The organism is Streptomyces sp. NPDC042102, assembly GCF_055582305.1.
Genome location: NZ_JBVJDL010000001.1, coordinates 327,809 through 383,956, shown reverse-complemented (window position 1 = coordinate 383,956; position 56,148 = coordinate 327,809). Strand labels below are relative to the sequence as shown.

Genomic DNA, 56,148 nt, shown 5'->3' with positions numbered 1-56,148 from the left:
GCGAACGAGAACCCGCCGAAACTGAAGACGCACGACCGGTACGGCCACCGGATCGACGAGGTGGAGTTCCACCCGGCCTGGCACCGGCTGCTCGGGCACGCCGTGACGGCGGGGCTGACCGACGCCTGGGGGCGCGAGGGCGGGCATCTGCGCCGGGCGGCCGGGTTCTTCGTCTGGTCGCAGGCCGAGGCGGGCCATGGCTGTCCGGTGTCGATGACGCACGCGGCCGTCCCGGCACTGCGTACGGATCCGGCGCTGGCGGCCGAGTGGGAGCCCCGGCTGACCTCGCACGTGTACGAGCAGGGGCTGCGGCCGGCCGGGCAGAAGGCCGGGGTCCTGTTCGGGATGGGGATGACGGAGAAGCAGGGAGGCAGCGACGTACGGGCGAACACGACCGCGGCCACGGCGCTGGACACGCCCGGCGAGTACCTGCTGACCGGCCACAAGTGGTTCTGCTCGGCGCCGATGTCGGACGGCTTCCTGGTGCTGGCGCAGGTCCCGGCGGCCGGGAAGGACCGGCTGAGCTGCTTCCTGGTGCCGCGGGTGCTGGAGGACGGCACGCGCAACGTCTTCGCGATCCAGCGGCTGAAGGACAAGCTGGGCAACAAGTCGAACGCCTCCAGCGAGGTCGAGTTCGACGGGACCTGGGCGCGCCTGGTCGGCGAGGAGGGCCGGGGGGTGCGGACCATCATCGAGATGGTCGCCGCGACCCGGCTGGACTGTGTGATCGGCTCGGCCGCGCTGATGCGGCAGGCGCTGACCCAGGCCGTGCACCACGCGGAGCACCGCTCCGCCTTCGGCGCCCGGCTGATCGACCAGCCGCTGATGCGCAACGTCCTGGCCGATCTGGCGCTGGAGTCGGAGGCGGCGACGACGCTGATGCTGCGGCTCGCGGCGGCCTACGACGCCGGGACCGAGCAGGAGCGGGCCTTCCTGCGCCTGGCGGTGCCCGCGGCGAAGTACTGGGTGACCAAGCGCTGCACGCCGACGGTCGCCGAGGCCCTGGAGTGCCTGGGCGGCAACGGCTACGTGGAGGAGTCCGGGCTGCCGCGGCTGCTGCGCGAGTCGCCGCTGAACTCGATCTGGGAGGGCTCGGGCAACGTGCAGGCGCTGGACGTGCTGCGGGCGCTGCAGCGCGAGCCGCAGGCGCTGAACGCCTTCCTCCAGGAGGTCGGGCTGGCCCGGGGCGCCGACCACCGGCTGGACGCGGCGATCAAGGACCTGCTGACCGAGCTCGCGGACCTGGAGGGCATCGAGGCGCGGGCGCGCCGGCTCGTGGAGCGGATGGCGCTGGTGCTCCAGGGGTCGCTGCTGGTGCGGTTCGCGCCGCCGGAGACCGCGGACGCGTTCTGTGCCTCGCGGCTGGGGGGCGACTGGGGGAACGCCTTCGGGACGCTGCCGCACAGCCTGGACCTGGGGGCCGTCGTGGAGCGGGCGCGGATCGCGGGCTGAGGCGTCACGGCCATCCGACGGGCTGACGGGCCGCGCCGGCCGGCGGACGCGCCGGCGCGGGCCTGCGGCCCGCACCGAGCGGGCCGCACGGGCGCGGACCACGGGTCGGGAGGGGTCCCCAAACCCCGGCCGGGCCCGGATCCGGGCCCGTTGCGTGGGAGCAGGGGTGGCGCCGCGCCGACTCGGCACCACCCCTGATCCGAGAAAAGCCCCGAGGAGGAGCTGTGGCCGCCGCAGGGCGGCGCCCGGCACAGTTTCGGTCGGGCGACCGGCACTTGGCGAGGGTTGCGTACCGTTGCAACGCTGTTGTTGGTCCGGCTCACACGGGGAGGATCCGGTGGCCCACACCGCAGTCGACTTGAACCGGCTCTCTGCCATGGACACGCGCGAGGCATCGCGGCTGCTCAAGGGGGTACGGGCGGCTGCGCTGGCCGGGGACCCGCCGCCGGCCGCGCCCCGGCCGGACATCGCGGCCTCCTGGCGGCGGATGCTGGCGGGCGGGGTCCACCCGGACCGGGACACGCGCTCGCGGATGCTCTCGCTCGCCGAGACCGAGGAGCGCCGGCAGCTCTCGCCGCTGCGGGAGATCCTGCCCGTGCTGCGCGAGGGACTGCTGCCGGCCCTGGACGGGGCCCTGCACATCATGGTGGTCGCGGACGCGGACGGGCGGCTGCTGTGGCGGGAGGGGGCCTCCTCCATCCTGCGCAGGGCCGACCGGCTGGGCTTCTCGGTGGGCGCGGACTGGGCCGAGGGCGTGGTCGGCACCAACGGGGTGGGCACGGCGCTGGTGACCCGGCGGCCGGTGCAGGTCTTCTCGGCGGAGCACTTCGTCTCCAGCCACCACGACTGGACGTGCGCGGGGGCGCCGCTCCACGACCCGCGCGACGGGTCGCTGCTGGGGGTGGTGGACGTGAGCGGGCCGCTGGCGACCATGCACCCGGCGACGCTGGCCTGGGTGAGCTCGGTGGCCCGGCTGGCCGAGCGGGAGCTGCGGGTGCGCCACCTGGAGTCGCTGGAACGGCTGCGGGCGGTGGCGGCGCCGATACTGGCGCGGCTGCCGGGGCGGGCCCTGGTGGTGGACGGGCACGGCTGGACGGCGGCCGTGACGGGCGTGACCCCGGTGGACCGGCTGCCCCTGCCCAAGGGCTTCGGCCCGGGCCGGGTGTGGCTGGCGAAGCTGGGCGACTGCGGGGTGGAGCCGCTGCCGGGCGGCTGGCTGATCCGTATCGACGGGGCGCGCACGGGCAGTGCGGCGGCGGGCCGGGTGGTGCTGGACCTCAGCCGGCCGCGCAGCTGGTCCGCGACCGTGTACGGGGCGGCGGGCAGCTGGTCCCAGGAGCTCAGCCCGCGCCATGCCGAGCTGCTGTTCCTGCTGGCGGACCGCCCGCGGGGGCGGTCGGCGGCGGAGCTGGCGCAGGAGCTGTTCGGCGATCCGACGCGTACGGTCACGGTGCGCGCCGAGATGTCACGGGTACGCCGGCACCTCGCCGGCGTGCTCGCGCACCGGCCGTACCGCTTCGCGGAGGGCGTCGAGGTCGAGCTGATCCGCCCGGCGGACCCGCGGACGCTGCTGCCGCACTCCACCGCGCCCTCGGTGATCAGGGCCCGCGTGGGCCGCGGCGGGCCGGGCGTGATTCCCTGACGGCATGAGCGAGCGCACCATCACCTTGACGACCTGGTCCCTGGAGATGACCTCCCCGGCCGAACTGGTCCCCGCCGCCGTACCCGGCGAGGAGATCCGCATCGAGCGGGCGGAGGTCCCCTCCCCCGAGTTCAGCCGCTTCCTGTACGCGTCCGTGGGCGGCGACATCCACTGGACGGACCGGCTGTCGCTGACCCGCGCGCAGTGGGTGGCCCAGCTGGAGCGGCCGGGGGTCGAGACCTGGGTCGCGTACGAGCGGGGCACGCCGGCCGGCTACGTCGAGCTGGACCCGCAGGACGACGGTGTGGTGGAGATCATGTACTTCGGTCTGCTGCCGGACTTCCGCGGCCGGCGGATCGGCGGCCACCTGCTGTCGGTGGGTACGGCGCGCGCCTGGGACCTGGCCTCGCGCTGGCCGGGCCGGACGCCGACCACGCGGGTGTGGGTCCACACGTGCAGCCAGGACGGGCCGACCGCGATGGACAACTACCTGCGACGCGGCTTCCGCCTCTTCCGTACGGAGACCGAGGAGAAGACGGAGTCCCCGACCCCCGGCCCCTGGCCGGGCGCGTAGGCCCCGGCGCGCAGGCCGGACATCCGCAGGGCCCGGCCTGCGGATGTCCGGCCTGCGCGCACACCGTGCGTTCAGGACATCCGTCCCGCCTTCCCTGCGTGACCCAGCCCACACCGTCCCATAATTCGGGACGGATCTGTCCGCATCGCGGACAGTAGTGGACTCGTACAAGAGGCCCGTGCCACGCTTCGGCCATGAATGGAGCTGGAATTGCCTTGGTGAGTCGGCGGCACGTCGACCTCGGCCGCATGTCCAGCGCCATCTGTCCGGCGAGCTGACCGAACCAGCCAGCGCCGCACCTCGCCGTCCCGCCGTCGCCGTAGCCGGTCGCGGACGAGCCGACACCTGCACAGCCCCCGAGGCCGATGACCGCCCCTGCCCACCGGCGACGGGGCCCACTCTGCCGCACCTGCACACATCTGCGCAGGTCACCCTCGTGCCCTGCCCCTGCCTTGAGCCGCCACAGAAGGACGTACCGCCATGGCCGCCACCCCAGAGAAGCCCACTCCCGCAGCCGCGCGCCGCAAGACCGGCCGTCACCGCGGTGAGGGCCAGTGGGCCGTTGGCCACCACACGCCCCTCAACGGCAACGAGCAGTTCAAGAAGGACGACGACGGTCTCAATGTGCGGACACGCATTGAGACGATCTACTCCAAGACCGGCTTCGACTCGATCGACCCCAATGACCTGCGCGGACGCATGCGCTGGTGGGGTCTGTACACGCAGCGCAAGCCCGGGATCGACGGCGGCAAGACCGCGGTCCTGGAGCCGGAGGAGCTGGACGACTCCTACTTCATGCTGCGCGTGCGCATCGACGGCGGCCGTCTGACCACCGAGCAGCTGCGCGTGATCGGTGAGATCTCGCAGGAGTTCGCGCGCGGCACCGCCGACCTCACCGACCGGCAGAACGTGCAGTACCACTGGATCCGGATCGAGGACGTGCCCGAGATCTGGCGCCGGCTGGAGGCCGTGGGCCTGTCGACCACCGAGGCCTGCGGCGACACGCCCCGCGTCATCCTCGGCTCGCCCGTCGCCGGCATCGCCGAGGACGAGATCATCGACGGCACCCCGGCCATCGACGAGATCTACCGCCGCATCGTGGGCAACAAGGAGTTCTCCAACCTGCCCCGCAAGTTCAAGTCGGCCGTCTCCGGCTCGCCGCTGCTGGACGTGGCGCACGAGATCAACGACATCGCCTTCGTCGGCGTGCACCACCCCGAACACGGCGCCGGCTTCGACGTGTGGGTCGGCGGCGGTCTGTCCACCAACCCCAAGCTGGGCGTGCGCCTGGGCACCTGGGTCTCGCTGGAGGAGGTCCCGGACGTCTACGAGGGCGTCATCTCGATCTTCCGCGACTACGGCTACCGGCGGCTGCGCACCCGTGCCCGCCTGAAGTTCCTCGTCGCCGACTGGGGCGCGGCCAAGTTCCGCCAGGTCCTGGAGGACGAGTACCTGGGGCGCAAGCTGGCCGACGGCCCGGCCCCCGAGCAGCCCTCGGGCCAGTGGCGCGACCACGTCGGCGTCCACCGGCAGAAGGACGGCCGTTTCTACGTCGGCTTCGCGCCCCGGGTCGGCCGCGTCGACGGGGCCACCCTGACCAAGATCGCCGATGTCGCGGAGCGGCACGGCTCGGGCCGGCTGCGCACCACCGCCGAGCAGAAGATGATCGTCCTCGACATCGACGAGGCACAGGTCGAGTCGGTCGTCGCCGCTCTGGAGGCACTGGACCTGCGGGTCAAGCCGTCCCCGTTCCGGCGCGGCACGATGGCCTGCACCGGCATCGAGTTCTGCAAGCTGGCCATCGTCGAGACCAAGGCGCGCGGCGCCTCCCTCATCGACGAGCTGGAGCGCCGGCTGCCGGCGTTCGACCAGCCGCTCACCATCAACATCAACGGCTGCCCCAACGCCTGCGCCCGTATCCAGGTGGCGGACATCGGTCTCAAGGGCCAGCTGGTCCTGGACGACGACGGCAACCAGGTCGAGGGCTACCAGGTGCACCTCGGCGGCGCGCTCGGCCTGGAGGCCGGCTTCGGCCGCAAGGTCCGCGGCCTGAAGGTCACCTCGGCCGGTCTGCCCGACTACGTCGAGCGGGTCGTCAAGCGCTTCGAGGCGGAGCGCGAGGACGGCGAGCGCTTCGCGGCCTGGGTCGGCCGCGCCTCCGACGAGGCCCTCTCATGAGCGAGCGCGCCGCCCCGTTCTACTGCCCGTACTGCGGCGACGAGGACCTGTTCCCCCACGAGCAGGGCCACGGCGCCTGGGAATGCAGGTCGTGCAACCGGGCCTTCCAGCTGAAGTACCTCGGGCTGCTGGCCCGCGGATTTCAGTCCAATGACGCTGGAGGGGACGAGATATGACGACGGTTCAGGAGACCCGTGACCTCAAGGAGCTGGCCGAGCGGGCGGGCCGCGACCTCGAGGACGCCTCCGCGCTGGAAATCCTCACCTGGGCGGCCGAGACCTTCGGGGCCACGTTCTGCGTGACCTCCTCCATGGAGGACGCGGTCGTCGCCCACCTCGCGTCCCGCGCCTTCCCGGGCGTGGACGTGGTCTTCCTCGACACGGGCTACCACTTCGAGGAGACCATCGGCACCCGTGACGCGGTCGAGGCCGTGATGGACGTCAACGTCATCACCCTCACCCCGCGGGCGACGGTGGCCGAGCAGGACGCCGAGCACGGGCCGAGGCTGCACGACCGCGACCCGGACCTGTGCTGCGCGCTGCGCAAGGTCAAGCCGCTCCAGGAGGGCCTGACCGGGTACGACGCGTGGGCGACGGGCCTGCGCCGCGACGAGTCCCCGACCCGGGCGAACACCCCGGTGGTCGGCTGGGACGAGAAGCGGCGGAAGGTCAAGATCTCTCCGATCGCCCGCTGGACCCAGGACGACGTGGACGCCTACGTCGTCGAACACGGTGTCCTCACCAACCCGCTGCTGATGGACGGCTACGCCTCCGTCGGCTGCGCCCCCTGCACCCGCCGGGTGGCGGAGGGCGAGGACGCGCGGGCCGGCCGCTGGGCCGGCCGGGCGAAGACCGAGTGCGGACTGCACGGCTGATGACAGAACCTACGGAGAACCAGATGAGCGTGACCGGCCAGGGAGCCACCGTGTGGCTGACCGGTCTGCCCAGCGCGGGCAAGACCACCATCGCCTACGCGCTGGCCGAGCAGCTGCGTGCCGAGGGCCACCGGGTGGAGGTCCTCGACGGCGACGAGATCCGTGAGTTCCTCTCCGCCGGGCTGGGCTTCACCCGCGAGGACCGCCACACCAACGTGCAGCGGATCGGCTTCGTCGCCGAGCTGCTGGCCAGCAACGGCGTCAAGGCGCTGGTGCCGGTGATCGCCCCGTTCGCCGACAGCCGCGAGGCGGTCGCGAAGCGGCACGCCGCCGCCGGTACGACGTACCTCGAAGTGCACGTGGCCACTCCGGTCGAGGTGTGCTCCGAGCGCGACGTGAAGGGGCTGTACGCCAAGCAGGCCGCGGGCGAGATCTCGGGGCTGACCGGCGTCGACGACCCGTACGAGGCTCCGGCCGCCCCGGACCTGCGCATCGAGTCGCACACCCAGACCGTCCAGGAGTCCGCGGCGTCGCTGTTCGCGCTGCTCAACGAAAGGGGTCTGGTGTGACCACCGCTGCCCACCCGCACACCACCACCGACGCCGACGCTCCCTACGCGCTGTCGCACCTGGACGCGCTGGAGTCGGAGGCGGTGCACATCTTCCGTGAGGTGGCGGGCGAGTTCGAGAAGCCGGTGATCCTGTTCTCCGGTGGCAAGGACTCGATCGTCATGCTGCACCTGGCGCTGAAGGCGTTCGCGCCGGCGCCGGTGCCCTTCACGCTGCTGCACGTCGACACGGGTCACAACTTCCCCGAGGTGCTGGAGTACCGCGACCGCACGGTGGCCCGGCACGGGCTGCGCCTGCACGTGGCGTCCGTCCAGGAGTACATCGACGCGGGCACGCTGCGCGAGCGTCCGGACGGGACCCGCAACCCGCTCCAGACGGTCCCGCTGACCGAGGCGATCCAGCACCACCGTTTCGACGCGGTGTTCGGCGGTGGCCGCCGTGACGAGGAGAAGGCCCGCGCGAAGGAGCGGGTGTTCTCGCTGCGCGACGAGTTCTCCCAGTGGGATCCGCGCCGTCAGCGTCCTGAGCTGTGGCAGCTCTACAACGGCCGGCACGCGCCGGGCGAGCACGTGCGGGTCTTCCCGCTGTCGAACTGGACCGAGCTGGACGTGTGGCAGTACATCGCCCGCGAGGGCATCGAACTGCCGGAGATCTACTTCGCCCACGAGCGGGAGGTGTTCGCCCGCAACGGCATGTGGCTGACGGCCGGTGAGTGGGGCGGGCCGAAGGAGTCCGAGACGGTGGAGCGGCGGCTCATCCGCTACCGCACGGTCGGTGACATGTCCTGCACCGGCGCCGTCGACTCCGACGCCACCACGCTCGACGCCGTGATCGCCGAGATCGCCGTCTCCCGCCTCACCGAGCGGGGCGCCACCCGGGCCGACGACAAGCTCTCCGAGGCCGCGATGGAAGACCGCAAGCGCGAAGGGTACTTCTAGAGATGACCACCACCACCGAGCAGCTCAGCGCCACCACGCTGCTGCGCTTCGCCACCGCGGGTTCCGTCGACGACGGCAAGTCCACCCTGGTGGGCCGGCTGCTGCACGACTCCAAGTCGGTCCTGGAGGACCAGCTGGAGGCCGTGGAGGCCGTCTCCCAGGCTCGCGGCCAGGAGGCCCCGGACCTGGCGCTGCTCACCGACGGCCTGCGGGCCGAGCGGGAGCAGGGCATCACCATCGACGTCGCCTACCGCTACTTCGCCACCGCCCGCCGCCGGTTCATCCTGGCCGACACCCCCGGGCACGTGCAGTACACCCGGAACATGGTCACCGGCGCCTCCACCGCCGACCTGGCCGTCGTCCTCGTCGACGCCCGCAACGGCGTGATCGAGCAGACCCGCCGGCACGCCGCCGTCGCCGCCCTGCTCCGCGTCCCCCACGTCGTCCTCGCCGTCAACAAGATGGACCTCGTCGGCTACCAGGAGGCGGTGTTCGCGAAGATCGCCGAGGAGTTCACCTCCTACGCCTCGGACCTCGGGGTCCCCGAGATCACCGCGATCCCGATCTCCGCGCTCGCCGGGGACAACGTCGTGGAGCCGTCCGCGCACATGGACTGGTACGGCGGCCCGACGGTCCTGGAGCACCTGGAGACCGTCCCGGTCAGCCACGACCTGACGGCCTGCCCGGCCCGGTTCCCGGTGCAGTACGTGATCCGCCCGCAGTCCGCCGAACACCCCGACTACCGCGGCTACGCCGGCCAGATCGCCTCCGGCGTCCTGCGCGTCGGCGAGCAGGTCACCGTCCTGCCCTCGGGCCGCACCTCCGTCATCGAGGGCATCGACGGCCTCGGCGGACCCGTCGACATCGCCTGGGCCCCCCAGTCGGTCACCGTCCGCCTCGCCGACGACATCGACATCTCCCGCGGCGACCTCATCGCCCCCGCCGCCACGGCCCCGGCCACCACCCAGGACGTCGAGGCGACGGTCTGCCACGTCGCGGACCAGCCCCTCTCCGTCGGCGCGCGGGTGCTGCTCAAGCACACCACGCGGACGGTCAAGGCCATCGTCAAGGAGATCCCCTCGCGGCTGACCCTCGACGACCTCTCCCAGCACCCGGAGCCGGGACAGCTGGTGGCCAACGACATCGGCCGCGTGGTCGTGCGCACCGCCGAGCCGCTCGCGCTCGACGCGTACGCCGACTCCCGGCGCACCGGGTCCTTCCTGCTCATCGACCCGGCCGACGGCACCACCCTCGCAGCCGGCATGGCGGGCGCGTCGTTCGCCTCCGAGGCCCGCACGGCCGCCGTCGCCGACGACGAGGGCTGGGACTTCTGAATCATGCTTTCTGATATCTACTCGACCTTCGCCAAGGAGGGCGGCAGGGTGGGCAGCGGCCAGCTCGGCAGCGGCCAGGGCGGGGTGGCGCGATGTGTGCGATGACGTACGCGCACCGCATGCGCGCCCGCACCCCCCACGAGCTCCACACGCTCGACCCGACCCTGCTCCACCGACGAAGACCGCCTTCATGAGATGACGGCGGTCGACGAGAGGAAGCCCTCCCGTGCCTGCCACCCGCACCACCAGCACCCCGTCCTCGTCCCGCAAGGCCCTGCGCCGCGGCCTCGCCGCCGCCGCCGCGCTGCCGCTGCTGATCGGTGCCCTCGCCTCCTGCGGCTACGGCTCCCAGGCCGACCCGGCGGAGGACAGGAAGGCGGGCGCGGCGGCCGGCGGGGTCAAGCTCTCGGCCGGTGAGGTCCGCATCGGGTACTTCCCGAACCTGACGCACGCCACCGCGCTGGTCGGCCTCCAGGAGGGCCTGATCCAGAAGGAACTGGGCGCCACCACGATCAAGCCGCAGGCGTTCAACGCCGGACCGTCCGAGATCGAGGCCCTCAACGGCGGCTCCCTCGACATCGGTTTCATCGGCCCCTCGCCGTCGATCAACGGCTACGTCAAGTCCAAGGGCTCCAACCTGCGGATCATCTCCGGCTCCGCCTCGGGCGGCGTCAAGCTCGTGGTGAACCCGGCCAAGATCAAGACCCTGGACGACCTCAAGGGCAAGAAGATCGCCACCCCCCAGAAGGGGAACACGCAGGACGTCGCGTTCCTCAACTGGATCTCCGACAAGGGCTGGAAGGTCGACCCGGAGTCCGGCAAGGGTGACGTCTCCGTCGTCCGCACGGACAACAAGGTGGTCCCGGACGCCTTCAAGCAGGGCTCCATCGACGGCGCCTGGGTGCCGGAGCCGACCGCGTCCAAGCTCGTCTCCGACGGCGGCTCCGTCCTCCTGGACGAGACCACGCTGTGGCCCGACAAGAAGTTCGTGATCACGAACATCATCGTGTCGCAGAAGTTCCTCAAGGAGCACCCGGACGTGGTCGAGGCCGTGCTCAGGGGCACGGTGAAGACCAACGAGTGGATCAACGCCGACCCGGACCGGGCCAAGGCCTCCGCGAACGCGAAGCTGGCGGCCGAAGGCGGCAAGCCGCTCGACGCCAAGGTCATCGACCCGGCCTGGCCGAGCATCGCCGCCACCGACGACCCGCTCGCCTCGACGCTGAAGACGCAGTCCGACTGGGCGGTGAAGGCGGGGCTCATCGAGCAGCCCGACCTGGCCGGCATCTACGACCTGTCGCTCCTGAACAAGGTGCTGAAGGCGGCCGGCAAGCCCGAGGTCTCCGACGCCGGTCTCGGCTCCGAGTAATTCCGCAAGTCCGAACGTTCCAGGAGGTGACGACCATGGCCACTACGCTTGCCAGGGCTGCCGAGGGCACCACGGCGGTGTCGCACGCCGCCCGCATCGAGCACGTCTCGAAGTCCTTTCCCGGCCCGGCCGGAGTGCAGCTCGTACTGGACGACATCAGCCTCGATGTCGCGCCCGGCGAGTTCGTCACCATCCTGGGCGCCTCGGGGTGCGGCAAATCCACCCTGCTGAACCTGGTCGCGGGGCTCGACAAGCCGTCCGTCGGGTCCATCGAGACCCCCGGCGGCCGTCCGGCCCTGATGTTCCAGGAACACGCCCTCTTCCCGTGGCTGACCGCGGGCAAGAACATCGAACTGGCGCTGCGGCTGCGCGGGGTCGCCAAGTCCGAGCGGCGGCCCGAGGCCGAGCGGCTGCTGGAGCTGGTCCGCCTCGGCGGGGCGTACGGCAAGCGCGTCCACGAGCTGTCGGGCGGCATGCGCCAGCGCGTGGCGCTGGCCCGGGCCCTCGCCCAGGACAGCGAGCTGCTGCTGATGGACGAGCCGTTCGCGGCGCTCGACGCCATCACCCGCGACGTGCTGCACGGCGAGCTGACCCGGATCTGGGAAGAGACGAACCTGTCGGTCCTCTTCGTCACGCACAACGTGCGCGAGGCGGTGCGCCTGGCGCAGCGCGTGGTCCTGCTCTCCTCCCGGCCCGGCCGGGTGGCGAAGGAATGGACCGTGGACATCCCGCAGCCGCGCCGCATCGAGGACGCGGCCGTCGCGGAGCTGTCCCTGGAGATCACTGAACACCTGCGTGGGGAGATCCGCCGTCATGGCCAGCACTGACACGAAGGCGAAGACGGACGACCTCGCCGGTCTGGAGGCCGGTCTCGACGCACTCGACGCGGTCGAGATCCGCCGCACGCCCGTGCGCGAGGTCCTGGTCAAGAAGGTCCTCCCGCCGGTCGTCGCGGTCGCGCTCGTCCTCGCGGTCTGGCAGATCCTCGTCTCGGCACAGGTCACCGACCCGACCAAGCTGCCCGCGCCGTCCGCGGTGTGGGACGGGCTGGCCCAGATGTGGCTCAAGGGCACCCTGCTGGATGTCGTGTGGACCTCCGTCTCCCGCGGTCTGCTGGGCTTCCTGCTGGCCCTGGCCATCGGTACCCCGCTGGGCCTGCTGGTGGCCCGGGTGCGGTTCGTGCGCGCCGCGATCGGTCCGATCCTGTCGGGCCTGCAGTCGCTGCCGTCGGTGGCGTGGGTGCCGCCGGCCGTCATCTGGCTGGGCCTGAACGACTCGATGATGTACGCCGTCATCCTGCTGGGCGCGGTCCCCTCGATCGCCAACGGCCTGGTGTCGGGCGTCGACCAGGTCCCGCCGCTGTTCCTGCGGGCGGGACGCACCCTGGGCGCCACGGGGCTGAAGGGCACCTGGCACGTGGTCATGCCGGCCGCGCTGCCGGGCTACCTGGCGGGCCTGAAGCAGGGCTGGGCCTTCTCGTGGCGTTCGCTGATGGCCGCCGAGATCATCGCCTCCTCGCCCGACCTGGGCCTGGGCCTGGGGCAGCTCCTGGAGAACGGCCGCAACAACATCGACATGCCGGGCGTGTTCCTGGCGATCATCCTGATCCTGATCGTCGGCATCGCCATCGACCTGCTGGTCTTCAGCCCGGTCGAGCGGTGGGTGCTGCGCAGCCGCGGCCTGCTGGTGAAGAGCTGACCGCCGTGCGTCCCGTTCTGCTCGTCATCGCCCACGGCAGCCGTGACCCGCGGCACGCCGCGACCGTGCACGCCCTGACCGGGCGGGTGCGGGCGCTGCGGCCCGGCCTGCGGGTGGAGACCGCCTACCTGGACTTCAACGCCCCGTCCGTCCCGCAGGTCCTCGCCGCCCTGTACGCCTCGGGCGTACGGGAGGTCGTGGCACTGCCCCTGCTGCTGACCCGCGCCTTCCACGCGAAGGCCGACATCCCGGCGGCGCTGGCGGAGTCCTGCGCCCGGCTGCCGGGGCTGACGGTCCACCAGGCCGAGGTCCTGGGCCCCTCCCCCCTGCTGACGGCGGCGCTGGAGCGCCGGCTGCGGGAGGCCGGGCTCACCGAGGCGGACCGCTCCACCACCGGCGTGGTGCTCGCGTCCGCCGGTTCCACAGACCCGGAGGCGATCGCAGTGATCGCTGAAATCGCGCGGGAGTGGCGGCACACCGGTTGGTGCGCCGTGCGGCCTGCGTTCGCCTCCGCTGTTCTCCCCCGTACGGAGGACGCCGTACGGGCGCTGCGCGCCGAGGGGGTCCGGCGCGTGGCGGTGGCCCCGTACGTCATCGCGCCGGGCCGGCTCCCGGACCGGATCGCCGAGGGTGCCCGGGCCGCGGGCGCCGACGTCCTGGCCGGTGTGCTGGGCCCGGCCCCGGAAGTGGCCCGGCTGCTGCTGGGCCGCTACGACGCGGCGCGCGCCGCCCGCGTCGTGCCGGCGGCGCTGACCGCGTAACGCGCCGGGCACCGCCCGGGGGCCTCAGGCCTTCCTCGCGCGGCGCTCCGCCTCGTCGGCCAGGGCCGTCAGGTCGGCGACCGGCATGCTGCCCGGTGGCAGGCCCTCGCGGGCGAGGATGTTCGCGGCGTGCCGCAGGACCTCGTTGACCGGGGTCGGGACCCCGTGCAGCCGGCCCAGCAGGGAGATCTCCCCGTTGAGGTAGTCGGATTCGATCGAACCGGTGCCGCGGCGCAGGCTCTGCCAGGAGGATCCGCCGCGGACGCCCCCGCCGGCCGCGCCGGCACCCCCGGCCGGCAGATCCACCTTCCCGTCGCGCGCCGCGGCCTGTTCGGCCTCGGAGGTCCACTCGATCCCGGCGGCCCGGTAGGCGTCCTTCGCCTCCCGGATCGCCCGCAGCAGCAGCGCCGCCTTCGCCGGGCCGGGCTCCGGACCGGTGGTGGCCTGGATGGCGTTGCCCAGATTGCCCAGCAGCTTGGCGTACTTCCAGCGCATCACGTCGTCGACGACGGGAGCCGCGAAGCCGGCCCGCTCCAGGTCCGCGGCGATCCGCCCGGCCAGGGCGTCGGAGCCGCCGGCCGCCCGGCCCAGGTGCAGGATGCCGGTCAGGGGCGCGCACAGCGCCGAGACCACGCCCGGTTGCAGGAAATCCGAGGGCAGCCAGACGCAGACCCCGTAGACCCGCTCGAAGCGGCGCAGCGCGAGGCGCTCGCCCTCGACACCGTTCTGGGCGCACAGCACCGGCAGCCGCTGGGCGGCCGTACCGCCGCCGGTGACCTCGGCGTCGCCCCAGGTGTCGAGCGCGGCGACCGCGTCCTGGGTCTTGACGGTCAGCAGCAGGACGTCGTCGGGGCGCAGCTCGCCGAGCTCCGCCGGCGCGGTGGCCACCGGCAGCCGGTGCACCCGCGTGCCCTGGGCGGTCGTCAGGGTCAGGCCGTGCTCGCGCAGCGCCTGCGCGTGCGCGCCCCGCGCGACGAGGACGACCTCGCGCCCGGTTTCCGCGAGCCGCCCGCCGATGGTGGCGCCGACCGCGCCCGCGCCGATGATGATGTATCGCATTCCCCGAGCCTAGGGTCTGTCCGGCGGATCACGGTCGGGGCAGGGGGATGCGACGGCGGAGGCCGGGAGAGCTAAAGAAGCCGGGAGAGCTGAGGGAGCCCGGGAGCATGTCCAGCTCCCGGGCTCCTGCGTGCCGCCCATTTGCGCACACCGGCGGCTTTTAAGAGTCGCGGATCATTCTGAGACCGAGGTGTTCTACCTTTGAACTACCGCGCCACGGAGAGGCGCAGGAGGGACTTGAACCCCCATCCATCGGTGATCGTCCGCGCTCGGTCGATCCGGTGTTCGGCGGCGAATGCTGAGACTGGAGCGAGAATCTGAGTGTGATCGAGGCCGCCTCTACCGCTTGGGCCACCCCGGCGCGTCGGGCCGGGGGAGGGATTCGAACCCCCAACTGACACCTCTTCGTTCAGCTTCAACATCAGTTTCAGCTTGCGCTCACGCGCACCCTCCGCTCGCACGGAGGGCGATCTCGAGGCTACCGGAACAGGTAGCCGAACACGGCGTCGCCGACCCGCTGGTCGGTGACCTCGGCGCCGTTGGCCTCCTCGCGGGCGAACTTGACGGCCTGCTGGAGCTTTTCGACGCGGTCGAGCAGCTCGTTCACGCGGCGCGCGGGCAGGGCGCCGGAGAACTTCACGGTCGTCCAGTACCCGACGGCCACGTCCTCGTAGTACACCTCGACCTGTGCCGGGTGCTTCTCCGTGGCCTCGGCCTTGACGTGGTTGCGGGGCACCTTCTTGGTGCGGATGGTGCGGACGGGGTCCGTCTTCCAGCAGTCGGTGGAGGGGTCGGCGTTCCACGACTCCGACGCGTCCAGCACCGGCAGCTTGCGCACGAAGGTGTTCAGGTCGGTGAGCTGCTTCTCCAGGAACAGCAGGTACGACACCGGCACCTGCGCCAGCAGCACCGAGCCGTCGACCACGACGTCGGCGGCGGCCGAACGGTTGGCCCAGTCCTTGGTGGCCGTCACGTCGAAGAGCCGGGTCAGCGTCCCGGCCATCGTGCGCAGCACGTCCTCGGCCTTGATCTGCACCCGGGTGGACTCGGGCGGCAGCTGCTCGCCCTCCTCGTCCTTGGGCTGGTACGTCCGGGCGATGCCGGCGAGCAACGCGGGCTTCTGGACGTCGTGGTGAGCCTGCGACAGCTCCTGGAGAGACTTGGACTTGACGCCCTTCTCCACTGCGATGATCTGATTCAACTTCGGCACACGGCGACCATATCCGGACCGGGTTCGTCCGCACATCCGATTTTCCCGCGGCCGTTTTCCCGCGGCTACGGGGCGTCCGGCGCGGTCATCTCGACGAGTTTGGCCACGGTGTTCCAGTTGCGGGTGGTGGCGTCGATCCCCTTCCACAGCGAGGGGCGGTGCAGCGCCTCGCCCAGCTTGGAGCGGCCCAGGCCGTCGGGGGCGTAGAGGTAGATCACGCGGTCGCCGACGCGGAACTCCTCCGGGAGGAAGGCCTGCGCGTCGATCGCGGCGAGCCGCTCCTGGTCCGGCTGCTCGGACAGGAAGGTGACGTGCAGCTGCCTGCCCTCCAGTTCGGCGGCCGGGAAGGGGCACCCGTCGGCGACGGCGCTCAGGTGGGCGCCGTCGACGACCAGGCAGGGCACCGGGAAGCCGAAGTGGGCCTCGATGGCCCGCTCCAGCTCCCGGGCGAGCGCGACGGGGTCCTCCCGCTCGGTGCCGAAGACGGCGTTGCCGCTCTGGAGGTACGTACGGACCTCGCCGTGGCCCAGTCCCTCCAGGACCGCGCGCAGCTCGGCCATGGGGACCTTCTTGCTGCCTCCGACATTGATGCCGCGCAGCAGCGCCGCGTACTTCTTCGTCATGGCACGAACCGTAGGGCACGGCTATGACAGTGCGGCCTCGATGATGTCCGCCGCCTGCCGCGTGCCGCCCTCGCCGGCCATCTGCGCGCGCACCGCCTCGGCGCGGGCGGCGACCTCGGGGTCGGCGACGAGGGCGAGTACGGCCTCGCGCAGGGTCGTGGCGTCGGCCTCCTCCATCGGGACGTGCCGGGCCACGCCGAGCGAGGCGAGCATGTCGGCGTTGCCGAACTGGTCGACGGCCTGCGGGACGGCGACCATCGGGGTGCCGGTGGCCAGGCCCTCCTGGCTGCCGCCGGCGCCCGCGTGCGTGATGAAGGCGTCCGCCTGGCGCAGGATGTCCAGCTGCGGGACCCAGCGGTGGACCTCGACGTTGGCGGGGATCTCACCGAGGTCGGCCTCGTCGGTGAACTTGCCGATCTGGAGCACCACGTGCCAGTCGGGCAGGCCGCCGAAGGCGTCCATGCAGGCCCGGTAGAAGGCGGGCTGCTTGGTGAAGGTGGAGCCGAGGGAGACCAGCAGCACCTTCTTGCCGTGCGCCGCGGCGGGGCGCTCCCAGGCGCCCTGGTCCCCGCGGTCGCCCTGGCAGGCGCCGACGAAGGTGTAGACGGCCTCGTCGACGCGGTCGGCGTGGGGCTGGAGGGCCTTGGGGATGAGCACGACGGAGCGGCGGGGCCGGCCGATGAGGCGGTCGCTGTCCTCCTCGATGCCGTTCTCGTCGAGCCAGGCGCGGAAGCGGGCGTAGTACGCCTGGCCGCGTTCGGAGGCGCGCAGCGGCGCGGTCATCGGGGCGGCGACCTCCTCCTCGTACCCCTCCCAGGCGACCAGGTTCGGGGAGAGGGAGATGTCCGGGACGCCCCAGCGGCGGGCCAGGACGATCGCCGGGTAGGAGGTGATGTCGTGGATGACGAGGTCCGGCCGGTCGCCGTCGAAGGCGGCCGCCAGCTGGGGCAGCGCCTGGACGGCGTCGTCGAGGAAGGGCTCGATGTTGTCGATGAGTTCGGTGCCCCAGGCCTCGGGCTCGTCGTCGGTGGGCAGGGTCGAGCGGTAGATCACGGGGCTGGCGCCGGTCGCGGCGACCTTCTCGGCGAAGGAGGCGGGGATGGCGTAGCTGACGCGATGGCCGCGGGCGACGAGCTCCCGGATCACCTCGATGCTCGGGTTCACGTGCCCGTGGGCGGCGATGGAGAACATGGCGATGTGGGCGGGCTTGCGCGGCGTGGTCGCTGAGGTCATGCCGTCGACCCTAAACGAGACGATACGTCTCGTGCAACTAAATAGCGGCACCGGATGCAAGACTGGGCGCGTTCGGCGTTGATCCGGCACGAGGCACGAACACGGAGCCCAGACATGAACGAGGCGCAGGCCAGGGACGTACTGGCGGCGGCCACCGGCATCGGTGGGACGGCGCGGCTGCTGGCCCTGGGTGAGAACGCCGTGTTCGCCACCGGCGAGCTGGTGGTCAAGGTGGGCCGGGCGGACCCGGCGCTCCTGGAACGGGCCGAGCGCGAACTGGCCGTGGCCGACTGGCTGGCGCGGGCCGGGGTCCCCGCGGTCCGCGCCGCCGAACCCGCGCCCCTGCGGCACGCCGGGCACGCGGTGACGCTGTGGCACCGGCTCCCGGAGGCGGTACGCCCGGCGGGACCGGAGGACCTGGCCGGGCTGTTGCGCGCCGTCCACGCGCTGCCGCAGCCGCCGTTCACGCTGCCGCGGCGGGACCTGCTGGGCGGTGTGGAACGGTGGCTGCGGCTGGCGGGGGACGCGGTCGACCCGGCGGACGCGGCGTACCTGCGCGCACGCCGGGACGCCTACGCCGCCGAGGTCGCCGCGCTCACACCGCACCTGCCGCCGGGCCCGATCCACGGTGACGCGCTGCCGCGCAACGTCCACGTGGGCCCGGCGGGTCCGGTCCTGGTGGACCTGGAGACGTTCTCGGTGGACCTGCGGGAGCACGACCTGGTGGTGATGGCACTGTCCCGGGACCGGTACGGACTGCCGGGCGCGGAGTACGAGGCGTTCGTGGCGGCGTACGGCTGGGACGTGCGGGCGTGGGACGGGTGCGGGGTGCTGCGCGGGGCGCGGGAGACGGCGAGCTGCGCGTGGGTGGCGCAGCACGCGCCGACGAACCCGGCCGCCGCGGCCGAGTTCCGCCGCCGGGTCGCGTCCCTGCGCGAGCACACCCCGGACACCCGCTGGCACCCGTTCTGACCACGGGCCCCCCACCCGGCGCTCCGCCCCGGGCCCCCGCGCCTCAATCGCCGGCGGGGCTGAGCAGGTCGCCTCAATCGCCGGCGGGGCTGGCCAGGTCGCCTCAATCGCCGGCGGGGCTGAAGGATCGGGGGCTCCGCCCCGCACCCCCATACGTGCGCTCCGCGCCCGTGCGCTCAAACGCCGCGCGGGCTGGAATTGCCGCTACGCGGCAACCCAGCCGCGCGGACCCTCCGGGGGCGGAGCCCCCGAAACCAGCCCACCGGGCACCCAATCCAGCCCCGCCGGCGTTTGAGGCGCGGGGGCGCGGGGGCGGAGCCCCCGAAACCCGGCCCCACCGGGCAACCCTCCGGCCCCACCGAGCACCCAACCCAGCCCCGCCGGCGATTGAGGCGCGGGGGTATGGGGGCGGAGCCCCCGGAAGCCGGCCCACCGGGCAGCCGCCCAGGGGCGCGGGCGTCAGGGGACGGATATCGCCGCCCGCAGGGGCCACGCCGTGTCGATCACCGCGTCCGGTGTGCCCTGCCGGCGCAGGTAGGACTGGAAGTCCTGGGCCCAGCGGGCGTGCCACGTCGTCTGGCGGGCGTGCAGGTCCGCCGGGGCCAGCGTCGCCACCCGCGGGTGCCGGACGGCTATCGCCCGGGCCACCTGCACCGCGGCCAGCGCGTCCGCGCCCGCGTCGTGCGCGTCGTCCAGCCGGACGCCGTACACCCCGCAGACCGCCTCCAGCGTCCGCTTGCCCCGCCGGTAGCGGTCGACCGCCCGGTCGATGGTCAGCGGGTCCACCACCGGCCCGGTCTCCGGGCCGCCCAGCCGGTCGGCGAGCGACGGCAGCCCGTGCCGTGCCAGCTCCGCCGAGAGCAGCGTCAGATCGAACGCCGCGTTGTACGCGACGACCACCGCCCCCTGCCGCCAGCACGCGACCAGCGCCGCCGCGACCTCGTCCGCGACCTCCCGCGCCGGCCGGCCCTGCGCGACCGCGCGCTCGGTCGAGATCCCGTGGATCGCCGACGCCTGCTCCGGGATCGGTACGCCCGGGTCCGCGAGCCAGCAGCGCCGCTCGCCCACCGCCCCGTCCCGTACCTCGACCACCGCGGCCGTCACGATCCGCGACCGAGCCGGCTCCGTGCCGGTCGTCTCCAGGTCGAATCCGACCAGCACTCCCCGGTGCCACTCCCCCATGGCGTGCCCCTCCCCCGCTTCTTTCGGTCAACGGCTTTCAGCCTGCCACGGGCCACTGACACCCCGACCGAGCACCCCAGCCGGGCACCCCGCACGGTGCGCGCCTCAGGACACCGGCCTGGAGTCCTCCCACACCGACTCGAACTCCTCCCGGTACGTCGTGAACAGCCCGTGGTCGGCGTCCCGCGGCACCCCGCGCCCGCCCCCGCGCAGCACCAGGACCGGCGCCTCCATGCCCCGCGCCCGCCGCAGGTAGGACTGGACGACGGCGATCCCCGAGTTCTCCCCCTCCACCAGGTAGGCGGTGAAACGGGGCGTCTCGTCGAAGACGTGGATCGCGAACCCCGACGGGTCCCGCAGCCCGGCCCGGACCCGCCGTACGTGCAGGATGTTCATCTCCACCGAGCGGCTCAGCTCGCCCTTGCGCAGGCCCAGCTCCCGCTCGCGCCGCTTGACCGCGCTGCTGGCCGGGTTCAGGAACAGCAGCCGTACCCGGCAGCCGGCCTCGGTGAGCCGCACGAGTCTTCGGCCCGAGTAGTTCTGCACCAGCAGGTTGAGGCCTATGCCGATCGCGTCCAGCCGGCGCGCGCCCCCGAAGAGGTCCTCGGCCGGCAGCTGCCGCTGCAGGCGCACCCGGTCGGGGTGCACGGAGATGACGTCCGCGTAGCGGTCGCCCACCAGGTCCTCGACCGCGTCGATGGGCAGCCGGTCCGCGCCGGGGCTGCCCGCACCGCCGCCGAGCACCTCCAGCAGCCGCGCCGAGGCCCGCTCCGCCTGGGAGAGCACCGCCTGCGACAGGGCGCGGTTGCGCGAGACCACATTGCGCGTGACCTCCAGCTCGTCCAGGGCCAGCTCGATCTCGCGCCGGTCGTCGAAGTACGGCTCGAAGCACGGCCAGTGCTGGACCATCAGCTCCCGCAGCTGCGGCAGCGTCAGGAAGCTGAGCACGTTGTCGTCGGCCGGATCCAGCAGGTAGCCCTTGCGGCGGCTGACCTCGCGCACCGCGACCGCCCGCTGCACCCACTCCTGCCCGGCGGGGCCCGCGGCCGCGACCACCCAGTCGTCCTCGCCGTGCACCGGCTCGTAGATCGGGCGCAGCACCGCGCCGACGACCGCCCGCAGCCGCTGTTCGATGAGATTCAGCCAGATGTACGCACGGCCCGCGCGCTGGGCGCGGGTGCGGACCTCGGTCCACGCGTCCGCGCCCCAGTCCAGCTCGGCCCCGGTCCGTACCGTCCCGGCCGGCTCCGGACCCGCCAGGGACACCGCTCCGGCGGCGACCCCGCCGGAGCCGCCGCCCGGTGCCTGCTCCGCCGGGCCGCCCTCGTGACCGCCGTCACCAGGGGGCAGCTCCAGACCTCCCGAGCTCACCCGTGCACCGCCTTCCGCTACCCCTCCAGTGATCAAGGAAGGGTACTCCGCGCACACGGCCCGATGCAGCCGGATGGCCCCTACACCGGCCGTCCGTTGACCCGATCATGCGATGCGCGCATCGTCGGCCGACCTGACTGTCAGGTCTACGGGGTCACCCGGTAGGCCCATCCCAAGTCCCCACGCGCCGCCCCTCTTTCGGGGAAGATCTGGAGCGGACGTAAGTGACCCATGCCGGATCGGGAGTGGAAGAGTCGCAGCTATGCAGGTCTGGCCGGGACAGGCGTACCCCCTCGGCGCCACGTACGACGGCGCCGGCACCAACTTCGCGGTCTATTCGGAGGCCGCCAGACGCATCGAACTGTGCCTGTTGCACGACGACGGCTCGGAGACCGCCGTCGAACTGCGCGAGACGGACGCGTTCGTGCGGCACGCCTACCTGCCGGGCGTCATGCCCGGTCAGCGGTACGGCTTCCGGGTGCACGGCCCGTACGAGCCGGAACGCGGCCGGCGGTGCAATGCCGCCAAGCTTCTGCTGGATCCGTACGCCCGTGCGATCAGCGGGTCCATCGCGTGGGGGGAGGAGGTGTACGGCTATCACTTCGGCCGCCCAGACTCGCGCAACGACCTGGACTCGGCGCCCCGCACGATGAGTTCGGTCGTGGTCAATCCGTACTTCGACTGGGCCAACGACCGGCCGCCGCGCACCGAGTACCACCACACGGTGCTGTACGAGGCCCACGTGAAGGGCCTCACCATGCGCCACCCGGACCTGCCGGAGGAGCTGCGCGGGACGTACGCCGCGCTCGCGCACCCCGCGGTGATCGGGCACCTGACCAAGCTCGGGGTCACGGCCCTGGAGCTGATGCCGGTCCATCAGTTCGTCAACGACCACCGGCTGGTGGACGACGGGCTGAGCAACTACTGGGGCTACAACACCATCGGTTTCTTCGCCCCGCACAACCGCTACGCCTCGGGCGACCGCGGGCAGCAGGTGCTGGAGTTCAAGTCGGCGGTGCGCGCGCTGCACGAGGCGGGCATCGAGGTGATCCTCGACGTGGTCTACAACCACACCGCCGAGGGCAACCACCTCGGGCCGACGCTGTCCTTCCGGGGGCTGGACAACGCCTCGTACTACCGGCTGGCGGAGGACCAGCGCTACTACACGGACACCACCGGCACCGGGAACTCGCTGCTGATGCGGTCCCCGCACGTGCTCCAGCTGATCATGGACTCGCTGCGCTACTGGGTCACCGAGATGCACGTCGACGGCTTCCGCTTCGACCTGGCGGCCACGCTGGCGCGGCAGTTCCACGAGGTGGACCGGCTCTCGTCGTTCTTCGACCTGGTGCAGCAGGATCCGGTGGTCAGCCAGGTGAAGCTGATCGCCGAGCCCTGGGACCTGGGCGAGGGCGGCTACCAGGTGGGCAACTTCCCGCCGCTGTGGACCGAGTGGAACGGCAAGTACCGCGACACCGTACGGGACCTGTGGCGGGGCCAGCCGCGCACGCTCGCGGAGTTCGCGGGGCGCCTGACCGGCTCCTCCGACCTCTACCAGGACGACGGACGGCGGCCGCTGGCATCCATCAACTTCACCACCTGCCACGACGGTTTCACGCTGCACGACCTGGTCTCGTACAACGAGAAGCACAACGAGGCCAACCGGGAGGGCAACCGGGACGGCGAGAGCCACAACCGGTCCTGGAACTGCGGGGTGGAGGGTCCGACCGAGGATCCCGAGGTCCTGGAGCTGCGGGCCCGTCAGATGCGCAACTTCACGGCCACGCTGATGCTGTCGCAGGGTGTGCCGATGCTCAGCCACGGCGACGAGTTCGGCCGCAGCCAGGGCGGCAACAACAACGCCTACTGCCAGGACAACGAACTGTCGTGGGTGGAGTGGCCCGATCCCGGCAAACCGCCGCCGGTGCTGCTGGAGTTCACCCGTCAGATGGTGTGGCTGCGCCGCGACCACCCGGTGTTCCGGCGCCGCCGGTTCTTCCACGGCCGGCCGGTGGAGGGCACCCACGACGAGCTCTCCGACATCGCCTGGTTCACCCCGCACGGGGAGGAGATGCGGGCCCGCGACTGGCAGGCGCAGAACACCCGTGCGCTGGCGGTGTTCCTCAACGGCGAGGCGATCTCCGAGCCGGGGCGGCGCGGGGAGCGGCTCACCGACGACTCGTTCCTGCTGATGTTCAACGCGAGCCCCGATCCGCAGGACTTCACCGTGCCGGCCGGGCACGGCGCACAGTGGCGGGTGGTCGTGGACACCGCGCGGGCGGAAGTACTGGCACCCGGTACCGGGCCGCAGTACGCGGCCGGGGACCGGGTGGCGTTGACAGGACGGAGTCTGGTGGTGCTTCAGCGGCCGGCGTAGGCCGCCGCGTCACCCGGGAGAGCGGGAGTGCGGACCGGCGCGCCCGCCTGGCCCGCGGGGCGGTGGGTCCGGGTCGCGGGCACCCGGGTGACCAGCGCGATCGTCAGGCAGGCCGCGGCCGCGCCGACCGCCACCGCGAAGGCCCCGGCCGGCCCGTACCACTCGGCGAGCCGCCCGGACAGGGCCAGCGCGGCCGCCTGGCCCGCCACCAGCGAGCTGGCGGCGAAGGCCATCGACTCGGCGAGCCGGGCCGGGGCCACCACCCGCTCGGTGAGCGCGAACGCGGTGATCAGGTGAGGTGCGTACGCCGCGCCGAGGACGGTGACGACGGCGTACAGGCTCCACAGGCTGTCGGCGAACAGCAGCGGGACCGACAGCACCAGGGCGGCGCAGGTCGCCGCCCGCCAGCGCAGGCACAGCCCGTAGCGGGCGGGCAGCGCGCCGAGGGCCAGGCCCACGCCGGCACTGGCCACGCCCATGGCGGCGTAGACGACACCCGCCTGTCCCGGCACGCCCAACCGGGCGGTGAGCGCGGCGATTCCGGCCTGGCAGGCACCGAACATGGCGCCCTGCAGGGCGAGCGAGCCGCGGACCGCGTACACGACGCCCGCCTGGCGGCCGCGGCCCTCCTTCCCGGCCCGCGCGGGGGGCTGCCCGGCCGTGACGGCGGCGGTCGGGTGCAGGGCGTAGGCGGCACCGAAGCAGGCGACCAGGGCGGCGGCCGCGCCCAGGGCTACGGCGGGGTGCGCGACGAGCGCGGCGAGGCCGACCAGGGCCGGGCCTATGACGAACGAGACCTCGTCCAGGGTGCCTTCGAGCGAGTGCACGGCCGCGACCACGCCCTCGTCGGCCTTCGCACGGTGGGCGAGGGCCACGGAGCGGGCCCGGGCCAGCGGCCCGATCAGCGGTACGGAGGCGCCGGTGACGGCGCCCAGCGCGGCGAGCGGGACCGTGCCGAGGCCCGCGAGGGCCCCGGTGACCAGGGCGCCGGTGGCGAGGGCGTTCACGGCGGCGGCGGCGAGGACGACGGGCCGCTGTCCGTGCCGGTCGGCGAGGCGGCCGAGGAGGGGGCCGCACACCACCTGCCCGGCGGAGAGGGTGCCGCCCACGATGCCGGCGGCCGCCAGGGATCCGCTGGTCTGCGCGACCAGCAGCACGCTGCCGAACTGGGACATCGCCACGGGGAGTCGGGCGAAGAAGGAGACGAGCGGGAGAAGGGGCCCGGTGAGGGCGATGACTTTGCGATAGGTGTCGACGGTTCCGGCCACTTGAGGAACGCTAACGCGGCGCAGTCACCCGGATGCACTGGGCAATGGCACGGAAATCGTCAGGCTGGGTACGTACGTTCTCATGACCCAGCAGTACTCGAGCACCCGTCGGGGCCGCGTACGCCCCGCCGCCACCTACCGCCTGCAACTGCGCCCGGAGTTCCCCTTCGCGGCGGCCGCGGCAGCCGTACCGTACCTCGCCGCGCTCGGCGTGTCCCACCTGCACCTGTCGCCGGTGCTGGAAGCGGTCCCCGGCTCGGCACACGGCTACGACGTGGTCGACCACACCCGGGTGCGGGAGGAGCTCGGCGGGGAGGAGGGCCTGCGCGCGCTCGCGGCGCGGGCGCGGCGGCACGGGCTGGGGCTGGTGCTGGACATCGTCCCGAACCACATGGCGGTCCCGGCGCCGCTGCGGCTCAACGGGCCGCTGTGGGAGGTTCTGCGTGGCGGGCCGGACTCGCCGTACGCGCGCTGGTTCGACATCGACTGGCCGGCGGGCGGGGGCCAGGTGCTGCTGCCGGTGCTGGACCGGCCGCTGGAGGGGTGCGGGCCGGTGGCGGCGGACGGCGCGGTGCTGCGCGTCGGCGACCACGAGTTCCCGCTGCGGGAAGGGACGGCGGGGCTGGCGCTGCCGGAGCTGCTGGCGGCGCAGTTCTACCGGCCGGCGTGCTGGCGCGAGGCCCGGACCTCGCTCAACTACCGGCGTTTCTTCACCATTTCGGAACTGATCGGGGTCCGCGTGGAGGATCCGGAGGTGTTCGCGGCCACCCACGCCAAGGTGCTGGAGCTGGTCCGGGACGGGGTGGCATCGGGGCTGCGCATCGACCACGTGGACGGGCTGGCCGACCCGGAGGGCTATCTGCGGCGGCTGCGCGAGGAGGTGGGGGACGACTGCTGGGTGGTGGTCGAGAAGATCCTGGCCCGGGACGAGCGGCTGCCGGCCTCGTGGGCGGCGGCGGTCGCGGGCACCACGGGCTACGACGCGCTGCACCGGCTGGACGGGGTGTTCCTGGACCCGGCGGGGGTGGCGGAACTGGCGCGGGCGTACGGCGAGTTCACCGGCCTGCCGGGGTGGGAGGCGACCGAGCGGGAGTGCGCGCGGGAGGTCCTGACGGTGGACCTGGCGGCGGAGCTGGCGACGCTGGAACGGATGGCGGGGGCCGGCCCGTACCGCGATGTCCCCGGACTGTCCTCGGCGATCAGGGAGTTACTCATCACCTATCCCGTCTACCGGCCCTATCCGGGAGCGGCGGCGCTGCCGGAGGCGGCCCTGGTCGGCGCCCGGGAGCGGGCGCCGGCGCGGGCGGTGGACGCCGTGGCGGAGCTGGTGCTGCGCGACGCGGCGTTCGGCGCCCGGTTCGCCCAGACGTCGGCGGCGCTGCGCGCCAAGTCCCTGGAGGACCGGGCGTTCTACCGGTTCGCGCCGCTGCTGTCGGCCACGGAGGTGGGCGGCGAGCCGGGGAGCCCGGCGGTGTCGGTGGCGGAGTTCCACGCGTACGGCGCGCGCACGGCCGCGCACTGGCCGGACGCGGGCACGGTGCTGTCGACGCACGACACCAAGCGCAGTGCGGATGTGCGCGCCCGGATCGCGGCGCTGTGCGAGGACCCGGCGGCGATGGGCCGTCCCGGCGGCCGTGACCCCCAGCTGGCCTGGGTGGCCCGGCAGACCTCGCTGGGCCTGGGTCCGGCCCCGGACCGCGAGGAGCGGCTGGCGGCGGCCCTGCTGAAGGCGGCCCGGGAGGCGGGGCTGCGCACCAGCTGGACGGAGGCCGACGAGGCGTACGAGGCGGGCATCGCGGGACACGTCCCGGCCGGGTGGGAGCTGCCGGCCGGGCTGGAGGCGGCCGCCCGCGCCAATGTGCTGGGCATGACCGCGCTGCACCTGACCGTGCCGGGCGTTCCGGAGGTCTACCAGGACTGCGAGGCCGGCTACCGGGCCCTGGTCGACCCCGACAACCGGCGCCCGGCCCGCTTCCACCGCGAGACGCTGGCGCGGCTCGACGCGGGCGCGCGGCCGTCCGGCCTCTCGGAGGAGAAGCTGGCCCTGACGGCGGCCCTGCTGCGGCTGCGGCGCGACCGGCCGGAGCTGTTCACCGGGTACGCCGCCCTGCGCCCCGCGGGTCCGGCGGCGGACCACCTGGTGGCGTACGGCCGCGGGCCGGGCCTGGTGGTGGCGGTGACCCGGCTCTCGCACCGCCTGCGGGCGGCGGGCGGCTGGCGCACCACGACCCTGGAACTCCCCCCGGGCACCTGGCTCCCCCTCCTGCCGGGGGAACCGGGACGGGTGTACCGCGGCACGGTGCCGGTGGCCGGGCTGCTGCGGGACACCCCGGTGGCGGTCCTGACCTCGTCCCCCGCCGCCGGGCCGCGGGACGCGCCGCCTACGTGACCGGCGCGCGGGCGTCAGGCAGGGGGCGGGCGGGCCGGACCGATCGGTCAGGACGGGCTCAGGAGGCGGACGAACTCCCGGGCGGCTCCGCTCGGTTCCACCCGGGAGAACACGGCCAGCTCCCGGTGCCACGGCGGGTCCACCGACAGCTGGACGCAGTCCTCGCCCAGGGCGCCGCGCACCAGGTGCGCGGGCGCCGTCACGATGCCCACGCCCGCCGCCGCCATCCGTACCGCCGACGAGGTGTGCTCCGTCCGTACGGCCGTGCGGGGCAGGAAGCCCGCCTCGGCGCACACCCGGTCCAGGAAGGGCCGGCCCCCAACCACCGGCTCCATGGCGCACCGGATCCACGGGCGGTCGGCCAGCTCCGCCAGGCGTACCGTCGTACGGCCCGCCAGCGGGTCGTCGAAGGGGACCACGACCACGATCTCCTCGCGCCCGATCGGGACCAGCGGCCCCGCCCAGCACTCGGGCAGCGGTCCCACCGCGAGGTCCGCGACGCCGCGTTCCAGCGCCTCCTCCAGGGCCTCCGTGGAGCCGTACTCGCGCAGCACCAGCCGTACCCCCGGGTACAGGGACCGCCAGCGGGCGAAGACCTCGGGGAGCAGGCCCACCGCCAGCGCGTGCACGGTGGCGATGTGCAGCTCGCCGCCCTCCGCGCCGGCGGCCGCGCGGGCCGCGCGCTCGGCCTGGCGGGCGCTGCGGACGGCGAGTTCGGCGTGGGGGAGGAAGGCGCGGCCCATCGCGGTGAGCCGGACCCCGCGCGGCAGGCGTTCGAGCAGCTCGCCGCCGACCGCGCGTTCCAGGGCCTTGATCTGGTGGGAGAGCGCGGGCTGGGTGACGTGCAGGGCGTCGGCGGCACGGGTGAAGGAGGACTCCTCCACGACCGTGAGGAAGTACTCCATCTGGCGCAGGCTCACGGTCGTTCACCATAAACAGCGTGCATGGAACCGACAAGATCATTGCCTTGGACGTATGGCACCGCCGGCGCGCACCGTTGGTGCATGGACCTCACCACCGCACCGGCGGACTCCGGAACGTCCGGCACATCCAGCACACCCGGCACACCCACCGCATCCGCCGCATCCGCCGCGTCCGCCGCGTCCGGCGCCCCCGACCGCCCCGACGTCATCGTCATCGGCGGCGGCACCGGTGGCTACAGCACCGCGCTGCGCGCCGCCGCCCTCGGTCTGCGCGTCGTCCTCGCCGAGCGCGACAAGGTCGGCGGGACCTGCCTGCACCGCGGCTGCATCCCCAGCAAGGCCATGCTGCACGCCGCCGAGCTGGTCGACGGGATCGCGGAGGCCCGTGAGCGCTGGGGCGTCAAGGCGACGCTGGAGGCGGTCGACTGGCCGGCGCTGACCGCCACCCGTGACGCCATCGTGGCCCGCAACCACCAGGGGATCGAGGGGCATCTGCGGCATGCGGGCGTCCACGTCGTCCGGGCGGGCGCCCGCCTCACCGGGCCGCGCACCGTCAGCACGGACGACGGCCGGGAGTTCACCGCGGGCCGTGGCATCGTCTTGGCCACCGGGTCCCGGCCGCGGTTGCTGCCGGGCCTGGAGCCGACCGGCCACACCATCGTGACCAGCGACGACGCTCTGTTCGCGGCCGGGCTGCCGGCGTCGGTCGTCGTGCTGGGCGGGGGTGCGATCGGGGTCGAGTACGCCTCCTTCCACCGTTCGATGGGCGCCGAGGTGACCCTGGTGGAGGCCGCCGACCGGCTGCTGCCGCTGGAGGACGCGGACGTCTCGCGGCACCTGGCCCGGGGGCTGCGGAAGCGGGGGATCGACGTGGCGACCGGTGCCCGGCTGGAGGCCGCCGAGGTGACGGCGGACGGCGCCGCGATCCGGGCGACCGTACGCACCGCGCGCGGCGAGCTGCGGGAGATCGCCGCCGAGCGGCTGCTGGTCGCGGTGGGCCGGGTGCCGGTGACCGACGGGCTGGACCTGGCGGCGGCCGGGCTGGCCACGGACGGGCGGGGGTTCGTCGAACCGGCCGACTGGTCGCGGCTGGAGACCGCGGTGCCCGGTATCCACGTGGTGGGCGATCTGCTGCCGCCGCCCTCGCCGGGGCTGGCGCACGCCTCGTTCGCCGAGGGGCTGCTCGCGGCCGAGACGCTGGCGGGAGTGGCGAGCGCCCCCGTGGACTACGCGGCGGTGCCGCGGGTGACGTACTCCGCGCCGCAGACCGCCTCGGTCGGCCTGACGGAGGCGCAGGCGCGCGATCGTTCGTACGACGTGGTGGTGAACACGATGCCGCTGACCGCCGTCGCCAAGGGCATGGTGCACGGGCAGGGCGGGATGGTGAAGGTCGTCGCCGAACGGGGCGGGCGGGTGCTGGGGGTGCACCTGGTCGGGCCGCACGTGTCCGAGATGATCGCCGAGAGCCAGCTGATCGTGGGATGGGACGCCGAACCGGGGGACGTCGCACGGCACGTCCACGCCCACCCGACGCTGTCCGAGGCCGTCGGGGAGGCGTTCCTGAGTCTGGCGGGGCGGGGCCTCCACCAGCAGTAGTGCGGATCCGGCCCCATCGCGCGGCCCACACAGCAGTACTTCGGGCGCCCGGCGGGCACAGCATCCCTTGTGACCCTCATCCGTGACATGTGTTACCCCACACCGCATGAACTCGCCCTGGCCGGACGCGCTCTGGCCGACGAACATCCCGGGCTGGTCCGGCTCAGCCAGGCCGGCACGTCCCGGGGCGGGCGGCCGCTGTGGCTGCTGTCCGTGGCCGGCCGGCCGACGGGCAACGGCCATGGCAACGGCAGTGGCAACGGCCGGGCGGGCGGCGGACAGGCGGGCGGTGGTGGGCGCAACGTACTGGTCGTCGCCGGGGCCCACGCCAACGAGCCCGTCGGCGGCGCCACCGCGCTCTCCCTCGCCCGCCGGGTCATCCACGACCCGGCGCCGCGCACCGGGTGCGGCTGGCACTTCCTGCTGTGCGCCGATCCGGACGGGGCGGCCCTGCACCGCACCCCCCGCCCGTACTCACTGCTGGACTACCACCGCAACTTCTACCGGCCACCGGGCCCCGAACAGCCCGAGTGGGCCCCGTCTTTACTGCCTCCCGACCGGCTCCCGCCCGAGACCCTGACCCTGACCGCGCTGATCGACGAGCTCCGGCCGCTGCTCCAGGTCTCCCTGCACGGGACGGACCTCGGGGGCAGCTGGGTCCAGCTGACCCGCGGCATACCGGGGCTCGCCGAGCCGTTCGCCAAGTCCGCCGCCGAGCTGCGCATCCCCGTCGAGACCGGGGCCTCGGACGCGGCCGGCTGGCCCTCGCCCGGTCCCGGCATCTTCGTGATGCCGCAGCCGGGTACGGACGCCTCCGGCGTCTTCCACCCTGAGGACACCCGGCTGAGCACCTGGTACCACGCCCATGCCTACGACGGGACGACCGCGATCGTCGAGGCCCCCATGTGGGCCAGCGACCTGGTGGACGACCCCGCCCCGCACCCCGACCCCCGGCAGGCCCTGCGCGTCCTGGCCCGCCGGCTCACCGAGGACGCCGCGCAGGTGACCCGGGTCCTCGACGCGGCCCGGCCCGACCTGCCCGCCCATGACGAGGCCCTGGCCGCCCCGCTGCTGCGGGCGGTGGACTGGACGCTGGCCCTGATCCCCAAGATCACGGAGGCGTGGGCGGGGGGCGCGGCGCCGGCCGAGGCGACCGCGGCGTACATCGGGAGCATCGACGCCTTCGCGCGGCGGCTGGCGCTGCGGGCCGCCGCGATGCTGCTGCGGGTGCTGCGCTCGGTCGGGCACGGCGCGGCCGCGGAGCTGGACCGGCTGGTCACGGGCTGGTGCGAGGCCTTCGCGGCCCGGTTCCAGGCACGGTGGGTACCGGTGGCCACCCAGGTGGAACACCAGTCCCGGACGGTCCTGGCGGCGTACGCCCGGCTGGCCGCGACGCACGCCGCCCCCGGCGTCGGGACCGGTGTCGGCACCGCCATCGGGACCGGTGTCGGGACCGGCGTCGTTCCGGTGGCCGCTCCCGCCGTCAGACCGGCGGCCGGTTCGTAGCGGCGGGGACCGGGGCGGGGGCGGGGGCCGCGGCCGGTACGGCCAGCCCGTACCGGCGCTTGGGCACGCCCACCGCGCCGGACCGGTCGTAGAAGCGGATCGCGCCCTCGTTCCACTCCGGGGTCTGCCACTGGACCTGCTCCATGCCCAGCGTACGGGCGAGCTCGGCGACCGCGTCCAGCAGCGCGGCACCCAGGCCGTGCCCGCGCGCGTTCTCGGCGAGGTAGAGGCAGTCCATGTGCAGGAAGTACGTGGCGTCCCAGAACGCGAACTCCGGTGAGCAGGCGGCGTATCCGGCCACCGGGCCGGCCGGGTCGTCCGGATCCTGCGCGACCAGCACCCACAGCCTGGCGTCCGGCGCGAACAGCTGGGGGCCGAGCCGCTCGGCCAGGCCGGGCGGGCGGGGCGCCGACTTCTCGTAGGCGACGTGTTCGTGGACGAGCTCGACGAGCCGCGGCAGGTCCTCGGGGCGCGCGGGGCGCACCATCGACGTGTCGGTCATGCACATCCGTTCGACAGGGGTGGATCGCCGAACGCCGTCGGCCGGTACGTCGGCCCGCGCCGGCGCTCAGTTCGCGGACAGCCGGTAGTTGACGCGGCCGAAGCCCACCTGGTCCCCGTCGCGCACGACCGTGGCCCCGGTCACCCGGCGGCCGTTGACCGTGGTGCCGTTGGTGGAGCCGAGGTCGCGCAGCACCCACAGGCCGTCCCGCAGGCTCAGTTCGGCGTGCATCCGGGAGACCGTTTCGTGGGTCAGCCGCAGCCCGTTGCCGGGGTCGCGGCCGATCCGCAGGGTCTCCGTGCCGAGCTGGGGCAGCAGCAGTCGGGGGAGCTTCTCGGCGTGCCAGGCGCGCCGGACGCCGACGCTGACGGCCGAGGCCCGGCCGACCCAGGCGAACAGCCGCTTGACCCAGGGACTCTCGGGGGTGTCCAGGTCGGCGGTGAGGACCGCGAGGTCCTCGGAGCGGCGGGCGACCAGGGCGAGTTCCATCCGGCGCAGGAAGGTGTCGTGCGAAAGCCGGCCCTGCGCCGCTCCTTCCCTGAGCAGGCCCAGGGCCCGGTCGCGCTCGGCATCGGTGAGCCGCGGCGCGGGGTAGGCGGGAAACTCGAAACTGGACGTCACAGGGTGATTGTCGGCCCGTCCTGCCCGGAGTGTCCAGAACTCCCCCGCCGCGCCCGGGATGATGGGCTCGGCAAGGCCGCAGGGCACCGTGGGCTACGAGGGGAACGTCCGTGCAGTTCGAGGTGTGGGCACCGCAGGCGGGACAGGTCGGGTTGCGGCTGGACGACGGCACGCACGCCATGGCGCGCGACCCGGAACGCGAGGGCTGGTGGGTGGTGTCGGCCCCGGCCACCGACGGGGACCGGTACGGATTCCTGCTGGACGACGACGCGGCCGTACGGCCCGACCCGCGCGGTCGGCGGCTGCCCGACGGGCCGGACGGGCTCTCCGCGGTGCTGGACGTCGAGGCCCTCGCGCCGGACGCCGAACGCCAGGCCCCGCCGCCGCGCACCCCGTTGCAGGACGCGATCCTGTACGAGCTGCACATCGGCACCTTCACCTCCGAGGGCACCTTCGACGCGGCCGCCGCCCGGCTGCCGCACCTGGCGGCCCTGGGCATCACCCACGTCGAACTGATGCCGGTCTGCTCCTTCCCCGGCCGGCACGGCTGGGGCTACGACGGGGTGGCGCCCTGGTCCGTGCACGAACCCTACGGCGGGCCCGCCGGGCTCGCCCGCTTCGTGGAGGCCGCGCACACGCACGGCCTGGGCGTGGTGCTGGACGTGGTCCACAACCATCTGGGGCCCTCGGGCAACCACCTGCCCGCCTTCGGGCCGTACTTCACCGACACCCACCACACCCCGTGGGGCGCGGCCGTCAACCTCGACGCACCCGGCTCCGACGAGGTCCGCGCCTACTTCCTCGCCAGCGCCCTGGCCTGGCTGCGGGACTACCGGATCGACGGGCTGCGCCTGGACGCCGTGCACGCGCTGGCCGACGGCCGGGCGCTGACCTTCCTGGAGGAGCTGGCGGCGGCCGTGGACGACCTGGCGGCCGAGCTCGGCCGTCCGCTGTTCCTGATCGCCGAGTCCGACCAGTGCGACCCCCGGACCACCGCGCCGCGCGCGGCCGGCGGCCTCGGCCTGCACGCCCAGTGGAACGACGACTTCCACCACGCCGTGCACTGTGCGACGACCGGCGAATCCCAGGGCTACTACGCCGACTTCGCCCAGGAACCGCTGGCCGCCCTGGCCAAGACGATGAACCGGGTCTTCTTCCACGACGGCATCTGGTCCTCCTTCCGCGGCCGCACCCACGGCCGCCCGGTGGACCGCCGCCACACCCCCGCGCACCGCTTCGTCGGCTACGCCCAGACCCACGACCAGGTCGGCAACCGCGCCCTCGGCGACCGGCTCTCCGCCTCCCTCTCCCCCGGCCTGCTGGCGTGCGCCGCCACCCTGACCCTGACCGGTCCCTTCGTGCCGATGCTGTTCATGGGCGAGGAGTGGGGCGCGCTCACCCCCTGGCAGTACTTCACCGACCACCCCGATCCGTCGTTGGGCGAGGCCGTACGCACGGGCCGCCGCCGGGAGTTCGCCGCCCACGGCTGGGACGCCGAGGACATCCCGGACCCTCAGGACCCGGCCACCCGGGAACGCTCCTGCCTGGACTGGTCGGAGCCGGAGAAGGCACCGCACACCCGGCTGCTGGACTGGTACCACACACTGATCACCCTGCGCCGCACCCACCCGGACCTGCGCGACCCGGACCTGGCCGCCGTCCGCGTCGCCTTCGACGAGGAACGCCGCTGGCTGACCTTCCGCCGGGGTGACGTCCGCGTGGTCGTCAACCTGTCCCCCGACCCGGCGACGATCGCCCTGGGTCGCAACGGCGTCCGGGTCCTGGCCGCCTGGGAGCCGTTGGACCATCCCGGCCCCGACGGGCGCATCCACGTCCCCGGCGAGTCGGCGGTGGTCCTGGCCCCGTAGGGCCGTCGGCACGGCCGGCCGTGCGACGCGGCGGGCGTACGGCGCGGCGGGAGTGCGTCGGCGGCCGTACTGCGCGGCGGCCCGGGAGACCCCTGTACCCCCGGGCCGCCGCGAGTCAGGGGGCGTCCTGCGGGTGGGCAGGGTCCTCGGCGGAGTCATATATGAGCGTGCCCAAGGAGTCGTACCCCTTGATCCGCGGCGGGCGGTCGTCCTTGCGGTCGATGACCCCCGACGCCGCGTATCTGCCGCCCTCCACCCCGGCCTCCACGGTCTTCCCGCCGTAGGTGACGGTCACCTTGACGACGCTGCGGTCCACGGTGCCGAAGTCCCCCCACCGGTACGGCAGTTTCCATGGCGCCCCCTTGGGCACCGCCTGGCGCCACAGCTTGGCGGCGTTGGCGTCCTCCACCACCAGCGGGCTCTGCGCGGCGCGCGGCGCCCCGTTGCTCCCGGTGAAGCCGGCCACCCTCCCGTCGACGATCCGGCACATCATGGTCGCCTCCGGAGCACTGTCCTTGACCGCCACGATCCAGTGGCCGTCGCCCGCCGCGGCATCGCCCGTCACCCTGTGGGCGAGGAGTATCCGCAACTCGTCCAACCGGGCCCCCGGCCAGTCGGCGCCGGACGCATGGCCCTCGTCCACGTAGCGCAGGCACTCGCCCAGCCAGTCCGAGGCCTGCTGGTACGTCACGTCCACCAGCTGATCGGCCGAGGCCGGCAGCTTGGGCCCATGGGTCACCGAGGCGCTGGCCATGGGCGTGGCCGGAGCCATCGCCACATACCGCGCCGGGCCCCCGCCCTCGTCGGTCATCACGGTCAGCGCCACCGCGGGCACGGCCGCCAGCGCCGCCAGCCCGACCAGGGCGGCCGCCGTCGCCGCCAGCTGCTTGCGGCGCTCGTGCCGGCCCTGGACGACGATCTCCGGGAACGGCGCCGGCCCGGGCCGGACCCCTTGGGCGTCCTCGGCCAGCATCTCCCGAAGCCGCCGCTCCAGGACGGATTCCTGCTCCTGCTCGATCATGAGGTCGCTCCTTGCATTCCGCGCGCACCGCGCAGACGGCGCATGCCGCCCGCACGCACGGGTTCATCGACGATCTGGGCCAGGCCGGGGCAGGCCCGTAACTTGGCCAGGGCCTTGGACGCCTGGCTCTTGACCGTCCCCGGCGAGCAGCCCAGCGCCTCGGCGACCTCCGCCTCGGAGAGGTCCTCCCAGTACCGCAGGACCACCACCGCCCGCTGCCGGGCCGGCAGCCCGGCCAGCGCCGTCATCAGCGCGTTGCGCTCGTCCGCCCACGCCACCGCGGGATCGGGCGAGGCGTGGGTGTCCGGCGGGACGGCCGTGAGCCGCTCCGTGACCCGGCGCTTGCGGAACCGGTCGCTGTTGCAGCTCACCAGCATGCGCCGGACGTACGCCTCCGGATGGTCGGTGCGGCAGACTCGCCGCCACGACCGGTAGGCCTTTGCCAGGGCCGTCTGGGCAAGGTCCTCCGCATCGTGCGGATCGCCGGTCAGCAGGTACGCCGTACGCACCAGATGGGACCACCTCGCCCTGACGAACGCCTGGAACTCGGCCTCGTCCTCTTGGTCTTGCGTCTGCATCTCACACCCCCTCGCCCTCCAGAACCACCACTCACGTCGATTCGGTTGCCCGCGAATGGGACGGAGTCCGGACGGGCCCCGGGCCGGCTCGCGGGCCGCCCCGCGGACGGGCTCCCGGGCAGGGCCCGCGGGCGGGCGTCACTCCACCACGGCGCCATGCGGGCATCCTGCCGCCCGTACCGGGGGGCGCGCGTCACTCCCGCGCGGTGAGCCGCCGCGCGAGAGCGGCCGCCGCGCCGGCCGGGGTGCCGGGCGTGACCAGTTCCGTACGGTGCACCAGGCGCGGCTCGGACAGCGGTACGGCGACCCCCGCGCCGGCGGTCCGCGCGACCCGGAGCGGAAGCAGGACCAGTCCGTGCCCGGCGGCGGCGAGCGCGCACAGGGCGCGGGTGTCGGTGCCCTCGTAGCGCAGGGCGGGGGCCGGGGCGGGACCGGGGACGCCGAGCGCCGCGCGTACGGCGGCGTACGGGATCCCGGCGTCGGGGGCGTCGAGCCAGCGGGCGTCGACGAGGTCCCCGAGGCGCACGGCGGCACGGCGGGCGAGGGGGTGGCCGTCCGGGAACAACACGCCGAGCTCCTCCTCGTCGACGCCGGCGACGGTGAGCGGGGCGACGTCCGGGAGCCGCAGCGGGTCGCTGGGCGCGGCGAGTCCGTCCACGAGCCCGAGGTCGCAGTCCCCGGCGGCGACGGCGGCGGAGACCTCCGCACGGGCGACGACGCGCAGGGTGACGCCGGTGGCGGGCAGCGCGGCGAGCAGGCGGGGGCCGGCGGCGAGCGGTGCGGCGGCGAGGGTGACGTGGGCGGCGGGCGCGGTGACGAACCGTGCGACGTCGGCGCGGGCCGCGTCGAGGCGCAGCAGCAGGGGGCCGGCGTGTTCGAGGAGGCGGGCGCCGACGGGGGTCGGGGCGACGGGACGGCGGGTGAGGAGCTCGGCGCGGAGGTCGCCCTCGAGGGTGGCGATGTGCTGGGAGACGGCGGACTGGGTGTAGCCGAGGGATCGGGCGGCGGCGGAGAAGGAGCCGAGGCGGGCGACGGCGACGAAGCTGCGCAGGAGGTGCGGGTCCATGCCGCCCAGCATGCCGCCGCCGATCCCCCGCCCGGCACCGCCCACCACTCCGGGCCCCGCCGGGACCCGCGCCTCCGCCACGGGGCTCCGGCCCGCGGCTCCGGGCATGGGGCCCGGGGCCCGGCCGCGCGGGATGCGCGGGATGCGCCCCGCCACAAGACCCGACCCGGGATCCACGGGGCCGCTGCTGCGCCGGGCCTCTTCCTCACCCCGCCCCCTCTCCCCCGGCGGGCCGACAAGACGGCGGGACGGCGGATGGCGGGACGGCGAGACGGCGAGACGACGGGGCGGCGGACGGCGGGCCTGGCGGTATCAGGGCGGCTTATCGGAGGGTCAGGAACCGTCGTTGGCCATGGCGCGGGCGGCGGGGTCACCATGAGGGGCATGGCCACCGCGACACTCGCCCTCGTCGGCGACCGTTCTCCCCATGTCACCTCGCACCGCCGAATCCCCGCGCTGCTCGACACCCTCGCCCGGCGCGATCACCTCGTCCTCGACGCCTACTGGATCCCCACGCCCGACGCCGTGACCGAGTCCTTCGCCGGGTTCGACGCCGTCTGGGTGCTGCCCGGGAGCCCGTACGCGAGCGAAGCGGGCGCCGTCGCCGCGGTGCGGGCCGCACGGGAGGGCGGGATTCCGTTCCTCGGGACCTGCGGCGGGTTCCAGCACGCGCTGCTCGAGTACGCCCGTAACGTCTGCGGCCTCGCCGGGGCCGGCCACGCCGAGAACGATCCCGGCGCCGAAGACCCCCTGATCGCCCCGCTCGCCTGCTCGCTCGTCGGACACGAGGGCGTCGTACGGACCGAGCCCGGTTCGCTCGCCGAGGCCGTGCTCGGCGCCGAGCGGTCCACCGAGCGCTACCACTGCGCCTACGGGCCCACGCCCCACCACCTGCCCACCCTCGCGGCGCACGGCCTGCGGCTGTCCGGGCACGACGAGGACGGCCAGGTCCGCGTCGTCGAGCTGCCCGGCCACCCCTTCTTCCTCGCCACGCTCTTCCAGCCCGAGCTGCGCGGGGCCGACGGCGACGGCGAGGGCGGCCGGCCGCATCCCGTCGTACGGGGCTTCGCCGCGGCCGCCGTCGAGCACGCCCGCTCCGCCGTGCGGCCGTCCGCCGGATAAACGCGGCGCGGGAGCACCCCGCTGATCGGCTATGCTGTGCGTGCACATCGAACGGGTGGTCCGCCGCCCTTCGTGGTGGGTGTAGCTCAGCTGGTAGAGCACCTGGTTGTGGTCCAGGTGGCCGCGGGTTCGAGTCCCGTCACTCACCCTGTGATCCCGTGGGGGGTACGAGGTTTTCCTCGTACCCCCCACGGGCTTTTTCGTTCCCCGTGCCCGCCCTCCCCGGCTTCAGCCGGGGAGGGCGGGCAGGCCGGGAGGCAGGCACGGCACGTACGACCTGCGGGGTCGTCCGTTCGGTGGAGGCGGGCCGGGAGTCCTGTCCGTGCGGACGAGGTCCGCGGAGCCGGGCCCGGACATCCTGGAAGGGTCCGGTCCGCCCCCCGATACCGAAAGCCGTGTATGCCCCTCGCCCCGCCCACCCGGCCCGCCCCGCCCACCCGGCCCGCGCCGTCGGCGGCCCCGGCCGCCGCCCCCGTCGCCGCCGCGGCCGCGACGCCCGGCAACCGCATCGGCCGGCTGATGTTCCTGAGCCGGTGGCTGCAACTGCCGTTGTACGTCGGGCTGATCGTGGCGCAGATGGTGTACGTATGGGTCTTCCTCAAGGAGCTGACCCATCTCGTGGGGGCCTTCGACGAACTCGACGAGACCCGGACCATGCTGGTCGTCCTGGGCCTCGTCGACGTCGTGATGGTGGCGAACCTGCTGCTGATGGTGATCGTCGGCGGTTACGAGACGTTCGTCGCCCGTGTGGGGCTCAAGGGCCACCCCGACGAGCCGGAGTGGCTCAGCCACGTCAACGCCAACGTGCTCAAGGTCAAGCTGGCCACCGCCATCATCGGGATCTCCTCGATCCACCTGCTGAAGTCGTTCATCGAGATCTCGCGGGAAGGGTGGCAGTGGCAGCAGACGATGTGGCAGGTGATCGTGCACCTCGCCTTCATCGTCTCGGCCCTCTCCCTGGCCGCGATCGACCGCCTCCTGCCCAAGGCGCACGAGCCGGCCCGCCCGGAGCCGGCCCGAACCTGACCGGCCCGAACCTGACCGGCCCGCCCGGACAGGCCCGCCCGGACAGGCCCTAACCCCGTAGGAAGGTCTCCACCACCGTCACGAAGGCGACCGGGGTCTCCTGCGGCGGGTAGTGGCCGCAGCCCGCGAGGCTGTGGATCCGGCAGTTCGGGTACCAGACCTTCCACGTGGCCCGCATGACGTCGGCCGTCAGCGCGAGGTCGTGTTCGCCGACCAGGACCAGCACCGGGACCGTACTGCCCTTGACGGCGTCCGACAGGTCCAGCGGCTGCCAGCTCGCGAGGTAGCCGGCGAGCGCCTCGGGCAGCGCCGTGTCGAGGGAGCGCGCGACCATGCCGGCGAGCCAGTGCCGGCTCGTGCGCTGCCCGGTCACCAGGTCGATGATGGCGCGGCGCTTGTCGGGGTCGTCCGGGGCTCCGTAGAAGAGGGCGCGGGTGTCGTCGTCCATCGCGTACGGCGCGGCGGGCACCGGCGCGACGCCGACGAGCTTCTCGATCCGCTCCGGCGCGCGGACCAGGACCTGCTGCATCGCCTTGCCGCCCATGGAGTGGCCGACGAGGGAGAAGGTGTCCCAGCCCAGTTCGTCGGCGAGGGCGAGGACGTCGTCGGCGATCTCGGGGAGGGTGTAGCGGCCGGGGACCTCCTTGCGGTCGCCGTAGCCCCGGTAGTCGAGGAAGGCGTAGCTGAAACCCTCGGGGTCGAAGTGGTCCAGCACGGAGCCCCAGTGGGCGGAGGTGGTGAACCAGTCGTGCAGGACGATGGCGCGGACGGGTCCGGTACCGATCCTGCGGTGGGCGATGGCCATGCGTTCTCCCTCGGTGGCGGGGGCGGAGCCGACGCCGTACGTACTGCCCAGCCGGCCCCGCCTCACACCGTGGAGCGCGGAGCGCGGCGCCCCACGGTGCGCAGCCGGAGAGCCACCGGACCGCGGCTCCCGGACCCCCGCCCGGACCCCAGACCGAACCCCCGCCCGGAATCAGACCGGGATCAGCCCGGGATCAGACGGTCTTGATCGCCGGATCGGAGATGCCCGGGGAGCCGGTCTCCACGTGGCCGGCGAACCGGCGCAGGAAGGTGGTGTCGGCGTCCGAGACCACCTTGACGTCGTACCAGCGGCCGGTGGTGCGCAGGTCCACCGTGTGGTTGACGGTGGCCCCGGCGAGCACCCGGAACGTCTGCGCGGCGCCGCCGTAGGCGTTGGTGACGGTCAGGTCGACCGCGGCCGTGCCGGTGTTGGTCATCGCCAGCCGCAGGTTGCCGGTGGTGCCGTCGTGGCGCGCGGTGACCTCGGGGCCGGTCTTCTTCGTGGGGCCCCGGAAGGTGCGCAGGAAGCCGTTGGGTCCCCATACCGTCAGGTTGATCTGGTTGCCGGTGCCGCTGCTGGTGCTCCAGGTGTCGGCGAGGGTCCTGCCCGCCTCGACCGTGTACGGCCACGGGCCGTCGGTGCGGTTGCCCGAGGTGATGTGGAAGTGGGCGCCGAGGGCCGGGCCGGAGGCGAAGGTGAGCGTGAACTTGCCGGTGGAGGTGGTCCGGGCCCCGTCCACGTACGGGGCGTAGCCGAGCGCGCGGGTCGGCTTGGCGCCCTTCTCCTGCGCGGGCAGCGTGCCGGTCGCGGGCGCGGGGGGAACGTAACCGGGGTGCCGGTCGTGGTCGGGCGGCAGGTAGCCGGCCGTCGAGGGCAGCGCGGCGGGGGCGGCGTCGGCGGTGCTGAAGTCGAAGGCTGAGGTCAGGTCGCCGCAGACGGCCCGGCGCCAGGGCGAGATGTTGGGTTCCTGCACCCCGAAGCGCTTCTCCATGAAGCGGATGACGGAGGTGTGGTCGAAGGTCTCGGAGCAGACGTAGCCGCCCTTGCTCCAGGGCGAGACGACGATCATCGGGACGCGCGGGCCGAGACCGTAGGGGCCGGCCGCGTAGCCGCCGCCCCCGGCGTAGAGGTCCTTGGAGACGTCCGCGGTGGACAGGCCCCAGGCGGCGGAGGCCGGCGGGTAGGGCGGGACGACGTGGTCGAAGAACCCGTCGTTCTCGTCGTAGGTGATGAAGAAGGCGGTCCTGGCCCACACCGCGGGGTTGGCGGTGAGCGCGTCGAGGACCTGCGAGATGTACCAGGCGCCGAAGTTGACGGGCCAGTTGGGGTGCTCGCTGAAGGCCTCGGGGGCGGCGATCCAGGAGACCTGGGGCAGCGTGCCGGCCGCCACGTCGGCGCGCAGCCGGTCGAAGAGGCCTTCGCCGGCCTTGGCGTTCGTGCCGCGGCGGGCCTTCTCGTAGAGCGCGCTGCCGGGCTGGGCGTTGCGGTAGTTGTTGAAGTACAGCAGCGAGTTGTCGCCGTAGTTGCCGCGGAAGGCGTCGTTGATCCAGCCCCAGTGGCCGGCCGCGTCGAGTCCGTCGCCGATGTCCTGGTAGACCTTCCAGGACACCCCGGCGGCCTCCAGGCGCTCGGGGTACGTCCGCCAGCCGTACCCGGCCTCCTGGTTGCCGAGGACCGGCCCGCCGCCGGTGCCGTCGTTCCCGGTGTACCCGCTCCACATGTAGTAGCGGTTGGGGTCGGTGGCACCGATGAAACTGCAGTGGTACGCGTCGCACACCGTGAAGGCGTCGGCGAGCGCGTAGTGGAACGGGATGTCGCCCCGCGTCATGTACGCCATCGTGGCCGCGGTCTTCGCGGGCACCCACCGGTCGTACTTGCCGTTGTTGTACGCCGCGTGCCCGCCGGCCCAGTCGTGGTTGAGCCCCTCGACGAACCGCATGCCGAGGTCGTCGACCTGCGGGTGGAACGGCAGCACGTCCTTGGTCCCGTTGGACTGGTGGAAGACGGACTTGCCGTTGTCCTGCAGCACGGGCCGCGGGTCGCCGAAGCCGCGTACGCCCTTCATGGTGCCGAAGTACTGGTCGAACGAACGGTTCTCCTGCATCAGGACGACGACGTGCTGGACGTCCTGGACGGTCCCCGTGCTTCCCTGCGCCGGAATGGCGGCGGCCCGGGCGATGCTCTCGGAGAGCATCGAGAAGGCGGCCGTGCCGCCTGCGATCTGCAGGAACCTGCGCCGGTCGAGTTCTGCCATGGTGTGACGACCTCTGCGAGTGAGGAGGGGTGTCGAGGGGCGCCCCAAGAAGAGCCCCTCCGGGGTACCGCCCGGGGGCTCCTCCGTGGCGGTTCGTCGTACACCTGGCGAACGGCGGCCTCAAGTCCCTTGCCTCGAGGACTGGTCGGGGCATTGGGCCGGATATGCCGAAGGGCTCCCGTTCCGCGGAACGGGAGCCCTTCGTCGTTCACGTCCGTGAACGCGCGCCTCAGCCTTCGTCGGAGTCCGGGGTCAGGCGCAGCGAAATCGAGTTGATGCAGTAGCGCTGGTCGGTCGGGGTGGCGTAGCCCTCGCCCTCGAAGACGTGGCCCAGGTGGGAGCCGCAGCGGGCGCAGCGGACCTCGGTGCGGACCATGCCGTGGGAGGTGTCCGCGAGGAGTTCCACCGCGTCGGTGTCCTTCGGGTCGTAGAAGGACGGCCAGCCGCAGTGCGACTCGAACTTGGTGTCCGAGCGGAAGAGCTCCGCACCGCAGCCGCGGCAGGAGTAGACGCCCGCCGTCTTGGTGTCGGTGTACTCACCGCGGAAGGCGGGCTCGGTGCCGGCGAGGCGCAGGACCTGGTACTCGGACGGGGTCAGCTCCGCCTGCCACTGCTCATCGGGCTTCTCGACTTCGTATGCCATGGCTGTGCTCCCGCTCCCTCGGTTCCGTTCCGCTGCCGGCCGCGTCAGTGCGACAGGTGGGCGAGGATCTGCGGACCGATGTCCGTGACGTCTCCGGCGCCCATCGTGAGAACAAGATCGCCGGGCTTGGTCATTCCCGCCACCACGGCCGCGGCCGCGCTCTTGTCGTGCTCGGCGGTCACGTCGGCGCCGGCCGCCCGGGCGGCGGCGATGATGATCTCGCTGGTGACGCCGGGGACCGGGTCCTCGCGGGCCGGGTAGATGTCCAGGACGACGGAGGCGTCGGCCAGGGCCAGGGACTGGCCCATCTCCGTGCCGAGCTCCTGGGTGCGGGAGAAGAGGTGGGGCTGGAAGAGGACCAGGATGCGGGCGTCGCCGGCGGCGCCGCGGATGGCCTGGAGGTCGGCGGTCATCTCGGTCGGGTGGTGGGCGTAGGAGTCGATCACCTGGACGCCGGCGGCCTCGCCCTTGAGCTGGAGGCGGCGCTTGACGCCGGTGTACTTGCCGAGGGCGGCCGCGAGCTCCTCGGCCGGGATGCCGAGGGCGACGCCGGCGGCGAGGGCCGCGACGGCGTTGTGGGCGTAGTGGCTGCCGGGCACGGAGACGGTGAAGACGATCTCGCGGCCGTCCAGGACGACGCAGACCTCGCTGGTCAGGCCGCGCGGGGTGATCTTGCGGATCCAGACGTCGGCGCCCTCGTGCTCGCCGTACGTGACGACGTTCAGGTCGCGGTTGCCGCTGACGCGGCCGGCGATCTCGGAGGCGCCGGCCTGGTCCGAGGAGACGACCAGGGTGCCGCCGGGGACGACCTTGCCGACGAAGGTCTCGAAGGACTCGTAGATCTCGTCCATGGACGCGTAGTTCGCGTGGTGGTCGAGCTCGGCGTTGAGGATGATCGCGACCTGCGGGTCGTACTTGTGGAAGCTGCGGTCGCTCTCGTCGGCCTCGGCCACGAAGATGTCGCCGGCGCCGTGGTGGGCGTTGGAACCGGGGGCGTCGAGGTCGCCGCCGATGGCGTACGAGGGGTCCAGGCCCAGGGCCGAGAGGGAGACCGCCAGCATCGAGGTGGTGGTGGTCTTGCCGTGCGTACCGGCGACCGCGATGGGGCGCATCCCGTGCATCAGGCCGGCGAGCGCGTCGGAGCGGTGCACGACGGGCACGCCGAGCTCGGCGGCGCGGGCGAGCTCCGGGTTGTCGGCGCGGATGGCGCTGGAGACGACGACGCAGGTGGCGTCGTCGGCGAGGTGGCCGGCGGCGTGCCCGATGTGCACCGTGGCGCCGTGGGCGCGCAGCGCCTCGGCGGTGTCGGAGTCGCGGGCGTCACTGCCGGCGACCTGGGCGCCGCGCTGGGCGAGGATCTTCGCGATCCCGGACATCCCGGCCCCGCCGATGCCGATGAAGTGGGGGCGGTCCATGGCGGTCGGCAGGCCGGGCGTCATACGGGTTGCTCCAGGATCGAGGTCGACATGTCGCACCCCGGGGCCGGGGTGTGGCACCCCAGCCTAATTCCTTGCTGGGGCTGCGGCGGCGTCGCGCGGGTGGCGCGCGGGTGGCGCGCGCCGGGACGGTGAGGGCGCGCGCCGGGATCGTGAGGGCGCGCGCCGGACGCGCGCGCCGGCATCGGCGTCACTCGTTGTGCGCGAAGAGCTTGAGCACCGGGACGCCGACCTTGTGGCGGGCCCGCGAGGCCCAGTCGCGGTGGAAGAACTCCTCCACGAAGTGCGGGGCGGTCAGGACGATCACCTCGTCGGCCCCCGTCTCCTCCACGACGGACTTCAGCTTGTCCAGCGGGTGGTCCTCGATGAGCTGGCCGACCGCCCTGGCGTGCTTCTTGCGCAGGGCCTCCAGGGAGTACTCCAGGGCCTGCGCGGCGGGCCCCCGCGCGGCGTCCCCCTCGGGCTCGTCGCCCTCGTGGATCGCCTCGGGGAGCTCACCGAGGGCGACGTCGTCGATGGCGCGCAGCAGCCGGTCCTGGTCGCCGCGCGGCTGCATGAGGACGAAGAAGGAGACCGGGTCGTCTCCGTGCAGGGTGGTGACGAAGTCCACGTCTACGGGTGTCAGAGGCTTCTCGATCATCAATACGCTCGTGAACACGGACGCCCTCTCCTTCATGGGCCGTGGTCGGCCCCTGCGGAAACCATCCTGCCCCGCTGTGCCACGGGGCCTGCGCAGGTATATGTGCCCCGCAGGAGCTAAGCGGAACGACAAATTCCGCCCCTTGTCAGATCCGACGGTAGCTGGTGTAGAGGAACCCGGCCTCCTCCAGTACGGAGCCCAGCCCGAAGCGGCTCGGTACGGCCACCCGCGGCCCCCCGGCGATGCGCTGGGCGTCACCCGCCGTGAGCGTCGGGGACACCGTCAGGCACAGCTCGTCCAGCACCCCGGCGGCCACGAACTGCCCCAGCAGCCTCGGCCCGCCCTCGGTGAGCTGGCGCCGCAGCCCGCGCTCGGCCAGGGCCCGTACCACCCGCCCCGCCTCCGCCCCGGCGCCCTCGCCCGCGATCACGACCTCGGCCCCGGCGTCGGCGGCCGCGGCCAGCCGGTCCGGCGGGGCGGCGGCGCCGGTGACCACCAGGGTCGGTACCAGGGGGGAGGTGAACAGCGGCAGGGTGAAATCGAGGTCCAGGCTCGCCGTGACCACCGCGATCGCGGGCGCGGGGCCCTGGCCGGCGGCCGCGCGCCGGGCGGCGAAGGCCTCCCGGGCCCGGGCCGGGCGGTAGCCCTCCAGCCGAACCGTTTCCGCGCCGACGACCACCACGTCGGCCAGCGCCCGCAGGGTGCCGAAGATCCGCATGTCGGTGTCGCTGGAGATCGGCTGCGAGCGCCCGTCGTGCTGGGCGGCCCCGTCCAGCGAGGAGACCATGTTGGCGCGCAGCCAGTGGGCGTCCGGGGCGAGCCCGGGATAGGCGTAGGCCTCCGCGATCTCGTCCAGGGACCATTCACGGTCGTCCGGGAGCGGTGTCTGATCGGTCACAGGGAACAGGCGTCGCATCGGTGCAGTGTGACACGCCCCGTAGAGTTAAGAGCTGTGTCAACATCTCTCACCGCGTCCGGTTCCGGCTCCGGGCGGAGCCCGATACCCAGCGCGGGCCCGCAGTCCCTGTGTGCCCGCGAGCCCCACGTGCCCGCCGAACGGCTGGTCGCGGAGATGGTGCCGCCCCCGCGTTTCGACGGGGTGCGCTTCGACACGTACGACCCGGACCCGAACCAGCCCAGCCAGGCCGAGGCCGTCACCGTGCTGCGCGGCTTCGCCGCCGGGCTCGGCGGGGCCCACGCCAGCGGCTCCGGCAAGCGCCGCTGGTTCACGAGGACGCCGAAGAACACCACCCCGGCCGGCCCGCGCGGGATCTACCTCGACGGCGGCTACGGCGTCGGCAAGACCCACCTGCTGGCCTCCCTGTGGCACGCCACCCCGGCGGACCCCTCCCTCAAGGCCTTCGGCACCTTCGTGGAGCTGACCAACCTGGTCGGCGCGCTCGGGTTCCAGAAGACCGTGCAGACCCTGGGCGGGCACCGGCTGCTGTGCATCGACGAGTTCGAGCTCGACGACCCGGGCGACACCGTCCTGGTCTCCAGCCTGCTGAGCAAGCTGGTCGAGCAGGGCGTCGCGCTCGCCGCGACCTCCAACACGCTGCCCGGCAAGCTGGGCGAGGGCCGGTTCGCGGCCGTCGACTTCCTGCGCGAGATCCAGGGCCTGTCCGCGCACTTCCGCCCGCTGCGCATCGACGGCGAGGACTACCGCCACCGCGGCCTGCCCCAGGCGCCCGCGCCGTACTCCGAGGAGCAGGTGGCCAAGGCGGCGTACGCGACCCCGGGCGCGACCTTCGACGACTTCCCCGGCGTGCTGGACCACCTGGCCCGGGTGCACCCGAGCCGCTACAGCGCGCTCACCGAGGGGATATCGGCGGTCTGCCTGACCGACGTCGTACCGGTGCCGGACCAGTCGACCGCGCTGCGCCTGGTGGTGCTCGCCGACCGGCTCTACGACCGGGAGATACCCGTGCTCGCCTCGGGCGTTCCCTTCGACCGGCTGTTCAGCGAGGAGATGCTGAACGGCGGCTACCGCAAGAAGTACTTCCGGGCCATCTCGCGGCTCACCGCGCTCGCCCGCGACGCAAAGGGGCTGGTGGCGCAGTAGGTTGGGGGACGCCGGACGGCCCATCGGCCGGATCCGGCGACCGCATACCGCTGCGATTCTCTGCGAAGGGACCCATCATGGCCACCACGCGTCACGCGCACACCGTCTGGGAAGGCAACCTGCTGGAGGGCAAGGGTGTGGTCACCCTCGACTCCTCGGGCATCGGCTCCTACGACGTCTCCTGGCCCTCGCGCGCGGAGGCGGCGAACGGCAAGACCAGCCCGGAGGAGCTGATCGCGGCCGCCCACTCCAGCTGCTTCTCGATGGCCCTGTCCCACGGCCTGGCCGGCAAGGGCACCCCGCCCACCCGCCTGGAGACCAAGGCCGACGTCACCTTCCAGCCGGGCGAGGGCATCACGGGCATCCACCTGACCGTCGAGGGCGAGGTGCCGGGCCTGGACAACGACGGCTTCGTCGCCGCGGCCGAGGACGCCAAGAAGAACTGCCCCGTCAGCCAGGCGCTGACCGGTACGACGATCACCCTGAGCGCGAAGCTCGCCTGAACCGGCGCTGACCGGCGCAGGCTGGCACTGACCGGCGCAGGCTGGCACTGACCGAAGCCGGTCCGGGGCCGGTCCGGGGCCGGTCCGGGGGCCCCGCACCAGCCCCCGGACCGGCGCCTGGTCAGCCCCGCGGAGCGGCCCGCCGGGCGTGCTCCGCGCGTCGCCGCCGCGCGGACGCGGCGCCCGTGGTACCACGGCTCGGTCACATCTCCTGTCCCGTTCCGGGGAGTTGCCGATGCCCCTCGACCGACGCCGGGTGCTCGCCGGTGGTGCCGTCGCGTTCAGCGGGGCCCTGGGTGCCCTGTTCGCCGGGAGTCCGAGCGCCGGCCCGCAGGCCACCGGCGGCGGGTACGGGCCGCTGGTGCCCGATCCGGACGGACTGCTCGACCTGCCGGAGGGCTTCGGCTACCGGGTGCTGTCGCGGGCCGGGGACACGCTGCGCTCGGGCGAGGGCCGGGTCCCGGCCAACTGCGACGGCATGGCCGCCTTCCGCGCCGGCCGCGACGGCGTACGGCTGGTGCGCAACCACGAGAACCGGCTCACGGCCGCCCTGCGGGTGCCGGCCGTCACCGGGCTGACCTACGACCCGGCCGCGCTGGGCGGCTGTACGGTCCTCACGCTCGACGCACGGGGCGGGGTCTTCGGGGAGCGGGTGGGGATCGCGGGCACCGCCGTCAACTGCGCGGGCGGCCGCACCCCTTGGAACACCTGGCTGACCTGCGAGGAGACCGAGGACCGCGCGAGCGCCGGCGGCTACGCGCGCGACCACGGCTACGTCTTCGAGGTGGACCCCGCCGATCCGCGCCGCACGGGCGCCGTGCCGCTGACCGCGCTGGGCCGCTTCGCGCACGAGGCGGTCGCCGTGGACCCGTACCGCGGGATCGTCTACGAGACCGAGGACGCCTTCATCAAGCCCTTCGGGCTCTTCTACCGGTTCCTGCCCCGGCGGCCGCTCGGCGGCACCGGATCGCTGCGCGCCGGTGGCGAGCTCCAGGCGCTGCGGGTACCGGGCATCGCCGACCTGTCCGCCGTCCGGGAGCCCGGGTCCGAGTTCCCCGTGGAGTGGCGTCCGGTGCCCGACCCGTCGGCGGCCCGCACGCCCGTACGGCTCCAGGACTTCGGGCGCGGCGGCGTCACGCACGCGCAGAAGCTGGAGGGGTGCTACTGGGGCGGGTCGGGGGTGTACTTCGTCTCCAGCTACGCCCGCGGCCGCGAGGGCGCGGCGGCCGACCACTTCGGGCAGGTGTGGTTCTACGACCCGCTGCGCACCCGGATCCGGCTGGAGGTGGTCTTCGGCCCGGCCACCGACGTCCGGCTGCCCGGGGAGTCGCCGGACAACATCTGCCTGGCGCCGGACGGCGGGCTGATGGTCTGCGAGGACGGCGGCGGCGAACAGTACGTCTTCGGTGTGACCCGGCACGGCGCGGTGTACGTGATGGCGCGCAACGCCGACAACATCGGCACCGCGGCGGCCCCGGAGTGGGGCGAGTTCGCCGGGATCACCTTCTCGCCCGACGGGCGGACCATGTACGTCAACGCCTACGCGCCGGGCACGACGTTCGCGGTGACCGGCCCCTGGCACTGACCCCCGCCCGCCGCCGCCCCGCGTCGCGGTTCCTCCCGATGTGACGGAAGATCGGACGGAACCGACGGGATTGGGGTTGCGGTGGCCAGGAAGGACGATTCCCCGGACCGGAAGCCGCGCGGGAAGCCGGACCGGAAGAAGGGGCCGAAGACGGCCGGGAAGCCCGGGAAGCCCGGGAAGCCGGCGAAGGCCGGAAAGCCGGTGAAGGCCGGAAAGCCGGTGAAGGAGGCGAAGCCCGCGAAGGCCGGGAAGCCGGCGGAGGAAGCGGGCCCCGAGGCCCTCCAGGGCGACATGCCGCAGGCACGGGTGGGCGACGTGTTCCGGGTGCCCGTGGGCAAGCCGTTCGACCTGGCGGGCGTCGACCCGGCCGGCACCCCCGTGGGCCCGCGCGGGAAGGCCGCCGGAGCGGCCGCCACCGCCGCGCTGGGACCGCGGCTGGCCGCGCTCCAGGACCGGCTGTACGCGGCGAGCACCGCGGGCGACCGCCGCAGCGTGCTGCTGATCCTGCAGGGCATGGACACGAGCGGCAAGGGCGGTGTGGTCGAGCACGTGGTCGGGCAGTTCAACCCGTCCGGCTGCCGTATCACCGCCTTCAAGGCGCCGACGTCCGAGGAGCTCGGCCACCCCTTCCTGTGGCGGATCAGGCGGGCCCTCCCCCGGCCGGGCGAGATCGGCGTCTTCGACCGCTCGCACTACGAGGACGTCCTGATCGCCCGGGTGCGCGAACTGGTGCCGCGCCGGCTGCTGGGCCGCCGCTACGGCCAGATCAACCGCTTCGAGGAGAGCCTGGCCGACGACGGCGTGACCGTGGTGAAGGTGTTCCTCCACCTCGGGTTCGAGGAGCAGCGCAAGCGGCTGCTGGCCCGGCTGGACGACCCCGGCAAGCACTGGAAGTTCCACCCGGGCGACATCGACGAGCGCGCCCTGTGGCCCGCCTACCAGCACGCGTACGGGCTGGTGCTGGAACGGTGTGCGACGGACGCCGCGCCCTGGTACGTCGTGCCCGCCGACCGCAAGTGGTACCGCAACTGGGTGATCAGCAGGCTGCTGCTGGAGCACTTGGAGGACATGGCGCCGCGGTACCCGGCGGCGGACTTCGACGTGGCGGAGTGCCGCGCCCGCCTCCTGGCGCCGTGAGGCGGCGGCCACCGGCGGGTGATTTCGGCACGAACGGACGCCACTTCCGTCCGATTTACAGATAGTCATATATTTTGCGTAGGTGACCACATCACTGCGCACCGCGGCCGTCGTCGCCGCGCTCGGTGCCGTCCTCGCCGGATGCGCGGGCGGCACCGCGACCCCGGACGGAGCCCGCGCGGGAGCCCGTATGGGCGCCTCCGCCTCGCCCGCCGCCCCCTCCTCCGCCTCGGCGTCGCAGGGCGCCGCCCCGCAGGCCGCCCCCGGCCCCGCCAGGCCGCCGACCCTGGCTCCCGGCCCGAACGGCCTGACCCCGGTGTTCGCGCGGGCGAAGCAGCAGACCGAGAAGACGGTCGCCCTGACCTTCGACGCCGATATGACCTCCGATCAGGGGCCTCGCGCGGCCTCGGGGGAACGGTTCGACAATCCGCAGCTGATCACGACCCTGCGCAACCTGAAGGTGCCGTCGACGATCTTCATGACCGGGCGCTGGGCCGAGGAGTACCCGGACCAGGCGAAGGCCATCGGGACCGATCCGATGTTCGAGATCGCGAACCATTCCTACAGCCACCACGCCTTCACCTCCCCCTGCTACGGGCTGCCCGTGCTCGACCCCGCGGCGGGCCGCGCCGACGTGGACCGGGCCTTCGAGGCCTTCCGCAAGGCGGGCGCGGTCAACACCGTCCCCTACTTCCGCTTCCCCGGCGGCTGCTACGACGAGGCGGCACTGCGCTCGCTGGCCACGGCGAAGGTGACGGCCGTCCAGTGGGACGTGGTCAGCGGGGACGCCTTCGCCACGGACCCGGCCGCGGTGGCCGAACAGGTGCTGGCCGGGGTGAAGCCCGGGTCGGTGGTGGTCATGCACTGCACGCGCAGCGCGGCGCCGGTCACCGAGGAGGCGATCGTGAAGATCGTCCCGGAGCTACGGAAGCGCGGCTACCGCTTCGTGAAGGTCTCCGAGCTCGTCGGACGGTAGGAGCCCGAACCCGGACCCGGTGCTCAGCCGGAGCAGGCGCTCAGCCGGAGCAGGCGGTGCGCTGGGCCTCCTGCCACTCGCACACCGGGCACAGCACCACACCCGGCGTGGCCACCCCGTATTCGGTGGGCCGGCCGCAGGCCAGGCAGTCCGCGTACGGCGGCCCGTCGGCCCGCGCGGCGGGGGCCGCCGGGGCCGGGGCGGGACAGTACGACGCGTTCTCGTCCATGCCTCCAGCCTACCGAGCGGCCGGCCCCCTCAGCCGCGCCGCCGGACCCGGGCGCAGGCCACCGCCCCCGCCCCGCAGGCCAGCAGGGCCGCGCCGGCCAGGGCGGCGTACGGCACGGCGACCGGGCCCGGCCCCCCTGCGGTGACCAGGCCGGACACCGCCGCGCGGGCCGGCGACCCGCTCGTCACGAGGGCCAGCAGGGTGGCCAGGCCCGCCGCGGTGACCGCGTAGCCGGGGGCGCGCAGCAGCGGCCGGTTGCACAGCGCCCCGACCGCCGTTCCGGTCAGCGCGCACACCAGGACGGCGGCCGCCCCGGCGGGCGCCGCGCCGCGTCCGGCCGGGGCGCCGGTGAGGAGGACGGCCGCGGACGCCACGGCTCCGGCGAGCACCGCCCCGCCGAACCCGGTCAGCAGGGCCGCCGCGTGCGTCCGCACCGCCCCGGCGGGCCCGGCCGCGACGGCCGCGCAGTCCCGGGCCGCGTCCGGCTCGTTGGTCAGGCAGACCCGTACCAGCCAGGCGGTCACCGGGAGCAGGGCGGCCGCCGCGACACCCAGCGAGTCGGGGACCGGGTCTCCCGGCCGGACACCGACCACGAGCACGGCCGCGTACAGCAGCAGCGGGGCGAGCCAGCGCTGCGAACGCAGCAGCAGGGCGGCCTGATAACGCAGCAGCGCGGTCACCGGCGGTCCTCCACGGCGGCGACGCCCCGGATGTGCCAGGGCGGATCAGCGGTCAGCAACTCCCTCAGCACGGCGTCGGAGCACGCCGCGGGGACGGTCAGGCGGACCCCGCCGCCCGGCGCGGGACGCACCGGCAGACCGGCGGGCAGGGCGGCGGGCGGTGCCGCGCCCGGCGGGCCGAGCGCGTCGATCGTCAGGTACGGGCCCCGGTCGTCGTCCGGCCGTACGGGCACCAGGGCGGCGCCCCCGACCCGGTAGCGGGCGTCGCACCGCCCCGCCAGGCGCCGGGGGTCGTGGTCGACGAACACCACGGTGGCGCCGTCGGCGGTGCGCTCGGCGACCGCCCGGTCGAGCTCGGCACGGGCGGCGGTGTCGAGGCCGGTCCACGCCTCGTCCAGGACGAGCAGTGCGGGGGCGGCGAGCAGGGCCTGGGCGACGGCGACCTTCTGGCTGGTGCCCTTGGAGAGGTCGGCGAGCGGTGTCCGCGCCCGGTCCTGCGCGCCGAACCGCTCCAGCCAGTACGCCGCCCGCTCCGCCGCGCCGGTGGCCGTCAGGCCCTGGATCCGGCCGAGGTGGGCGAGGTAGGCGCCGGCGGTCAGCGGCAGGGCGGGCGGGAAGCGCTCCGGTACGTACGCCGTGCGGCGCGGGCGGCCGGTGATCCGGCCCGCGGCCGGGGTGTCCGCCCCGGCGATCAGGCGCAGCAGGGTGGACTTGCCGCCGCCGTTGCCGCCCTCGACGCGGACGAGCGTGGCGGGCGGCAGCTCGAGCTCCACGTCGCGCAGGACCCAGGGCCCCCGCGCGCCGTGGCGGTGGCCCACGCCGGTCAGCCGCACGGTCAGGAACCCGCGCCCGGGGCGGCGGACGGCTCGGCGAGGTGTTCGGACGCAAAAGGGTCGGTCTTCATCCCTCGATCCTTCCGTGGGACGAAAGCCCCCGGCATCCTTCTGGAGGGGGAGCCTGGAGGGCGGACCGGGATCCGTGCCGTCCTCCTGAGGTCGGAGCCGCGCGGCGGCCCTGGCAGACTTGGCCGGATGAGCAGCAGCGACAGCCCGGCCGGAGCCGTTCCGGCCACAGACGGTCCCGTCGAGGAGAGCCCCTTCGCGCAGCGGCGGGTCGCGCGGGACGAGGCCCCGCAGTTCGTCCTGCCCCTGGTGGTGCGGATCGAGAAGGCGGAGCCCCCGGCCCGTACGGACGCGCTGGAGACGGCGGCGCGCGCGGTGCTCGTCCTGCTCTCGGACGAGCGGGCGCACGGCGAGGGCGAATGGGCCCGTGCGGTCAGCGACTGGCAGGACGCGCGGATCCGCAAGGTCGTCCGGCGGGCCCGGGGCGCGGAGTGGCGCAAGGCGGAGACGCTGCCGGGCATCACCGTGCACGGTGACATGTCGCAGGTGCGCGTGTTCCCGCCCGTGCCCCTCGACGGCTGGCCGAAGGAGCTGGCCAAGCTCCAGGTCTCGGGCACCGATCTGGACGACCCCGAGCCGGCCGGACCGGCGGAGCCCGGAATCCCGGTGCTGTGGACCAACCCCGGGCTGGAGATGTCGGCGGGCAAGGCGATGGCCCAGGCCGGGCACGGGGCGCAGCTGGCGTGGTGGGAACTGACCGGCACCGAGCGCAAGGCCTGGCGGGAGTCCGGCTTCCGCCTGGCGGTCCGTACGGCCACGCCCGACCGCTGGGCGGAGCTGGCCGCGAGCGGGCTGCCGATGGTCCGGGACGCCGGTTTCACGGAGATCGCACCGGGCTCGGCGACCGTGGTGGCCGATCACCCGGCGCTGCGCGCACGGTCGTGACCCGACGGCGACCGCCGCGCCGCAACCTGCCCGCCCCGGGGAAGCCGGCCGAGCTCGGCGAGCGAGCGGTGGCGCTCGGCGCGCCGCTGATCACCGAGCCCATCGCGTCGCGGCCCTGTCGTCCTGGCCGGACGAGGAGCTGACGGAGGGGCAGTTCCCGGACGCCCCCTGGAATGCGTCCTATGGGCGGAGGGGGCGCCTTCGTGCTGTCTGGGCCCGTAGGCTGGCTGGGTGATCCGTACCGTGGTGTTGGACGTAGGCGAGACCCTGACCCGCGACGACCGCTACTGGGCGTCATGGGCCGACTGGCTCGACGTACCCCGACACACTCTCTCGGCTCTCGTCGGCGCGGTGGTCGTGGACGGCCGCGACAATGCGGACGCGCTGCGGCTGCTGCGGCCAGGCCTCGACGTGGGAGCGGAGTACGCGGCCCGGCACGCCGCCGGCCGGGGGGAGGAGCTCGGCGAGGAAGACCTGTACGAGGACGTCCGGCCGGCGCTTGCGGGTCTCCGGGCTGCCGGGGCCCGGGTGGTCATCGCGGGCAATCAGACCCGCCTCGCGGGTGACCTGCTGCGGGCCTTGGATCTGCCCACGGATCTGGTGGTGACGTCAGGTGAGTGGGGTGTGGCCAAGCCGGATCCCGCGTTTTTCGAGCGTGTGCTGGAGGTGTCAGGTGCGGCGCCGGAGGAGACGCTGTACGTCGGCGACCACCCGGCGAACGACATCCTTCCGGCCGCCCGCGCCGGGCTGCGTACCGCGCACCTGCGACGTGGCCCGTGGGGCTTCTGGTGGGCCGATGACCCGGCGGTCCGGGCTGCTGCGGACTGGTCGGTCAACTCGCTGCACGAGCTCGTCGACATCGTCAACGCGTAGGGGCAGTTCCTGGACGCCCCTTCTCGCCTACGGGCGGTAGGGGACGCCTTCACGCTTCCTGGCTCAGTCCAGCTCCGTGAGCCGATCGACCAGCGCCCGGCCTTCGGGGGCTCCCTGCCGTAGGAGGCGCCCTCCGACGGTGTGCAGCTCGCGCCAGGCGTGGGGGCGGCCGATCTCCGATGCGTCGTGGATGACGCTGAGCGCCGTGGAGAGTGCGGCCTCGGCCTCGCCTGCGCCCGCGTAGGCATGAGCCAGGCAGGCGCTGTACCAGGCCCGGTCGCGGCGGTAGGACATTGCGAATCCGGACAGCCCGACCGTGAGGTTCTCCACGGCGCTGGTCCACTGTTTCAGGTGCAGGTCCGCCATGCCGTGCTGTGCCGCGAACCAGGACTCGCCGTAGAAGTACAGCCAGGGCGGGGCGCCCTTGGCAGCGGAGATGATCTGCTGCGCCTGGTCCAGCGTCCGGTAGGCACCGTCAGCGTCGCCCAAGAGGGCGTGGCCGCGGCCTGCCATCTGCACGGCCATGGCCTGCGTGGCCTCGCTCGCGCCCGCGGTCGACGCGGCAGCCTCACCGAGCCGGACACACCGCCGTCCCCTGTCCTGGGACCAGGCGAGGTGAGCTTTCATGCTCATGGTCGTGGCCGCCATGTCGCCGTACCCGGACTCCAACGCCCAGTCGTAGGACCGGTCGAACCACCCCAGTGCGACGGCGGCATTGTCCTGGTCCTGCGCCATCCACGCCAGGAACTGCGCGTACTCGGCGAGGAGCTTGACGAGGCGGTCGGCGAGCGGCCCTCGGGCCTTGTCATAGAGCGCCGCTACTTCCTCGAACTGCGTACGTACGAGTGGAGCGATCGCGTGCGACCCCACGGTGTCCTCGGCCCGGCGGTGCGCGGCGAGCAGAGTGTCCATGGCGTCGAGGGAGGCCGCGTCCAGCCGGAGGCCCCCCTGCTTCATCGCGCCGAGCCGCTCGGTGTCTGTCTCCGACACCACCCCGGGCAGGACGAGCGAGGGCAACGGGAGTTCGTCGTGCCGGACGCCGAGGAGCTCAGCGGGGACGCCGAGACCGTCAATGATGCGCTGCCGCACTTCGACTGACGTGACGGCCCGCCGGCCGTTCTCGATCGCGGAGACGTCCGGCTGGGCCAGCCCGATCAGCGCTCCGGCCTTGCTCTGGGTGCTGCGGGTCAGGGCCCGCCACGTCTTCAGGAGTTTCGCCCAGTCCTCTGATGCGGCAGCGGCCCGCAGGTTCGGGTGCACCCATACGTCCAGCGCCGGCTCCATGCTTGAAATATAGGGCGGTCCTATAGGACGCGGGAGTGGATCGGCCCAGGTACTGCCCGTCAGTGTGGCCTCACAACCCACTGACGACGGTAGGGAGCACCGGTATGAAAGCCCGCGCGGACGGCTTGTTTGACCACACGGACCACCCGCTCATCGGTCACCAGGTCGTGGACACCCGTTCGCTTCGTGAGGGTGAGCTGCGGGCGGTCCTCATCGAGAAGACCGGCAGCCGGACGGCATTCATCCGCGGAGAGGACCACCGCGAGTTCGAGGCCCCCCTCAACTGCGTTCGGGCTGCCCGGTGAGTCGCCGGGACGTCGCGGGTCAGGTCCTGTACTGGCTCGTGGCGCTC

At 73.5% G+C, this 56,148-nt stretch carries 52 protein-coding genes and 1 tRNA gene (1 of these 53 running past the window's edge); 30 read left to right on the top strand and 23 right to left on the bottom strand.

What is annotated here, in order from left to right; genetic code table 11:
* The 14 genes from ACZ6KO_RS01590 to ACZ6KO_RS01525 form a co-directional block, all read left to right on the top strand.
* Positions 1-1,452 carry the 3' portion of an acyl-CoA dehydrogenase family protein gene (locus ACZ6KO_RS01590; protein ID WP_469298631.1) on the top strand. 195 nt of this gene lie to the left of the window's left edge, so the window shows 1,452 of its 1,647 coding nt (coding positions 196-1,647); the start codon falls outside the window, past its left edge; its stop codon occupies positions 1,450-1,452.
* Between the two features lie 337 nt (positions 1,453-1,789).
* On the top strand, positions 1,790-3,094 hold the full coding sequence (locus ACZ6KO_RS01585; RefSeq protein WP_469298627.1) for a GAF domain-containing protein: 1,305 nt from the start codon (positions 1,790-1,792) through the stop codon (positions 3,092-3,094).
* A 4-nt stretch (positions 3,095-3,098) separates the two neighbouring features.
* Entirely contained in the window at positions 3,099-3,668 is a 570-nt protein-coding gene (locus ACZ6KO_RS01580; protein WP_469298625.1) for a GNAT family N-acetyltransferase, read from the top strand.
* A 194-nt stretch (positions 3,669-3,862) separates the two neighbouring features.
* Complete coding sequence (locus tag ACZ6KO_RS01575) at positions 3,863-3,946, top strand: putative leader peptide (RefSeq protein WP_309550570.1); 84 nt, start codon at positions 3,863-3,865, stop codon at positions 3,944-3,946.
* 202 nt (positions 3,947-4,148) lie between these two features.
* Positions 4,149-5,846 carry a nitrite/sulfite reductase gene (locus tag ACZ6KO_RS01570; protein WP_469298622.1) on the top strand — a complete coding sequence of 566 codons (1,698 nt, stop codon included), beginning with the start codon at positions 4,149-4,151 and terminating at the stop codon, positions 5,844-5,846.
* A complete protein-coding gene (locus tag ACZ6KO_RS01565) occupies positions 5,843-6,022 on the top strand; it encodes a hypothetical protein (protein ID WP_469298620.1) in 180 nt (59 codons plus the stop codon). Before ACZ6KO_RS01570 ends, ACZ6KO_RS01565 begins: the two co-directional genes overlap by 4 nt.
* A complete protein-coding gene (locus ACZ6KO_RS01560; protein ID WP_469298617.1) occupies positions 6,019-6,720 on the top strand; it encodes a phosphoadenylyl-sulfate reductase in 702 nt (233 codons plus the stop codon). Before ACZ6KO_RS01565 ends, ACZ6KO_RS01560 begins: the two co-directional genes overlap by 4 nt.
* A gap of 23 nt (positions 6,721-6,743) precedes the next feature.
* Entirely contained in the window at positions 6,744-7,289 is a 546-nt protein-coding gene (cysC, locus tag ACZ6KO_RS01555; RefSeq protein WP_469301456.1) for an adenylyl-sulfate kinase, read from the top strand.
* Positions 7,286-8,227, top strand: coding sequence for a sulfate adenylyltransferase subunit CysD (gene cysD / locus ACZ6KO_RS01550; RefSeq protein ID WP_469298614.1), 942 nt, complete (start codon positions 7,286-7,288; stop codon positions 8,225-8,227). Before cysC ends, cysD begins: the two co-directional genes overlap by 4 nt.
* A 2-nt stretch (positions 8,228-8,229) precedes the next feature.
* A complete protein-coding gene (locus ACZ6KO_RS01545) occupies positions 8,230-9,561 on the top strand; it encodes a sulfate adenylyltransferase subunit 1 (RefSeq protein ID WP_469298612.1) in 1,332 nt (443 codons plus the stop codon).
* A 226-nt stretch (positions 9,562-9,787) separates the two neighbouring features.
* Positions 9,788-10,930: an aliphatic sulfonate ABC transporter substrate-binding protein gene (locus ACZ6KO_RS01540; protein ID WP_469298610.1), complete on the top strand. Its 1,143-nt coding sequence runs from the start codon at positions 9,788-9,790 to the stop codon at positions 10,928-10,930.
* A gap of 35 nt (positions 10,931-10,965) precedes the next feature.
* Complete coding sequence (locus ACZ6KO_RS01535; protein WP_469298608.1) at positions 10,966-11,757, top strand: ABC transporter ATP-binding protein; 792 nt, start codon at positions 10,966-10,968, stop codon at positions 11,755-11,757.
* Positions 11,744-12,628, top strand: a complete 885-nt coding sequence (locus tag ACZ6KO_RS01530) for an ABC transporter permease (protein WP_469298606.1) — start codon at positions 11,744-11,746, stop codon at positions 12,626-12,628. Before ACZ6KO_RS01535 ends, ACZ6KO_RS01530 begins: the two co-directional genes overlap by 14 nt.
* A 5-nt stretch (positions 12,629-12,633) precedes the next feature.
* On the top strand, positions 12,634-13,389 hold the full coding sequence (locus ACZ6KO_RS01525) for a sirohydrochlorin chelatase (RefSeq protein WP_469298605.1): 756 nt from the start codon (positions 12,634-12,636) through the stop codon (positions 13,387-13,389).
* A 24-nt stretch (positions 13,390-13,413) separates the two neighbouring features.
* On the opposite strand, the gene ACZ6KO_RS01520 is transcribed toward ACZ6KO_RS01525, so the two are convergent.
* The 4 genes from ACZ6KO_RS01520 to mgt all read right to left on the bottom strand — a co-directional run bounded on the left by ACZ6KO_RS01520 (position 13,414) and on the right by mgt (position 17,514).
* On the bottom strand, positions 13,414-14,448 hold the full coding sequence (locus tag ACZ6KO_RS01520; protein WP_469298602.1) for a ketopantoate reductase family protein: 1,035 nt from the start codon (positions 14,446-14,448) through the stop codon (positions 13,414-13,416).
* Positions 14,449-14,926: 478 nt separating this feature from the next.
* Entirely contained in the window at positions 14,927-15,658 is a 732-nt protein-coding gene (locus ACZ6KO_RS01515) for a DUF7873 family protein (protein ID WP_401454109.1), read from the bottom strand.
* A 65-nt stretch (positions 15,659-15,723) separates the two neighbouring features.
* A complete protein-coding gene (locus ACZ6KO_RS01510; protein WP_469298599.1) occupies positions 15,724-16,281 on the bottom strand; it encodes a DUF1697 domain-containing protein in 558 nt (185 codons plus the stop codon).
* Between the two features lie 21 nt (positions 16,282-16,302).
* Positions 16,303-17,514 carry a macrolide-inactivating glycosyltransferase gene (gene mgt, locus ACZ6KO_RS01505; RefSeq protein WP_469298597.1) on the bottom strand — a complete coding sequence of 404 codons (1,212 nt, stop codon included), beginning with the start codon at positions 17,512-17,514 and terminating at the stop codon, positions 16,303-16,305.
* 114 nt (positions 17,515-17,628) lie between these two features.
* Between mgt and ACZ6KO_RS01500 the strand changes: the two genes are divergently transcribed.
* Positions 17,629-18,486, top strand: coding sequence for a phosphotransferase enzyme family protein (locus tag ACZ6KO_RS01500; RefSeq protein ID WP_469298595.1), 858 nt, complete (start codon positions 17,629-17,631; stop codon positions 18,484-18,486).
* A 459-nt stretch (positions 18,487-18,945) separates the two neighbouring features.
* Here the strand turns inward: ACZ6KO_RS01500 and ACZ6KO_RS01495 are convergent, their stop codons facing one another.
* Together ACZ6KO_RS01495 and ACZ6KO_RS01490 are read right to left on the bottom strand one after the other, a co-directional pair.
* Complete coding sequence (locus ACZ6KO_RS01495) at positions 18,946-19,668, bottom strand: exonuclease domain-containing protein (RefSeq protein WP_469298594.1); 723 nt, start codon at positions 19,666-19,668, stop codon at positions 18,946-18,948.
* Positions 19,669-19,773: 105 nt separating this feature from the next.
* Positions 19,774-21,039 (bottom strand): SAV2148 family HEPN domain-containing protein, encoded by a 1,266-nt coding sequence (locus ACZ6KO_RS01490; RefSeq protein ID WP_469298592.1) that lies wholly within the window; start codon positions 21,037-21,039, stop codon positions 19,774-19,776.
* Positions 21,040-21,301: 262 nt separating this feature from the next.
* On the opposite strand from ACZ6KO_RS01490, the gene glgX reads away from it, so the two are divergent.
* Positions 21,302-23,416: a glycogen debranching protein GlgX gene (gene glgX, locus ACZ6KO_RS01485; RefSeq protein ID WP_469298589.1), complete on the top strand. Its 2,115-nt coding sequence runs from the start codon at positions 21,302-21,304 to the stop codon at positions 23,414-23,416.
* On the opposite strand, the gene ACZ6KO_RS01480 is transcribed toward glgX, so the two are convergent.
* The gene (locus ACZ6KO_RS01480) at positions 23,401-24,684 is read right to left on the bottom strand and encodes an MFS transporter (RefSeq protein ID WP_469298586.1); all 1,284 of its coding nucleotides are present in this window, start codon (positions 24,682-24,684) and stop codon (positions 23,401-23,403) included. The two genes, glgX and ACZ6KO_RS01480, sit on opposite strands and share 16 nt — an antisense overlap.
* 82 nt (positions 24,685-24,766) lie before the next feature.
* Here ACZ6KO_RS01480 and treY point away from each other — a divergent pair, with 82 nt between their 5' ends.
* Positions 24,767-27,073 (top strand): malto-oligosyltrehalose synthase, encoded by a 2,307-nt coding sequence (gene treY / locus ACZ6KO_RS01475; protein ID WP_469298583.1) that lies wholly within the window; start codon positions 24,767-24,769, stop codon positions 27,071-27,073.
* 47 nt (positions 27,074-27,120) lie between these two features.
* Here treY and ACZ6KO_RS01470 read toward each other — a convergent pair whose 3' ends face one another.
* Positions 27,121-27,993, bottom strand: coding sequence for a LysR family transcriptional regulator (locus ACZ6KO_RS01470; RefSeq protein WP_469298581.1), 873 nt, complete (start codon positions 27,991-27,993; stop codon positions 27,121-27,123).
* An 84-nt stretch (positions 27,994-28,077) separates the two neighbouring features.
* Here ACZ6KO_RS01470 and lpdA point away from each other — a divergent pair, with 84 nt between their 5' ends.
* Both lpdA and ACZ6KO_RS01460 read left to right on the top strand, forming a co-directional pair.
* The gene (lpdA, locus tag ACZ6KO_RS01465) at positions 28,078-29,592 is read left to right on the top strand and encodes a dihydrolipoyl dehydrogenase (protein WP_469298579.1); all 1,515 of its coding nucleotides are present in this window, start codon (positions 28,078-28,080) and stop codon (positions 29,590-29,592) included.
* Between the two features lie 87 nt (positions 29,593-29,679).
* On the top strand, positions 29,680-31,098 hold the full coding sequence (locus ACZ6KO_RS01460) for a M14 family zinc carboxypeptidase (RefSeq protein ID WP_469298577.1): 1,419 nt from the start codon (positions 29,680-29,682) through the stop codon (positions 31,096-31,098).
* Here ACZ6KO_RS01460 and ACZ6KO_RS01455 read toward each other — a convergent pair.
* Both ACZ6KO_RS01455 and ACZ6KO_RS01450 read right to left on the bottom strand, forming a co-directional pair.
* Positions 31,076-31,600 (bottom strand): GNAT family N-acetyltransferase, encoded by a 525-nt coding sequence (locus ACZ6KO_RS01455; protein ID WP_469298575.1) that lies wholly within the window; start codon positions 31,598-31,600, stop codon positions 31,076-31,078. The two genes, ACZ6KO_RS01460 and ACZ6KO_RS01455, sit on opposite strands and share 23 nt — an antisense overlap.
* 66 nt (positions 31,601-31,666) lie before the next feature.
* Positions 31,667-32,221: an FHA domain-containing protein gene (locus ACZ6KO_RS01450; protein WP_469298573.1), complete on the bottom strand. Its 555-nt coding sequence runs from the start codon at positions 32,219-32,221 to the stop codon at positions 31,667-31,669.
* 110 nt (positions 32,222-32,331) lie between these two features.
* Here ACZ6KO_RS01450 and treZ point away from each other — a divergent pair, with 110 nt between their 5' ends.
* Positions 32,332-34,089: a malto-oligosyltrehalose trehalohydrolase gene (gene treZ / locus ACZ6KO_RS01445; RefSeq protein WP_469298570.1), complete on the top strand. Its 1,758-nt coding sequence runs from the start codon at positions 32,332-32,334 to the stop codon at positions 34,087-34,089.
* A 115-nt stretch (positions 34,090-34,204) separates the two neighbouring features.
* On the opposite strand, the gene ACZ6KO_RS01440 is transcribed toward treZ, so the two are convergent.
* The 3 genes from ACZ6KO_RS01440 to ACZ6KO_RS01430 form a co-directional block, all read right to left on the bottom strand.
* On the bottom strand, positions 34,205-35,110 hold the full coding sequence (locus ACZ6KO_RS01440; protein WP_469298568.1) for a hypothetical protein: 906 nt from the start codon (positions 35,108-35,110) through the stop codon (positions 34,205-34,207).
* Complete coding sequence (locus ACZ6KO_RS01435; RefSeq protein ID WP_401454089.1) at positions 35,107-35,688, bottom strand: SigE family RNA polymerase sigma factor; 582 nt, start codon at positions 35,686-35,688, stop codon at positions 35,107-35,109. The genes ACZ6KO_RS01440 and ACZ6KO_RS01435 overlap by 4 nt, the downstream gene beginning before the upstream one ends.
* A 193-nt stretch (positions 35,689-35,881) precedes the next feature.
* The gene (locus ACZ6KO_RS01430; protein ID WP_469298564.1) at positions 35,882-36,754 is read right to left on the bottom strand and encodes a LysR family transcriptional regulator; all 873 of its coding nucleotides are present in this window, start codon (positions 36,752-36,754) and stop codon (positions 35,882-35,884) included.
* Between the two features lie 384 nt (positions 36,755-37,138).
* Between ACZ6KO_RS01430 and ACZ6KO_RS01425 the strand changes: the two genes are divergently transcribed.
* From ACZ6KO_RS01425 to ACZ6KO_RS01415, 3 genes are all read left to right on the top strand, one after another.
* Positions 37,139-37,876, top strand: a complete 738-nt coding sequence (locus ACZ6KO_RS01425; protein WP_469298562.1) for a CTP synthase C-terminal region-related (seleno)protein — start codon at positions 37,139-37,141, stop codon at positions 37,874-37,876.
* A gap of 75 nt (positions 37,877-37,951) precedes the next feature.
* Positions 37,952-38,024, top strand: a tRNA-His gene (locus ACZ6KO_RS01420).
* 251 nt (positions 38,025-38,275) lie between these two features.
* A complete protein-coding gene (locus ACZ6KO_RS01415) occupies positions 38,276-38,902 on the top strand; it encodes a TIGR00645 family protein (protein WP_469298560.1) in 627 nt (208 codons plus the stop codon).
* 49 nt (positions 38,903-38,951) lie between these two features.
* Here ACZ6KO_RS01415 and ACZ6KO_RS01410 read toward each other — a convergent pair whose 3' ends face one another.
* The 6 genes from ACZ6KO_RS01410 to ACZ6KO_RS01385 all read right to left on the bottom strand — a co-directional run bounded on the left by ACZ6KO_RS01410 (position 38,952) and on the right by ACZ6KO_RS01385 (position 45,596).
* Positions 38,952-39,707 (bottom strand): alpha/beta fold hydrolase, encoded by a 756-nt coding sequence (locus tag ACZ6KO_RS01410; RefSeq protein ID WP_469298556.1) that lies wholly within the window; start codon positions 39,705-39,707, stop codon positions 38,952-38,954.
* A 193-nt stretch (positions 39,708-39,900) separates the two neighbouring features.
* On the bottom strand, positions 39,901-41,961 hold the full coding sequence (locus ACZ6KO_RS01405) for a phosphocholine-specific phospholipase C (RefSeq protein WP_469298554.1): 2,061 nt from the start codon (positions 41,959-41,961) through the stop codon (positions 39,901-39,903).
* A 229-nt stretch (positions 41,962-42,190) separates the two neighbouring features.
* Positions 42,191-42,604 (bottom strand): peptide-methionine (R)-S-oxide reductase MsrB, encoded by a 414-nt coding sequence (msrB, locus tag ACZ6KO_RS01400; protein ID WP_469298552.1) that lies wholly within the window; start codon positions 42,602-42,604, stop codon positions 42,191-42,193.
* A gap of 44 nt (positions 42,605-42,648) precedes the next feature.
* A complete protein-coding gene (gene murC, locus ACZ6KO_RS01395) occupies positions 42,649-44,043 on the bottom strand; it encodes a UDP-N-acetylmuramate--L-alanine ligase (protein ID WP_469298550.1) in 1,395 nt (464 codons plus the stop codon).
* 187 nt (positions 44,044-44,230) lie between these two features.
* A complete protein-coding gene (locus tag ACZ6KO_RS01390; RefSeq protein ID WP_401454078.1) occupies positions 44,231-44,698 on the bottom strand; it encodes an indole-3-glycerol phosphate synthase in 468 nt (155 codons plus the stop codon).
* Between the two features lie 127 nt (positions 44,699-44,825).
* Positions 44,826-45,596 (bottom strand): pyrimidine reductase family protein, encoded by a 771-nt coding sequence (locus ACZ6KO_RS01385; protein WP_469298548.1) that lies wholly within the window; start codon positions 45,594-45,596, stop codon positions 44,826-44,828.
* A gap of 84 nt (positions 45,597-45,680) precedes the next feature.
* On the opposite strand from ACZ6KO_RS01385, the gene zapE reads away from it, so the two are divergent.
* The 5 genes from zapE to ACZ6KO_RS01360 all read left to right on the top strand — a co-directional run bounded on the left by zapE (position 45,681) and on the right by ACZ6KO_RS01360 (position 50,943).
* Positions 45,681-46,742, top strand: coding sequence for a cell division protein ZapE (zapE, locus tag ACZ6KO_RS01380; RefSeq protein WP_469301449.1), 1,062 nt, complete (start codon positions 45,681-45,683; stop codon positions 46,740-46,742).
* A 77-nt stretch (positions 46,743-46,819) separates the two neighbouring features.
* On the top strand, positions 46,820-47,245 hold the full coding sequence (locus ACZ6KO_RS01375; RefSeq protein ID WP_401454076.1) for an OsmC family protein: 426 nt from the start codon (positions 46,820-46,822) through the stop codon (positions 47,243-47,245).
* 235 nt (positions 47,246-47,480) lie between these two features.
* Positions 47,481-48,830 (top strand): alkaline phosphatase PhoX, encoded by a 1,350-nt coding sequence (locus ACZ6KO_RS01370; RefSeq protein WP_469298545.1) that lies wholly within the window; start codon positions 47,481-47,483, stop codon positions 48,828-48,830.
* A 291-nt stretch (positions 48,831-49,121) separates the two neighbouring features.
* Positions 49,122-49,967 carry a PPK2 family polyphosphate kinase gene (locus ACZ6KO_RS01365; RefSeq protein ID WP_469301445.1) on the top strand — a complete coding sequence of 282 codons (846 nt, stop codon included), beginning with the start codon at positions 49,122-49,124 and terminating at the stop codon, positions 49,965-49,967.
* A gap of 82 nt (positions 49,968-50,049) precedes the next feature.
* Positions 50,050-50,943, top strand: coding sequence for a polysaccharide deacetylase family protein (locus tag ACZ6KO_RS01360; protein WP_469298543.1), 894 nt, complete (start codon positions 50,050-50,052; stop codon positions 50,941-50,943).
* Positions 50,944-50,983: 40 nt separating this feature from the next.
* On the opposite strand, the gene ACZ6KO_RS01355 is transcribed toward ACZ6KO_RS01360, so the two are convergent.
* From ACZ6KO_RS01355 to ACZ6KO_RS01345, 3 genes are read right to left on the bottom strand one after another with little or no spacing between them, the layout of a single operon-like run.
* A complete protein-coding gene (locus ACZ6KO_RS01355) occupies positions 50,984-51,172 on the bottom strand; it encodes a hypothetical protein (protein WP_469298541.1) in 189 nt (62 codons plus the stop codon).
* 29 nt (positions 51,173-51,201) lie between these two features.
* A complete protein-coding gene (locus ACZ6KO_RS01350; protein ID WP_469298539.1) occupies positions 51,202-51,852 on the bottom strand; it encodes an ABC transporter in 651 nt (216 codons plus the stop codon).
* Positions 51,849-52,685 carry an ABC transporter ATP-binding protein gene (locus ACZ6KO_RS01345; protein ID WP_469298536.1) on the bottom strand — a complete coding sequence of 279 codons (837 nt, stop codon included), beginning with the start codon at positions 52,683-52,685 and terminating at the stop codon, positions 51,849-51,851. Before ACZ6KO_RS01345 ends, ACZ6KO_RS01350 begins: the two co-directional genes overlap by 4 nt.
* Before the next feature lie 198 nt (positions 52,686-52,883).
* On the opposite strand from ACZ6KO_RS01345, the gene ACZ6KO_RS01340 reads away from it, so the two are divergent.
* Both ACZ6KO_RS01340 and ACZ6KO_RS01335 read left to right on the top strand, forming a co-directional pair.
* Positions 52,884-53,639, top strand: coding sequence for a peptidyl-tRNA hydrolase (locus tag ACZ6KO_RS01340; protein WP_469298534.1), 756 nt, complete (start codon positions 52,884-52,886; stop codon positions 53,637-53,639).
* Between the two features lie 231 nt (positions 53,640-53,870).
* Entirely contained in the window at positions 53,871-54,512 is a 642-nt protein-coding gene (locus ACZ6KO_RS01335) for an HAD family hydrolase (protein WP_469298531.1), read from the top strand.
* 63 nt (positions 54,513-54,575) lie between these two features.
* On the opposite strand, the gene ACZ6KO_RS01330 is transcribed toward ACZ6KO_RS01335, so the two are convergent.
* Positions 54,576-55,796, bottom strand: a complete 1,221-nt coding sequence (locus ACZ6KO_RS01330) for a helix-turn-helix domain-containing protein (RefSeq protein WP_469298528.1) — start codon at positions 55,794-55,796, stop codon at positions 54,576-54,578.
* Positions 55,797-56,148: the final 352 nt, after the last annotated feature.

Coding starts and splice junctions, on each gene's coding strand:
- ACZ6KO_RS01460 (WP_469298577.1), top strand. CDS start 29,680: ATGTGTTACCCCACACCGCATGAACTCGCCCTGGCCGGACGCGCTCTG.
- ACZ6KO_RS01545 (WP_469298612.1), top strand. CDS start 8,230: ATGACCACCACCACCGAGCAGCTCAGCGCCACCACGCTGCTGCGCTTC.
- ACZ6KO_RS01415 (WP_469298560.1), top strand. CDS start 38,276: ATGCCCCTCGCCCCGCCCACCCGGCCCGCCCCGCCCACCCGGCCCGCG.
- ACZ6KO_RS01330 (WP_469298528.1), bottom strand. CDS start 55,796: ATGGAGCCGGCGCTGGACGTATGGGTGCACCCGAACCTGCGGGCCGCT.
- ACZ6KO_RS01455 (WP_469298575.1), bottom strand. CDS start 31,600: ATGACCGACACGTCGATGGTGCGCCCCGCGCGCCCCGAGGACCTGCCG.
- msrB (WP_469298552.1), bottom strand. CDS start 42,604: ATGGCATACGAAGTCGAGAAGCCCGATGAGCAGTGGCAGGCGGAGCTG.
- ACZ6KO_RS01530 (WP_469298606.1), top strand. CDS start 11,744: ATGGCCAGCACTGACACGAAGGCGAAGACGGACGACCTCGCCGGTCTG.
- ACZ6KO_RS01495 (WP_469298594.1), bottom strand. CDS start 19,668: ATGGGGGAGTGGCACCGGGGAGTGCTGGTCGGATTCGACCTGGAGACG.
- ACZ6KO_RS01560 (WP_469298617.1), top strand. CDS start 6,019: ATGACGACGGTTCAGGAGACCCGTGACCTCAAGGAGCTGGCCGAGCGG.
- ACZ6KO_RS01580 (WP_469298625.1), top strand. CDS start 3,099: ATGAGCGAGCGCACCATCACCTTGACGACCTGGTCCCTGGAGATGACC.
- cysC (WP_469301456.1), top strand. CDS start 6,744: ATGAGCGTGACCGGCCAGGGAGCCACCGTGTGGCTGACCGGTCTGCCC.
- glgX (WP_469298589.1), top strand. CDS start 21,302: ATGCAGGTCTGGCCGGGACAGGCGTACCCCCTCGGCGCCACGTACGAC.
- ACZ6KO_RS01375 (WP_401454076.1), top strand. CDS start 46,820: ATGGCCACCACGCGTCACGCGCACACCGTCTGGGAAGGCAACCTGCTG.
- lpdA (WP_469298579.1), top strand. CDS start 28,078: ATGGACCTCACCACCGCACCGGCGGACTCCGGAACGTCCGGCACATCC.
- ACZ6KO_RS01500 (WP_469298595.1), top strand. CDS start 17,629: ATGAACGAGGCGCAGGCCAGGGACGTACTGGCGGCGGCCACCGGCATC.
- mgt (WP_469298597.1), bottom strand. CDS start 17,514: ATGACCTCAGCGACCACGCCGCGCAAGCCCGCCCACATCGCCATGTTC.
- ACZ6KO_RS01575 (WP_309550570.1), top strand. CDS start 3,863: ATGAATGGAGCTGGAATTGCCTTGGTGAGTCGGCGGCACGTCGACCTC.
- murC (WP_469298550.1), bottom strand. CDS start 44,043: ATGACGCCCGGCCTGCCGACCGCCATGGACCGCCCCCACTTCATCGGC.
- ACZ6KO_RS01430 (WP_469298564.1), bottom strand. CDS start 36,754: ATGGACCCGCACCTCCTGCGCAGCTTCGTCGCCGTCGCCCGCCTCGGC.
- ACZ6KO_RS01535 (WP_469298608.1), top strand. CDS start 10,966: ATGGCCACTACGCTTGCCAGGGCTGCCGAGGGCACCACGGCGGTGTCG.
- treY (WP_469298583.1), top strand. CDS start 24,767: ATGACCCAGCAGTACTCGAGCACCCGTCGGGGCCGCGTACGCCCCGCC.
- ACZ6KO_RS01385 (WP_469298548.1), bottom strand. CDS start 45,596: ATGCGACGCCTGTTCCCTGTGACCGATCAGACACCGCTCCCGGACGAC.
- ACZ6KO_RS01425 (WP_469298562.1), top strand. CDS start 37,139: ATGGCCACCGCGACACTCGCCCTCGTCGGCGACCGTTCTCCCCATGTC.
- ACZ6KO_RS01355 (WP_469298541.1), bottom strand. CDS start 51,172: ATGGACGAGAACGCGTCGTACTGTCCCGCCCCGGCCCCGGCGGCCCCC.
- ACZ6KO_RS01570 (WP_469298622.1), top strand. CDS start 4,149: ATGGCCGCCACCCCAGAGAAGCCCACTCCCGCAGCCGCGCGCCGCAAG.
- ACZ6KO_RS01370 (WP_469298545.1), top strand. CDS start 47,481: ATGCCCCTCGACCGACGCCGGGTGCTCGCCGGTGGTGCCGTCGCGTTC.
- ACZ6KO_RS01435 (WP_401454089.1), bottom strand. CDS start 35,688: ATGCAGACGCAAGACCAAGAGGACGAGGCCGAGTTCCAGGCGTTCGTC.
- ACZ6KO_RS01520 (WP_469298602.1), bottom strand. CDS start 14,448: ATGCGATACATCATCATCGGCGCGGGCGCGGTCGGCGCCACCATCGGC.
- ACZ6KO_RS01510 (WP_469298599.1), bottom strand. CDS start 16,281: ATGACGAAGAAGTACGCGGCGCTGCTGCGCGGCATCAATGTCGGAGGC.
- ACZ6KO_RS01565 (WP_469298620.1), top strand. CDS start 5,843: ATGAGCGAGCGCGCCGCCCCGTTCTACTGCCCGTACTGCGGCGACGAG.
- ACZ6KO_RS01365 (WP_469301445.1), top strand. CDS start 49,122: ATGCCGCAGGCACGGGTGGGCGACGTGTTCCGGGTGCCCGTGGGCAAG.
- ACZ6KO_RS01405 (WP_469298554.1), bottom strand. CDS start 41,961: ATGGCAGAACTCGACCGGCGCAGGTTCCTGCAGATCGCAGGCGGCACG.
- ACZ6KO_RS01440 (WP_469298568.1), bottom strand. CDS start 35,110: ATGATCGAGCAGGAGCAGGAATCCGTCCTGGAGCGGCGGCTTCGGGAG.
- ACZ6KO_RS01410 (WP_469298556.1), bottom strand. CDS start 39,707: ATGGCCATCGCCCACCGCAGGATCGGTACCGGACCCGTCCGCGCCATC.
- ACZ6KO_RS01340 (WP_469298534.1), top strand. CDS start 52,884: ATGAGCAGCAGCGACAGCCCGGCCGGAGCCGTTCCGGCCACAGACGGT.